The organism is Parasphingomonas halimpatiens (assembly GCF_036663795.1).
Taxonomy (GTDB): domain Bacteria; phylum Pseudomonadota; class Alphaproteobacteria; order Sphingomonadales; family Sphingomonadaceae; genus Sphingomonas.
Window position 1 is genome coordinate 1 of record NZ_JAXOJP010000011.1, and the last position, 56686, is coordinate 56686.

55 protein-coding genes (1 of these 55 cut by a window edge) are annotated in these 56686 nt (G+C 66.0%); 16 read left to right on the forward strand and 39 right to left on the reverse strand.

Features of this window, described 5'->3' with window-relative positions; all coding sequences use genetic code 11:
- On the forward strand, positions 1–188 hold a 188-nt coding region (locus U1839_RS12875), incomplete at its 5' end, for a hypothetical protein (protein WP_332804019.1).
- On the opposite strand, the gene U1839_RS12880 is transcribed toward U1839_RS12875, so the two are convergent.
- The 13 genes from U1839_RS12880 to U1839_RS12940 form a co-directional block, all read right to left on the reverse strand.
- On the reverse strand, positions 185–889 hold the full coding sequence (locus tag U1839_RS12880; RefSeq protein WP_443030614.1) for a response regulator transcription factor: 705 nt from the start codon (positions 887–889) through the stop codon (positions 185–187). The genes U1839_RS12875 and U1839_RS12880 overlap by 4 nt on opposite strands.
- Positions 890–901: 12 nt before the next feature.
- Entirely contained in the window at positions 902–3625 is a 2724-nt protein-coding gene (locus tag U1839_RS12885; RefSeq protein WP_332804020.1) for a PAS domain S-box protein, read from the reverse strand.
- A gap of 543 nt (positions 3626–4168) precedes the next feature.
- Positions 4169–4612: a winged helix DNA-binding protein gene (locus U1839_RS12890; RefSeq protein WP_332804021.1), complete on the reverse strand. Its 444-nt coding sequence runs from the start codon at positions 4610–4612 to the stop codon at positions 4169–4171.
- 16 nt (positions 4613–4628) lie between these two features.
- A complete protein-coding gene (locus tag U1839_RS12895; protein WP_281127478.1) occupies positions 4629–5078 on the reverse strand; it encodes a hypothetical protein in 450 nt (149 codons plus the stop codon).
- A gap of 48 nt (positions 5079–5126) precedes the next feature.
- The gene (locus tag U1839_RS12900; RefSeq protein WP_281127477.1) at positions 5127–5477 is read right to left on the reverse strand and encodes a hypothetical protein; all 351 of its coding nucleotides are present in this window, start codon (positions 5475–5477) and stop codon (positions 5127–5129) included.
- Positions 5478–5514: 37 nt separating this feature from the next.
- Positions 5515–5988, reverse strand: a complete 474-nt coding sequence (locus tag U1839_RS12905; protein WP_332804022.1) for a helix-turn-helix domain-containing protein — start codon at positions 5986–5988, stop codon at positions 5515–5517.
- A 235-nt stretch (positions 5989–6223) separates the two neighbouring features.
- Positions 6224–7267: a sensor histidine kinase gene (locus U1839_RS12910; RefSeq protein WP_332804023.1), complete on the reverse strand. Its 1044-nt coding sequence runs from the start codon at positions 7265–7267 to the stop codon at positions 6224–6226.
- On the reverse strand, positions 7264–7713 hold the full coding sequence (locus U1839_RS12915) for a response regulator (RefSeq protein ID WP_281127474.1): 450 nt from the start codon (positions 7711–7713) through the stop codon (positions 7264–7266). Before U1839_RS12915 ends, U1839_RS12910 begins: the two co-directional genes overlap by 4 nt.
- Positions 7710–9224: a sensor histidine kinase gene (locus U1839_RS12920; RefSeq protein ID WP_332804024.1), complete on the reverse strand. Its 1515-nt coding sequence runs from the start codon at positions 9222–9224 to the stop codon at positions 7710–7712. Before U1839_RS12920 ends, U1839_RS12915 begins: the two co-directional genes overlap by 4 nt.
- 83 nt (positions 9225–9307) lie before the next feature.
- A complete protein-coding gene (locus U1839_RS12925; RefSeq protein ID WP_332804025.1) occupies positions 9308–10066 on the reverse strand; it encodes a 3'-5' exonuclease in 759 nt (252 codons plus the stop codon).
- A gap of 178 nt (positions 10067–10244) precedes the next feature.
- Positions 10245–11633, reverse strand: coding sequence for a phosphoglucomutase/phosphomannomutase PgmG (gene pgmG / locus U1839_RS12930; RefSeq protein WP_332804026.1), 1389 nt, complete (start codon positions 11631–11633; stop codon positions 10245–10247).
- A gap of 51 nt (positions 11634–11684) precedes the next feature.
- The gene (locus U1839_RS12935) at positions 11685–11966 is read right to left on the reverse strand and encodes a J domain-containing protein (protein ID WP_332804027.1); all 282 of its coding nucleotides are present in this window, start codon (positions 11964–11966) and stop codon (positions 11685–11687) included.
- Complete coding sequence (locus U1839_RS12940) at positions 11963–12757, reverse strand: division plane positioning ATPase MipZ (protein WP_443030618.1); 795 nt, start codon at positions 12755–12757, stop codon at positions 11963–11965. The genes U1839_RS12935 and U1839_RS12940 overlap by 4 nt, the downstream gene beginning before the upstream one ends.
- An 83-nt stretch (positions 12758–12840) precedes the next feature.
- On the opposite strand from U1839_RS12940, the gene panC reads away from it, so the two are divergent.
- The 3 genes from panC to U1839_RS12955 all read left to right on the forward strand — a co-directional run bounded on the left by panC (position 12841) and on the right by U1839_RS12955 (position 14527).
- Positions 12841–13689, forward strand: a complete 849-nt coding sequence (panC, locus tag U1839_RS12945) for a pantoate--beta-alanine ligase (RefSeq protein WP_332804029.1) — start codon at positions 12841–12843, stop codon at positions 13687–13689.
- Between the two features lie 72 nt (positions 13690–13761).
- Positions 13762–14058 carry an SEL1-like repeat protein gene (locus U1839_RS12950; RefSeq protein ID WP_332804030.1) on the forward strand — a complete coding sequence of 99 codons (297 nt, stop codon included), beginning with the start codon at positions 13762–13764 and terminating at the stop codon, positions 14056–14058.
- A gap of 64 nt (positions 14059–14122) precedes the next feature.
- Positions 14123–14527 (forward strand): MAPEG family protein, encoded by a 405-nt coding sequence (locus U1839_RS12955; RefSeq protein ID WP_332804031.1) that lies wholly within the window; start codon positions 14123–14125, stop codon positions 14525–14527.
- A gap of 69 nt (positions 14528–14596) precedes the next feature.
- Here U1839_RS12955 and topA read toward each other — a convergent pair whose 3' ends face one another.
- From topA to plsY, 3 genes are all read right to left on the reverse strand, one after another.
- On the reverse strand, positions 14597–17149 hold the full coding sequence (gene topA / locus U1839_RS12960) for a type I DNA topoisomerase (RefSeq protein ID WP_332804032.1): 2553 nt from the start codon (positions 17147–17149) through the stop codon (positions 14597–14599).
- A 74-nt stretch (positions 17150–17223) separates the two neighbouring features.
- Entirely contained in the window at positions 17224–18306 is a 1083-nt protein-coding gene (gene dprA / locus U1839_RS12965; RefSeq protein ID WP_332804033.1) for a DNA-processing protein DprA, read from the reverse strand.
- Positions 18307–18309: 3 nt separating this feature from the next.
- Positions 18310–18915 carry a glycerol-3-phosphate 1-O-acyltransferase PlsY gene (gene plsY / locus U1839_RS12970; RefSeq protein ID WP_332804034.1) on the reverse strand — a complete coding sequence of 202 codons (606 nt, stop codon included), beginning with the start codon at positions 18913–18915 and terminating at the stop codon, positions 18310–18312.
- A gap of 596 nt (positions 18916–19511) precedes the next feature.
- Here plsY and murI point away from each other — a divergent pair.
- Complete coding sequence (gene murI, locus U1839_RS12975) at positions 19512–20309, forward strand: glutamate racemase (protein WP_332804035.1); 798 nt, start codon at positions 19512–19514, stop codon at positions 20307–20309.
- 3 nt (positions 20310–20312) lie between these two features.
- Here murI and U1839_RS12980 read toward each other — a convergent pair whose 3' ends face one another.
- Positions 20313–20486: a hypothetical protein gene (locus U1839_RS12980; protein WP_332804036.1), complete on the reverse strand. Its 174-nt coding sequence runs from the start codon at positions 20484–20486 to the stop codon at positions 20313–20315.
- 194 nt (positions 20487–20680) lie between these two features.
- On the opposite strand from U1839_RS12980, the gene hemA reads away from it, so the two are divergent.
- Positions 20681–21925 (forward strand): 5-aminolevulinate synthase, encoded by a 1245-nt coding sequence (gene hemA, locus U1839_RS12985; RefSeq protein ID WP_332804037.1) that lies wholly within the window; start codon positions 20681–20683, stop codon positions 21923–21925.
- Here hemA and U1839_RS12990 read toward each other — a convergent pair whose 3' ends face one another.
- From U1839_RS12990 to U1839_RS13015, 6 genes are all read right to left on the reverse strand, one after another.
- Entirely contained in the window at positions 21926–22378 is a 453-nt protein-coding gene (locus U1839_RS12990; RefSeq protein ID WP_332804038.1) for a DUF3429 domain-containing protein, read from the reverse strand.
- Positions 22379–22384: 6 nt separating this feature from the next.
- A complete protein-coding gene (locus tag U1839_RS12995) occupies positions 22385–23029 on the reverse strand; it encodes a class I SAM-dependent methyltransferase (protein ID WP_443030615.1) in 645 nt (214 codons plus the stop codon).
- 2 nt (positions 23030–23031) lie between these two features.
- A complete protein-coding gene (locus U1839_RS13000) occupies positions 23032–24267 on the reverse strand; it encodes a BtaA family protein (protein WP_332804039.1) in 1236 nt (411 codons plus the stop codon).
- A 249-nt stretch (positions 24268–24516) separates the two neighbouring features.
- Positions 24517–25065 carry a fasciclin domain-containing protein gene (locus U1839_RS13005; RefSeq protein ID WP_332804040.1) on the reverse strand — a complete coding sequence of 183 codons (549 nt, stop codon included), beginning with the start codon at positions 25063–25065 and terminating at the stop codon, positions 24517–24519.
- 126 nt (positions 25066–25191) lie between these two features.
- The gene (locus U1839_RS13010) at positions 25192–25935 is read right to left on the reverse strand and encodes an anti-sigma factor (protein ID WP_332804041.1); all 744 of its coding nucleotides are present in this window, start codon (positions 25933–25935) and stop codon (positions 25192–25194) included.
- The gene (locus U1839_RS13015; protein ID WP_332804140.1) at positions 25932–26450 is read right to left on the reverse strand and encodes a sigma-70 family RNA polymerase sigma factor; all 519 of its coding nucleotides are present in this window, start codon (positions 26448–26450) and stop codon (positions 25932–25934) included. Before U1839_RS13015 ends, U1839_RS13010 begins: the two co-directional genes overlap by 4 nt.
- Before the next feature lie 237 nt (positions 26451–26687).
- On the opposite strand from U1839_RS13015, the gene U1839_RS13020 reads away from it, so the two are divergent.
- Both U1839_RS13020 and U1839_RS13025 read left to right on the forward strand, forming a co-directional pair.
- Complete coding sequence (locus tag U1839_RS13020; protein ID WP_332804042.1) at positions 26688–28934, forward strand: TonB-dependent receptor; 2247 nt, start codon at positions 26688–26690, stop codon at positions 28932–28934.
- Positions 28935–29010: 76 nt separating this feature from the next.
- Positions 29011–30612, forward strand: coding sequence for an AMP-binding protein (locus U1839_RS13025; RefSeq protein ID WP_332804043.1), 1602 nt, complete (start codon positions 29011–29013; stop codon positions 30610–30612).
- A 31-nt stretch (positions 30613–30643) separates the two neighbouring features.
- On the opposite strand, the gene U1839_RS13030 is transcribed toward U1839_RS13025, so the two are convergent.
- Both U1839_RS13030 and U1839_RS13035 read right to left on the reverse strand, forming a co-directional pair.
- Positions 30644–32281 (reverse strand): carboxylesterase/lipase family protein, encoded by a 1638-nt coding sequence (locus U1839_RS13030; RefSeq protein WP_332804044.1) that lies wholly within the window; start codon positions 32279–32281, stop codon positions 30644–30646.
- Complete coding sequence (locus U1839_RS13035; RefSeq protein WP_332804045.1) at positions 32278–33567, reverse strand: spinster family MFS transporter; 1290 nt, start codon at positions 33565–33567, stop codon at positions 32278–32280. Before U1839_RS13035 ends, U1839_RS13030 begins: the two co-directional genes overlap by 4 nt.
- A gap of 150 nt (positions 33568–33717) precedes the next feature.
- On the opposite strand from U1839_RS13035, the gene U1839_RS13040 reads away from it, so the two are divergent.
- Both U1839_RS13040 and U1839_RS13045 read left to right on the forward strand, forming a co-directional pair.
- Positions 33718–34401, forward strand: a complete 684-nt coding sequence (locus U1839_RS13040) for a TetR/AcrR family transcriptional regulator (RefSeq protein ID WP_281127451.1) — start codon at positions 33718–33720, stop codon at positions 34399–34401.
- A gap of 118 nt (positions 34402–34519) precedes the next feature.
- Positions 34520–35413 carry an SDR family NAD(P)-dependent oxidoreductase gene (locus U1839_RS13045; RefSeq protein ID WP_332804046.1) on the forward strand — a complete coding sequence of 298 codons (894 nt, stop codon included), beginning with the start codon at positions 34520–34522 and terminating at the stop codon, positions 35411–35413.
- A 16-nt stretch (positions 35414–35429) separates the two neighbouring features.
- Here the strand turns inward: U1839_RS13045 and U1839_RS13050 are convergent, their stop codons facing one another.
- Positions 35430–37262, reverse strand: coding sequence for an AcrB/AcrD/AcrF family protein (locus U1839_RS13050; RefSeq protein ID WP_332804141.1), 1833 nt, complete (start codon positions 37260–37262; stop codon positions 35430–35432).
- A 109-nt stretch (positions 37263–37371) separates the two neighbouring features.
- Between U1839_RS13050 and U1839_RS13055 the strand changes: the two genes are divergently transcribed.
- A complete protein-coding gene (locus U1839_RS13055; RefSeq protein WP_332804047.1) occupies positions 37372–37803 on the forward strand; it encodes a GtrA family protein in 432 nt (143 codons plus the stop codon).
- 4 nt (positions 37804–37807) lie between these two features.
- Positions 37808–38551, forward strand: a complete 744-nt coding sequence (locus tag U1839_RS13060; protein WP_332804048.1) for a class I SAM-dependent methyltransferase — start codon at positions 37808–37810, stop codon at positions 38549–38551.
- On the opposite strand, the gene U1839_RS13065 is transcribed toward U1839_RS13060, so the two are convergent.
- The 3 genes from U1839_RS13065 to U1839_RS13075 form a co-directional block, all read right to left on the reverse strand.
- Positions 38470–39507 (reverse strand): glycosyltransferase family 2 protein, encoded by a 1038-nt coding sequence (locus U1839_RS13065; RefSeq protein WP_332804049.1) that lies wholly within the window; start codon positions 39505–39507, stop codon positions 38470–38472. The genes U1839_RS13060 and U1839_RS13065 overlap by 82 nt on opposite strands.
- Positions 39508–39601: 94 nt before the next feature.
- Positions 39602–41698, reverse strand: coding sequence for a RelA/SpoT family protein (locus tag U1839_RS13070; protein ID WP_281127486.1), 2097 nt, complete (start codon positions 41696–41698; stop codon positions 39602–39604).
- A gap of 119 nt (positions 41699–41817) precedes the next feature.
- A complete protein-coding gene (locus U1839_RS13075; protein ID WP_332804050.1) occupies positions 41818–42135 on the reverse strand; it encodes a CC_3452 family protein in 318 nt (105 codons plus the stop codon).
- A 130-nt stretch (positions 42136–42265) separates the two neighbouring features.
- Between U1839_RS13075 and U1839_RS13080 the strand changes: the two genes are divergently transcribed.
- Positions 42266–42757: a winged helix-turn-helix transcriptional regulator gene (locus U1839_RS13080; RefSeq protein ID WP_281127444.1), complete on the forward strand. Its 492-nt coding sequence runs from the start codon at positions 42266–42268 to the stop codon at positions 42755–42757.
- Positions 42758–42759: 2 nt separating this feature from the next.
- Here U1839_RS13080 and U1839_RS13085 read toward each other — a convergent pair whose 3' ends face one another.
- The 3 genes from U1839_RS13085 to U1839_RS13095 form a co-directional block, all read right to left on the reverse strand.
- Positions 42760–43188 (reverse strand): acyl-CoA thioesterase, encoded by a 429-nt coding sequence (locus tag U1839_RS13085; protein WP_332804051.1) that lies wholly within the window; start codon positions 43186–43188, stop codon positions 42760–42762.
- Between the two features lie 112 nt (positions 43189–43300).
- On the reverse strand, positions 43301–43573 hold the full coding sequence (locus tag U1839_RS13090) for a DUF2061 domain-containing protein (protein WP_332804052.1): 273 nt from the start codon (positions 43571–43573) through the stop codon (positions 43301–43303).
- A 6-nt stretch (positions 43574–43579) separates the two neighbouring features.
- The gene (locus tag U1839_RS13095) at positions 43580–44788 is read right to left on the reverse strand and encodes an LL-diaminopimelate aminotransferase (protein ID WP_281127440.1); all 1209 of its coding nucleotides are present in this window, start codon (positions 44786–44788) and stop codon (positions 43580–43582) included.
- Between the two features lie 173 nt (positions 44789–44961).
- Between U1839_RS13095 and U1839_RS13100 the strand changes: the two genes are divergently transcribed.
- Positions 44962–46695: a PHA/PHB synthase family protein gene (locus tag U1839_RS13100; RefSeq protein WP_332804053.1), complete on the forward strand. Its 1734-nt coding sequence runs from the start codon at positions 44962–44964 to the stop codon at positions 46693–46695.
- A gap of 131 nt (positions 46696–46826) precedes the next feature.
- On the opposite strand, the gene U1839_RS13105 is transcribed toward U1839_RS13100, so the two are convergent.
- Positions 46827–47426, reverse strand: a complete 600-nt coding sequence (locus U1839_RS13105; protein WP_332804142.1) for a TetR/AcrR family transcriptional regulator — start codon at positions 47424–47426, stop codon at positions 46827–46829.
- A gap of 177 nt (positions 47427–47603) precedes the next feature.
- Between U1839_RS13105 and U1839_RS13110 the strand changes: the two genes are divergently transcribed.
- Both U1839_RS13110 and U1839_RS13115 read left to right on the forward strand, forming a co-directional pair.
- A complete protein-coding gene (locus U1839_RS13110) occupies positions 47604–49925 on the forward strand; it encodes a TonB-dependent receptor (RefSeq protein ID WP_332804054.1) in 2322 nt (773 codons plus the stop codon).
- Between the two features lie 144 nt (positions 49926–50069).
- The gene (locus tag U1839_RS13115; RefSeq protein WP_332804143.1) at positions 50070–51269 is read left to right on the forward strand and encodes a spinster family MFS transporter; all 1200 of its coding nucleotides are present in this window, start codon (positions 50070–50072) and stop codon (positions 51267–51269) included.
- A gap of 96 nt (positions 51270–51365) precedes the next feature.
- Here the strand turns inward: U1839_RS13115 and U1839_RS13120 are convergent, their stop codons facing one another.
- The 6 genes from U1839_RS13120 to pheT all read right to left on the reverse strand — a co-directional run.
- Positions 51366–52937: a peptide chain release factor 3 gene (locus tag U1839_RS13120; RefSeq protein WP_332804055.1), complete on the reverse strand. Its 1572-nt coding sequence runs from the start codon at positions 52935–52937 to the stop codon at positions 51366–51368.
- 20 nt (positions 52938–52957) lie between these two features.
- Positions 52958–53836, reverse strand: a complete 879-nt coding sequence (locus tag U1839_RS13125) for an aldose 1-epimerase family protein (protein ID WP_332804056.1) — start codon at positions 53834–53836, stop codon at positions 52958–52960.
- Positions 53833–54246 (reverse strand): VOC family protein, encoded by a 414-nt coding sequence (locus tag U1839_RS13130; RefSeq protein ID WP_332804057.1) that lies wholly within the window; start codon positions 54244–54246, stop codon positions 53833–53835. The genes U1839_RS13125 and U1839_RS13130 overlap by 4 nt, the downstream gene beginning before the upstream one ends.
- A gap of 22 nt (positions 54247–54268) precedes the next feature.
- Positions 54269–55657 (reverse strand): pyridoxal phosphate-dependent decarboxylase family protein, encoded by a 1389-nt coding sequence (locus tag U1839_RS13135; RefSeq protein WP_332804058.1) that lies wholly within the window; start codon positions 55655–55657, stop codon positions 54269–54271.
- Between the two features lie 157 nt (positions 55658–55814).
- Positions 55815–56183 carry a hypothetical protein gene (locus tag U1839_RS13140; protein ID WP_332804059.1) on the reverse strand — a complete coding sequence of 123 codons (369 nt, stop codon included), beginning with the start codon at positions 56181–56183 and terminating at the stop codon, positions 55815–55817.
- Positions 56184–56212: 29 nt separating this feature from the next.
- On the reverse strand, positions 56213–56686 hold the final stretch of the coding sequence (gene pheT / locus U1839_RS13145) for a phenylalanine--tRNA ligase subunit beta (protein WP_332804060.1). 1893 nt of this gene lie beyond the right edge of the window; only the last 474 of its 2367 coding nucleotides appear in the window; its start codon lies beyond the right edge, outside the window; it ends in the stop codon at positions 56213–56215.

The following is a 56686-nucleotide window of genomic DNA, read 5'->3' on the forward strand; positions in this document are numbered from 1 at the left end:
CCAGTCGCGTAATCGTGATCCCAGACATCTCCGCCTCCAATCCAACACTTCCGCATCGAATCAGAAAATCAACCTCTTGGGAATCCCCGCAGAGTCAGTCCTTTCGCCCGCTGGTATTACTCGAAGATGCGAGAACGTTCAATATTGCGCATATCATGCGCAAGTTAAGGATGCGTGACGGGAATTAGCGCTCGGGAGCTTCAGCTTCCGACCCATCATTCATCTCCTGCACGGAGTCTGGCGCAGCGGAACTCGGCTCATGCTGTCGGTCCGATGGGATCAGGCCCGCTGCGAACGCGATACGCAGGGCCTCGGACAGGCTACGGGCATCCAGCTTGTTCATCATGTTGGCGCGGTGAATTTCGACGGTCCGCGGACTTGTGCCCAAATCAAACGCGATCAGCTTGTTGGCCCGTCCTTCGACGAGGCCGATCAGAACGTCTCGCTCGCGCTGGCTCAGGCCGGCCACGACGGCACGCGCACGCTCGGTCAGCGCGATTTGCTGATGGTCTTCCTCGATCGTCGCGAAAGCGTTCTGGACAACGGCAATCAATGAACTGGGGTCACAAGGCTTTTCGAGGAAATCGAGTGCGCCCAATTTCCATGCCTGGACGGCGATGGAGATCGCTCCCTGTCCGGTAAGGATGATCGCGCCGAATTTTCGTGGCAGGCGGGCCAGGTGCCGCAACACGTCGAGACCATCACGCCCCGGCATGTTATAGTCGAGCAGGATGCAACCGGGTTGAAGCTCTGCAGCGGCGGCAAGGAAGTCGTCGCCCGAGCGATAAGAAAAAATCATCAGGTTTGGCTGCGTCGAAAGCAGGCTCTGCAGGGCCGACCTGACCGATTCATCATCGTCAACGATGTAAATGTTGCGCGTGTTCACCATTCTATCAATACCCTACGCATTCATGCTCGGTAGCGTGAACCGAAATATCGCCCCGCCCTCAGGATTGTCTGCCGCATCGAACGTTCCGCCATGCGTTTCGATAATGCGGCGGCAGATCGACAGCCCGACGCCCATACCCCTGTCCCCCTTGGTCGAGACGAAGGGCATGTGAAGCCGGTCGATGATCAGCGGGTCCAGCCCGGGCCCGGTGTCGGCCACGCTGAACTCGATCGTGGCGGCATCGAGGACCCTGGTGCCGATCGTGATCCTGCGCTTGTCGGCCGGGCATTTTCGCAATTCCTCGGCAGCATTGCGAAGAAGATTGACGAGCACCTGCTGAATTTGAATCCGGTCGGCCAACACGAAGGGCGCCGCTGGATCAAGGTCATAGTGCAGGTCGATGTCGAATTGCCTGCCGCCCACGAACGTCAGCGAGACCGCATCCTCGATGATGCCCGCAATCGGCTCGACATGTGCTTCGACATCCTCCTTGGTCATGAACTTGCGCATCCGGCGAATGATTTCGCCGGCCTTGAGCGCCTGTTCGCTCGCCAGTCGGACAAGTCCCTGCCCGCGCTCCCTATTGGCTTCGTCGCCCAACAGGAGGTCGGCCGCGCCGAGAAAATAGACCGCGGCGGCGAGCGGTTGGTTCAGCTCATGGGCCAAACCTGCGGCTAACTCCCCCATCGCGCTGAGTCGCGACACGTGGAGCAATTCGTTGCGCATGTCGGTCAAGCGCTCTTCGGCCGCCAACCGCTCGGTAAGATCTTCACAGAAACAGGTGAACAGTCGGCTGTCACCGATCTGCATGTCGCCCATCCAGAGATCGATCGGGACCAGGCTCCCGTCGCGACGTCGCGCCTGGAGGATACGCGACCCGTCGGTTACGTGGCTCACACCGCCGGCGATATAGCGTGCGACAAACGAGTCGTTCTGGTGGCGGACCGGATCCGGCGTGAGTATTTCAATGTCGCGCCCGATCACCTCTTCGGCGGCATAGCCGAACATCCGTTCGGCCGACGCGCTGAATGCCTTGATGATGCCGAGGTCGTCGATGATCACCATCGCGGTCGGCACCGTCTTCAGAACGGAGCGGAATTGTTCCTGTTGCGCCAGCAACGCCGCCTCACGGGCGTTGCGATCGGTAACGTCGATGTTCAAGCCCATGACCCGGGCCAGCTTGCCGTCGGCGCCGTAGTTGAAGCGACCTGATCCTTCGATCATGCGCACGCCGCCATTGGGGACGTTGAAGCGATACTGGAAGCGGTAGTGATCGAGATGCCGGTCGCGCGCATCCTGTATCGTCTCGTAGATCGCCGCCATGTCGGCGGGATCGACCAGCGCCAGCCATTGGGCAAAGGTCTCCATCTTGCCCGGTTGAAGGCCAAGCCGCTGTTCCGTGCCCGGGGACCAGGTAATTTTTCGCGACGTCGCGTCCCAATCGAACGTACCGATATGATGTGACTCGAGCGCGAGGGACAGTGTGGCTTCGCTTTCCCGCAACGCCGCCTCGACCGCGACGCGCGCGGTGATATCGGTCATCGTATGGACCATGACAGGCGTGCGCCCTTCGGCCTCGACCAGCCGCACCCGCTCGATCACGTTGACCGTCGTTCCGTCGCGGCGCTGCTCGACCAGCTCGCGATCGGCATCGCGAACATCATCGATGCGCCGCAGGGGTAGCGACGTCGCGGCATCACGTGTGCACAACACGTCATATTTGCGGCGGCCGACGATCTCGGACGCGGGCCAGCCGTAGAGTTCCTCACAACCCCGCGACCAATGTTGTATCTCGCCGCTGAGCGAGGTCAGCGCGATCGGCGCCGAAGCCATGGCGCGGGTCGTTTCCGAAAGGGCGCCGTGCTCGGCCGAGATCCGCGCCATCGCCCAGAAAATCAACGTCGCGAAGATCGCGATATTGAGCGATGCCGCCATGAAATCGAGGAGCAGGGGGGAGACCATGTCCTCAAGGATGATTTCCAACAGCGCGGTAAGCGCCGGGACGATGACCACGATCGGGAAGGCGCGCCGCATCAACCTGGCATGTGGCGTACCGCTGCTCAAAAGTTCGGGCCAGCCGAATCGCCCGCGCCACGCCAGGAGCGCGATGGACAATGCGAATACCTGTATCGCGCCCGGCAAGGATGGCAGGAATGCCAACGAGCCGTCATCCGGTCGCCTCAGGTTGAGCAGGCCGACGACCGTTGCGATGAGCGACACACCCAAGGTAACACTGGCCAGTGCCGCGACCGCCTGACTGATGCGGCGGCCGCGCCGATCGGTGATCGCCACGGCGATGGTCAACATCACCATCGTAACGATCGTTGTTAGCCGCAGGCCAGCAAACCCGGCCGGCACCTGACGGGTGAATGTCCAGTGGCCGACACCTGCTTCAACGCCCACCGCTCTCGCCACCACCGAAATCGACACGAGAAAAAACACGACGGCGAGCAGCACCGTCTTCAGCCTTGTCATCGAACGCATCGAGGCGAATAAGGCAGCTGCAATGGCCATATAGCCGATCGCCGCGACCGATTGGCCGGCCGGCGGCACGCTGGAAGCGCTCCCGACCAGGGAGCTTGAGAAAGCCAGCCGCAACAGCTCGGATGCGGACAATAAAAAAGAAACTAATAGTAGTAAGCGTGCGGCGCGATCATAAAATATAATGTCGCGAACCTTGACACCGAATTCCGCTTCTTTCGCAACATTCATCGCGCTCGCTGAATCATCGGCCAAAGGTGGAAAGGCAATATTCGAAAATTTATACCACATCGTTGCGTTGGACCGATAAACCGCAATTGATGAAGCTACATGCTCATGCGAAAGTTATCAAGAACGCAACATCGACAAAAACGTATAAATAAGCGATATTAATAATATGCATTGAATCGGCGCTTGTTCGCAGACATCGCCCTCGCCCGGCGGTTTGCTCGATTTCGTCGCCGAATCCGATGCCTATCGCCCAGGACGGGGTTTCACAGATCGGCGCACGACAACGCCCGTAAAAGGGGTTTCCCCGCCAGCTGCGAGACGACCTGATCGCGGTGCGCGGGCACTTGGCACGTGCTCTTTGGGTCTGCAAACAAGCGTCGAGTCGTGGTCGATGGGCGATCGAGCCGAAACGACATCAATGCCGGGCCAGGCCACGCCTTGCGGCGCCGGGAAAGTGAGCAGGTACGGCAATGTCCGACACCCGCTCCCCGATACCAATATTACGTGCCGGAGTGAGACCATGCAAAAGGCAGTGGAGCATTGGCGCCACTCCGGCAATGTAACGGGTCAGTCTTCCGCGCCGGCGATCCGCGTGAGATAGCGTTCCATCTCCGCCCGACCGCGCGGCGTCAGCATCACCAGCCCCCGGCGTCCGTCCCTGGGATCGTCCTGGCGTATGACGAGGCCGATCCTTTCGAGCTTGGCAAGCCAGCGCAGTCCTGTCGTCTGCGCGACGTCGGCCGCCAGACAGGCCGTGCCGACGCACATCGCCCGGCCGACCGTATCGGCGAGATAGATTTCGAGCAGGATGTCCCAGCCCGGCTCCCCGAAAATCGCGATGGACTGCGAAAACGCCTGGAGCCGTGCGCGTCGCTCGCGGTAAAGCCGATAGGCCGTTGCGATGTGGTCATTGGGCACGTCGGTCGCGCCGGTCGCGCGTGCGGCGATCGCCGCCACGTGATCCCCAAGGTCCGTCACCGGGCGCGGTGACGATGTCATGTCGAGCGACATCAGCTGTCTCCCTTCGTCAGCGATCCAGGGCAAGACTCCAGGCGCGATCTTCGCCGAACTGGGCCAGCCGCCGCTGGTGACGCATCGTGGCGACGGCGAGGATCACCTGCATGGGATAGCTCCACATCGCGAGCATCAACGCATAGGTAATCCCTATGAGATCGGGGTCGAAAATCTTCAGGATATGGGCGGCCGTGTTGTCGAGCTGCATCGCTGCGAGCACCAATGGCCAGAATCGGTCGGCCTTGAGGGCAATCACCACCAGCCCTGCCAACAGCGCGAGGTCGATCGCGAAGAGACCCACCTCGACTTGCTGGAACATTGCTTGCCGCCACCCGGTGAAGAGGGTCAATCCGGCGGCGGCCATCAGTAGCCAGCCGGTCAACCTTTCCGGCGTACCGCCCCGCAGGATTGCGTAGCCGCAAGTGCCCAGGAGCAGGATGTTGAAAAGGATGATCCGGGTCATGGATTGATCCAACATGATCTGTCATCGCCGTCAATATAGAGGGGCCGGTCATGCAACCACCTTCAACGGCACCTTCATCGGGAGCTCGTCGGAGCCCGTTGTAGGCGGGCAAGGGTTCTCATCGCCGTAAGCCCGCAACCCGAGCGAGCCGAGCACCTCCGGGGTGAGCCGATGCGCTTCGATAAACAGTTCGCGTGCCTTGACCTGGGCCGAAAGTGCCTCGGTGAGCATGCGGATCATGTCGCCGCCGGTGCCGATCGGCAGGTTATTTGTCGCGCGAACCCGCAGCATTTCGGCGATGCAGGCCGCGGCATCCGCGGCGGCGATGTCGGAAGATTGCTCCGCCTGGCGGAACAAGGGAGTAACCTTCGATACGGCGTCGAGTCGTTCCTTGCGCATTATACCCTCCCATTGCCGCGGCAACGGGGGGCCGCGGCTATCGTCGATAGGCCGAATCCGAAAGATCGATCTTGTGGCTCACCAGGACCTGGCTGACGACATGGGCGCCCATTGCCAGCGAACCTGTCAGCGCGATCACGCCGACGGCGATGCCAACAATCAGACCCAACCGTTCCAGTAAGTTGAGGTTGTATCGGTTCTTTCGGATCCCCGGCGCAGCGTCATAAGCCTCGGCGGGGACGTCCGACACCATGGCGATATTGCCTTGCCGGGTTACCCCAACCGGCTCGTACCCAATCCGATTGTCCCGTTCATATTCGACCAGCATGCGGGCGGCATGCATGCTGCGCGAGGCACCGAGCACGCGCCGCGCGTCGCGCAGATGCTCGACGACGGTATGCGGCGACAGCCCGAGTTCGCGAGCGATTTCCTTGGCTTCGAGGTTGCGGTAAACCAGGCGCAGGCATTCGCGCTGCCGATGATTCAAACGAGATAACGCCAGATCATCCATTTCGGAGCAATTTATCAGGGTCTTCGCGACAAGAGTCCAGAGGATATCGGACGTCGCGCCTCGCGCGGGTGTTTTATGTGCGCACAGCAGCAATGCTCGGCTCCCCGGCCGGGCCGATAGCGCTATCGTAAAGCGCGTCGTTTCGCCCATGTGCCTGGCGGCATCGACTCACACATCATCGGCGGGAAACGGCGATTGCCATCACAACGCGCCGAGGCACCGATCATGAGGCAAATTACGACAGCGCGGCGCGCAGCGTCGCGCGCACCCCGCGATGGCCCGAATCATATTCGATCGCGGCCTGCAGGCTCTGGCCCATCGCGCGGATCAGCTTGGTGCCGACGCCGGTGCCGCGCGCCGGGGCATCGACCTTCATGCCGATCCCGTCATCCTCGACGACCAGTTTGAAATGCTGCGTGCCGTCGCGGTGCAGCGCGACGCGCACCTCGCCGCCCATCGCGTCGACATAGGCATATTTGCACGCATTGCTGACCAGCTCGGTGACGATCACACCCAGCGATACCGCGCGATCGGTCGGCAGCAGGATCGTCTCGGCGTCGAGCGACAGGCGACGCGGCGCCGCCTCGGTCGACCATGCCTCGCCCAGTTCGCCGACCAGCGCGCCGAGATAATCCGCCATGTCGACCTGCTCGACATTCTCCGAGGTGTAGAGCCGGCGATGGACCTGGCCGATCGCGTCGATCCGCCGTTGCGTATCTTCGAGCGCGGCGCGTGCCGCCGGATCGTCGAGCGCCGAGGCCTGCAGCCGCACCATCGCGGTCACCAGCTGCAGGCTGTTGGCGACGCGGTGGTTGACCTCGCTGAGCAGCGCGGCAAGCCGCGCATTGCTGTCGCGCAGCCGTGCTTCGGTCGCCGCCTTGTCGCGCTCCATCGCGCCGCGGATCCGCACCTGCTCGAAGGCGCTGGCGAGCAGGTCCCAGAAATCGGTTCCGACCGATTTGACGACATAATCCGCCGCGCCGGCCTTGAGTGCGGCGACCGCGATGCGGCTCTCTTCCGACCCGGTCACATAGACCACCGGCGGTGGCTCGGGCAGCGCGCGAAGTGCCTCCAACGTGGCGAGGCCGTCCATGCCCGGCATATAATGATCGACGGCCACCACATCGAAGGTTGTGGCGGCAGCCAGGGCCAGCCCCTCGGCGCCGGTTGCGGCGACGCTGACCTCGTAACCGTGGCGCATCAGGACGCGCGCGGCGAGCCGGCGCAGGCCGTCGTCGTCGTCGATATACAGGACGCGCAAGGGCGCGGGCTCGGTCAAGCGCCGCCCTCGATCTCGGGCACCTGGATCACCGACAGGAACAGGCCGAGCTGGCGAATCGCCTGGGCGAAGCTTTCGTAATTGACCGGCTTGGTGATGTAGACATTGCAGCCGAGATCGTAGCAGCGCTGGATCTCGACCTTGTCGTCGGTGGTGGTCAGCACGACGACCGGCGTGCGCCGCAGCGGGCTGTCCTCGGCCTTGATCTTCATCAGGATGTCGGTGCCGCTCATGTCGGGCAGGTTGAGGTCGAGCAGGATCAGCGCCGGTCCGTTGAGTGCCGGCCCGTCCTTATGATTGAAGAGATAGTCGAGCGCGCGCGTGCCATCGAGAAAATGCGTGATGTCGTTGAGAATGCCCGCCCGGCGGATGTTCTTCTCGATCAGTCGGGCGTGGCCCTCGTCATCTTCGATCATCACGATCGTGACGGAGCGGTGGTCGTTCATGCGTGCTGCTCCTGCGCTTCGGTCAAACGTGCCGGCAACGATAGCCGGAAGGTCGTGCCCGTGCCGAGTTCGGAACGGACGTCGATCGTGCCGCCAAGGCGATAGGCCAAGGCGCGGACATGCGCGAGCCCGATCCCTTCGCCCGGCTGGTCCTGCGTGCCGGCGCGGCGGAACAGGTCGAACACCCGGCTATGGTCCGCCGCCGCGATGCCGCGACCATTGTCCTCGACCTCGAAGGTCACGCGCTGCCCGGCCTTCGCGCCGCGCACGACGATATGTCCCGGCCGCCCGGGCTGGAGATATTTGACCGCATTCTCGATCAGATTGGACAGGATCTGCTCGATCGCCAGCCGGTCGCTCACCACCATCGGCAGGTCGCCCGCCACCTCGAGCACCGCGCCACGCTCGTGCAGCGCGTGTGTGAGCGAACCGCTTATGCCGTCGACCATCGCCACCATGTCGATCGGCTCGGGCGAAAGAACCCGCCGGCCCTCGCGCGACAGCTTGAGGATCGCGTTGATCAGCCGGTCCATCTTCTGCGTCGAGCTGCGGATGAAGCGGATCGCCTCGGGCAGATCCTCGCGCGCGGCGAGACGGGCGTCGTCGCTGACGATGTCGGGGGCCTGCGCCTCGGCGCGATCGATCAACGCCGCGATCGTTTCCGTCGCGGCATCGAGTTCGGCGGTGAATCCCATCACATTGACCAGCGGCGCGCGCAGGTCGTGGCTGACGATATAGGCGAAGCGCTGGATCTCGTCATTGGCGCGCGTCAGGTCGGCGGTGCGCTCGGCGACGAGCTCCTCGAGCGATTCGGCGAAATCCTGCAGCGCCGCGCGCGACCGGTCGAGATCGCGCGTGTAGCGCAGCAGCGTCAGCATCGTGGCGATCCCGACAAGGACCAGCAACAGCCCCGCGATGCCGAGGATGACGTAGAAGGCGTTGAGGCTTGCCGCGAGCTCGGCGTCGCGGCTGCGCATCAGCCGCTGTTCTTCGCCGGTCATGCGCTGCGCCAGATCGCGCAAGGCGGCAATGCGCTGCGCGCCGTTTTCGCGCACGAAGGTGCGGATCGCCTCGTCGCGTCGCCCGGCGGAAACGAGCGCGTTGGTCGCAGCGCGCTGCCGCTGAAGATCGTCGGTAATCACGCGCAGCCGGGCGAGGTTGCGCTGCTGGACCGGGTTGTCGCGCGTCAGCGACGTAAGCCGCTCGATCAGCTCCGGCAGGGTCTGCGCCGCCTTGTCGTAATTGCGCAGCGCCAGCGCATTGCCCGTCAGCATGTACCCGCGCCGCGAGGCCTCGGCCTGCTCGGTCGCATTGCTGGCACGAACGATCGCCAGTTCCACCTCATAGGTGTGCTTGACCGCATCGGTATGGGCGATGTTGCGCGTCGCCACCCAGGTCGCCGCCACCCCGGCCGCGACCAGACAGGCAAAGCCCAGCCCCGTCGCGGCGATCAGGAAGCGACGAATGGCGAGATCGGTGGGGCCGAACCAGCGCAACAGGATTGAATTCATTGGCGTCGGCGTAACGACCGCACCCGACAAAGGCCAGCATGCGGTGATTGACTTCGATCAAGCGCGGCGTGGCCTCGGGCTCGCTAAAGCAGCGATCCCTGCAGCGTCTGCCGCCCGATCGATCCGCCGCCGCGCCGCCGCGCCAGCTCGGTCTCGGCGGTGAAGCGCACGTCGATGTCGCGGTCGCCGAGAAAGCCGATCAGCACCTCTTCCTCGATCTCCTGCCAGCTCTTGCCGCGATCCGGACCGAAGCGCACGCGCGGCAATATGCCGGGGACGTTCGACCAGGCGATCAGCTGCGCCGCGCCGACTTCGTTGAGCATGTCGCGCAGGTGGAAGGCGGTGACATAGGCGTCGGGAAAGGCGCGATGCGCCGGCAGGCCGCGCTCATGTTCGATCCCCACCGGCTTGCGCCAGTAGCGCAACACCTGGTTGGAAAAGCTCGGCGAGTCGGGCCACATCCGCAGCGCGCATTTCCACGTGCAGATCCAGTCGGCGCCATGCGTGAGCGACGCGGTGCAATATTGCTGCTCGAAATCGGCGCGATGCGCGGCGAGCGCGACGCGGCGCGGCCACGGGTCGAGCACCGGGCGCGCCACGTCGTGCCAGAAGGGCGCGTCGGCGACCTGCTCGTCGAGAATATGGTGGATCGCCTGGGTGATCGGCGGAATCGGCCGGCCGGGATTGACGTAACGCTGCCCGCCTTCGCCCCAGATGTCCCATCGCCCGTCCTCGCCCAGGGCGACGTCCTGCCAGCCGATCTCGCACACGCCATGCGTCGGCGGCGCCTGGCCGGTGGTCTCGAGGTCGATGACGCGAATGATCTGGGTCGGGCGATACACAAACCCTAAGTGGCCGCACTCCGCACAGATTGCCAGCCCTTCTCATACCTCCCCGGCACGGGGAGGGGGACCGCCGAAGGCGGTGGAGGGGGCGGCCGGCACACGAAGCGCCCATGGCGCTCCCGCCCACACCTCCCTGCGCGATGCAGTATCCACCCCCGGTTCCGGGGAGGGGTTTTCAGTGTCCGGCCTGCGGTCCGCGCTGCAAGCCGCTCAGCGCAAGCTGCTCGTCGATCTGCGCGAGTAGCCGGTCGAGCCCGGCCTGGTCCTTTGCCTCGGCGCGCGCGACCAGCACGTCCTGCGTGTTCGAGGCCCGCAGCAGCCACCAGCCATCGGGCGTGTTGACGCGCGCGCCGTCGGTGCGATTGACCTCGGCGCCCGCGGTTTCGAGCCGGTCGAGCACCTCGACGATCACCGCGAACTTGCGGCTTTCGTCGACCTGGAAACGCATCTCGGGCGTGTTGACCATCGCCGGCATCGCGCCGCGGATCTCGGTCATCGACTTGCCGATCATATGCACCGCACGGATCAGGCGGACGGCGGCATATTGCGCGTCGTCGAAACCGTAAAATTCATGCGCGAAGAAGATGTGCCCGCTCATCTCGCCGGCCAGCGGCGCGCCGGTTTCCTTCATCTTGGTCTTGATCAGGCTATGGCCGGTCTTCCACATCACCGGCTTGCCGCCCAGCTCGGCGATGCGGTCGTACAGCGCCTGGCTCGCCTTGACGTCGGCGATGATCGTCGCGCCGGGCAGTTCGCGCAGCACCGGCTCGGCAAGGATCGCGAGCAACTGGTCGCCCCAGATCACCCGGCCGGTCCCGTCGATCGCGCCGATCCGGTCGCCATCGCCATCGAAGGCGAAGCCGAAATCGAGCTGCTTGTCGGCGACCAGCTTCTTGAGGTCGGCGAGGTTCTTTTCCTCGGTCGGGTCGGGATGGTGGTTGGGGAAGGTCCCGTCGACATCGGTGTAGAGCAGGTGGTGCTCGCCCGGCAGCAGCTTGACGAGCTTCTCGATCACCGGGCCGGCCGCGCCGTTGCCGGCGTCCCAGCCGATGCGATAGGCGCCGCCGGCATAGCCGGCGAGCAGCCGCCCGACATAATCGTCCATGATGTCGGCATCGGTCACGCTGCCGGGCGTCTCCGCCGCTTCCCAGTCGCCCGCCTCGGCCATGCGCCCGAGCAACTGGATGTCCTCGCCGAAGAACGGCCGGTGCTGCAACACCATCTTGAAGCCGTTATATTCCGCCGGATTGTGGCTGCCGGTGATCTCGATGCCGCCATCGACCTCGAGCACCGCCTCGGCATAATAGAGCATCGGCGTCGGCCCCATGCCGACGCGCACGACGTCCACGCCCGATGCCGTCAGCCCGGCGATCAGCGCCCGCTCCAGTTCGGGCGAAGTGGTGCGCCCGTCATAGCCGACCGCCACCCGCGTGCCGCCGGCGCGGCGCACCACGGTGGCGAAGCCGCGCCCGATCGCCGTCGCATCGGCAGTGCCGAGCGTCGTGCCGACAATGCCGCGGATGTCATATTCGCGCAGGCTGGTGGGATTGAAGCTGTGTGTCATGAGGCTTCCTGTCGTGATGCTGACCGCCCAATCGATGAGCGGGCGGAATGTTCAATCCGGGGAACCGCGCCTGAGCAACAGGTCGCGCGCGGCGTTGACGCGGCGCGTCAGCTCGGCCGAACCGCCATGGTCGGGGTGCACTGCCTGGAGCAGGCGACGATGCGCAGCGCGGATCTCGTCCGCGCCGGCGTCATGGTCCAGCCCAAGCACGGCCAGCGCGGCGCGCTCCTCGCTGGGGCGGGGCGGGGGCATCGGCCGGGGTTTGTGCTTGGGTCCCTGCCACAGCCACCAGCCGATATAGGCCACCAGCACCGCGAGCAGCAGGCCCTTCATCCGGCGGCGAACAACGGCATGGCGGGCTCGGGCAGGCCGAGTGCCGACATCATCTCGCGCAGCTCCTGCCGCGCCGCGACATGCGCCAGTCCCATCGCGCCGAATTCACGCGCGTCGAGCATGGTCAGCCCCTTGGGGAACAGTTCGCGATAGATCACGCGCTCGCCGAGCCCGGGAATGATGCGGAATCCGACGCGCTTGGCGAGCTGGTCGAGCGCTTCGGACACGCGCCGCATATTGCGTGCCTCGACATGCTGGACGCGGTTGCGCAGCACCACCCAGTCGATCGTCGAGCCATCGGCCTTGGCGCGCGCCTTGCGCGCATCCCAGATCAGTTCGGCATAGAAGCTCGGCCGAGTCACCTTGTAGGTGTCGGGATCGACCTGGCCGATCAGGTCGAAATCGACGAAACTGTCGTTCATCGGCGTGACGAGCGTGTCGGCGCGCTGCGCGGCAAGCCGCGCGAACGGGTCGTCGCGACCCGGCGTGTCGATCACCAGATAGTCGGCATCTTCGCCCAGGGCGGCGAACTGCGCCTCGAAGTCGTCGAGCGTTTCGCCGTCATGCGTCGCGTGGCGCGGAATCGGCAGTTCGGCGCCGCTGCGCTTGAGCGTCTCGGCACGATTGTCGAAATAGCGCCCCAGCGTGCGCTGGCGATGGTCGAGATCGAGCGCGGAGACGCGCGCGCCGCGCGCCTGCAGCGCGATCGCGACATGCACCGCCGTGGTCGATTTGCCCGTTCCGCCCTTTTCGTTGGCGAAGACGATGACATGCGGCTTGCCAGCCCCCATCGGTTCGTAGAATCCCATGTTGATCGTGCGTCCCGCCCCCCATAGAAGGCCCGCCCGTCCTTGTCGAAGGGTCTGTTTCGTCCGTGCACATTGTCCGTACCATTGCCGAACTGCGCAGCGCCGTCGCCGCTTTCCGCGCCGCGGGCGAGCGCGTCGCATTCGTCCCCACCATGGGCGCCTTGCACGCCGGGCACATGGCGCTGGTCGAGGCCGCGAGGCGGCCCGGCACGCGCACCGTCGCATCGATTTTCGTCAATCCCATGCAGTTTTCTGCCAACGAAGACCTCGGCCGCTATCCCCGCAAGGAAGCCGCCGATGCGCGGATGCTCAGCGATGCTGGCTGTGACCTGCTCTGGTTGCCGCCGGTCGAGGCGATGTATCCCGACGGGTTCGCGACGACGGTGTCGGTCGCGGGGGTCAGCGACGGCCTCGACGGCGCCGCGCGCCCGGGCCATTTCGATGGCGTTGCAACGGTCGTCACCAAATTGTTCAACCAGGTCACGCCCGACATCGCCTATTTCGGCGAGAAGGATTTCCAGCAGCTGGCGGTGATCCGCCGCATGGTGGCCGATCTCGACATGCCGCTGGAGATTGTCGGCGTGCCGACGCAGCGCGACGATGACGGCCTCGCGCTGTCGTCGCGCAATATCTATCTCGACGAGGCCGAGCGCGCCAGGGCCGTCGCCTTGCCGCGCGCGCTCGGCGATGCGGTGCGGGCGATCGAGAAGGGCGCGGCACCCGAGGCGGCGGTCCTCGCGGCGGAGGATGCGCTGATCGACGCCGGCTTTGCTGTCGATTATATCACGCTGGTCGACGCCGAGACGCTGGGCGAGCACCCGGACCCGACGCGGCCGCGGCGCCTGCTGGCTGCCGCGCGGATGGGCTCGACGCGGCTGATCGACAATATCGAGGTGCCGGCAAAACACGGTTAACCGTGTTAACCATTTGTTGAAAACCTTCGGCCCAAGCTCCGTCCTACAGTATTGGACCGGGGGTTTCGTGACATGGGCAACAGCCTGAAAAGTGCGCAGTTCCTCATCGACAGCCGAATGGCCGATGCGGCACGCGGAGATATCGACGCCTATTATGATCTCGGCATGGTCTATTCGAGCGGTGCCGCCGGAATCGATGTCGACCTGATCGAGGCGCACAAATGGTTCAATCTCGCGGCCGTCGCCGGTAGCGAGGCGGCGCAGGCCTGCCGCAGCGAAATCGCCGAGGAAATGACCGCGCGCGAGATCGCCGAGGCGCAGAAGGCCGCTCGCGCCTGGTTGCAGATGACGAGCCTGCGCGCGGCCTGAAACAAGGTTCGACGTCGTCGACGCAAAGGAATATCGCCGCCTCTCGAAATGAGGGAGGGGACCCATGCACCTTACCATAACCGCGCTCATGGCCGCGGCGCTCGCCTTGCTGCTCGTGGCGCTGGCGATCAACACCATCCGCCTGCGGATGAAGCATGCCGCCTCCTATGGCGATGCCGGGCAGCATGGCCTGACCGCCGCGATCCGCGCGCATGGCAATCTTACCGAATATGCCCCGCTCGGCGTGGTCCTGGTCGGCTTGCTCGAACAAGGCGGCGCCAACCGCACCGCGCTCGCCATAGCCGCCACGGCCTTTGTCGTCGCCCGCCTGCTCAACGCGATCGGGCTCTTCAATCCGCCCGGACCACCCCGACCCGCACGCTCGATCGGCATCGTTGCGACGCTGGCCATCCTGGTCTGGCTGGCGCTCTGGCTGACGATCCGGGTCGTTTCCCCCGATCTGGGCTGAGCGGTTCACCGGCGCTGCAGGGCCTCCCCGGCGGGCGCTGGCCGGGGAATATTGCACCCGATCGGCGAATCACGTCGCCGCCGCCTTTTTCGGGGCCGCCTTCTTGGCGGGCGCCTTCTTAGCGGGCTTCTTTGCCGCCGGCTTCTTGGCGGGTGCCTTTTTGCCCTTCTTGACCGGTGCCGCTGCGGCGCGCGCGTCGATCAACTGGGCAGCTTCCTCCAGCGTCAGCGCGTCCTTTTCCAGTCCCTTGGGCAGGGTCGCGTTGGTCGTGCCGTCGGTGACATAGGCGCCGTAGCGACCCTCCATCAGCTTGAGCTCGAGCTCGGTGCGCGGATGCAGGCCGAGCACCTTCAGCGGCTCGCGCGAGCCGCGCTGCGGGCGCCCGCCGCCCGCCGCCGCCTCGGCCAGCTTGACCACCGCCGCGTTCATGCCCGTTTCGAACACCTCGGCGGTCGACTGCAGCCGGGCATATTTGCCGTCATGCGCAAGATAGGGGCCATAGCGCCCGATCGACGCCATAATCGGCTTGCCGCTCTCGGGATGCGTGCCGACCTCGCGCGGCAGTGACAGCAGCTTGATCGCCCATTCGAGGTCGAGCGCGGGGATATCCTTGGGGATCGAGGCGCGCTTGGCCTCCTTGCCCTCGCCGAGCTGGATATAGGGGCCGAACCGCCCCGATTTGCGCTCGATCGGCAGGCCGCTCGCCGGATCGTTGCCCAGCGTCTCGTTCTCCGCGACCGCTTCCTCGCTGCCGCCCTGGCCGAAGCGCCTCGTATACTTGCACTCGGGATAGTTGGAGCAGGCGACGAAGGCGCCGAACTTGCCGCCACGCAACGCGAGCCGGCCGACGCCGCAATTGGGGCACAGCCGCGGGTCCGCGCCGTCGGCCAGCGCCGGAAACAGATAGGGTTCGAGGAACAGGTCGAGCGCCGCCGTCACTTCCGACGGCTTCTGCTCCATCACCTCGTCGGTGCGCGGCTTGAAGTCCTTCCAGAAGCGCTCGAGCACCGCCTGCCATTGCGCCCGGCCGCCCGACACCTCGTCGAGTTCGTCCTCAAGGCCCGCGGTGAAGTCGTACCCGACATATTTCTCGAAGAAGCGTTCGAGGAACGCCGTCACCAGCCGCCCGCTCTCCTCGGCGAAGAAGCGGTTCTTCTCGATCTTCACATAAGACCGGTCCTTGAGCGTCTGGATGATCGAGGCATAGGTCGAGGGGCGCCCGATGCCGAGCTCTTCGAGGCGCTTGACCAGCGACGCTTCGGAAAAGCGCGGCGGCGGCTGGGTGAAATGCTGTTCGGCATCGACCGACTTCTTGGCCGGCGCATCGCCGTCGCGCATCCGCGGCAGACGGCGGCTCTCCTCATCGGCGCTGTCATCGCTGCCTTCTTCGTACAGCGCGAGATAGCCGGGAAACAGCACGACCTGGCCGGTGGCGCGCAGCCCGTGGCGGCCGGTGCCGTCGGCCAGCTCGACCGTGGTGCGCTCCATCCGCGCCGAGGCCATCTGGCTGGCCAGCGCGCGCTTCCAGATCAGCTCGTAAAGCCGCGCATGGTCGCCGCCCCCGGCGCTGTTCTTGCTGAAATCGGTCGGGCGGATCGCCTCATGCGCTTCCTGCGCATTCTTCGCCTTGGTCTGGTACTGGCGCGGCTTGTCGGGGACGTAGCTCGCATCATAGCGATCGGCGACCGCCTTGCGCGCGGCGGAAATGGCGCTGCCGTCCATCTGCACGCCGTCGGTGCGCATATAGGTGATCACGCCGTCCTCGTAGAGCCCCTGCGCGATGCGCATCGTGTGGCTCGCCGAGAAACCGAGCTTGCGCGCCGCTTCCTGCTGCAGCGTCGAGGTGGTGAAGGGCGGCGGCGGGTTGCGCGAGGTCGGCTTGGTCTCGACCGACTGCACGGTGAAATGCCCGGCTTCGACATCGGCCTTGGCCTTCAGTGCGTCGCCTTCGGCGCCGATCGTCAGCCGGTCGATCTTGTCGCCGTTCCAGCGGATCAGCCGCGCGACGAACGGCGTGCCGTCCTGCTCCATATTGGCCGAGACCGACCAATATTCCTGCGCCCGGAAGGCCTCAATCTCGCGCTCGCGGTCGACGATGATGCGCAGCGCGACCGACTGCACGCGCCCGGCCGACTTTGCCCCCGGCAGCTTGCGCCACAGCACCGGCGAGAGCGTGAAGCCGACGAGATAATCGAGCGCACGGCGCGCGCGATAGGCGTCGATCAGGTCGGTATCGAGCTCGCGCGGATGCTTCATCGCCTCGGTCACCGTCGCCTTGGTGATGGCGTTGAAGGTGACGCGCTCGACCTCCTTGGGCAGCGCCTTGCGATTGCGCAGCACTTCCTGGACATGCCAGCTGATCGCCTCGCCCTCGCGATCCGGATCGGTCGCGAGGATCAGCCGGTCAGCGGTCTTGGCCAGGTCGGCAATGGCTTTCAGCTGCTTCGCCTTGTCGGGATAATTCTCCCACTCCATCGCGAAGCCGTCATCGGGATCGACCGATCCGTCCTTGGGCGGCAGGTCGCGGACATGGCCGTAGCTCGCGAGAACGCGATAGTCGGAGCCGAGATACTTCTCGATGGTTTTCGCCTTGGCGGGCGATTCGACGATGACAAGCTGCATAAGCGGTTGTGGGTGTCCTTACGTGTACGCGCGAGGATGAGGGTGGTTGGCGGGCGCCGTCAACGCCTGTTGGGTTACAGCAGGCTTACCCGTCCGCCGGCATGGCGCTCGATGCGACCGGCCAGCTCGAGTTCCAGCAACACCGTCTGCACGATCGCCGGGGTCAGTCCGGACTGACGAATGAGCTCGTCGACCGCGACGGGGACAGGGCCGAGCAGTTCTTTCACGACGAGGCGCGCGGCATCATCGGCATCGTCGGGCGGCGGGCCGTCGAATACCACGCCCGGCGCGCGTACCATGCGGGCGTCGATCGGCCGGATCGTCTCGAGAATGTCGGCGGCGTTCTGCACCAGCGTCGCGCCGTCGCGGATCAGGCCGTTGCACCCCTGTGCGCGCGGGTCGAGCGGGCTGCCCGGCACCGCCATCACCTCGCGGCCTGCCTCGGCAGCCAGTCGCGCAGTAATCAGCGAGCCCGATCGCGGGGCTGCCTCGACCACCACCGTACCCAGCGCCAGCCCGGCGATGATGCGGTTGCGATGCGGGAAGTGCCGCGCGCGGGGTTCCACGCCCGGCGGCTGCTCCGCGATCAACAGACCTTCGCACGCAACACGTTCCTGCAGCGCCGCATTTTCCGGTGGATACGCGACGTCGATGCCACCGGCGATCACCGCGATCGTCCCGCCGTCGAGCGAGCCGACATGCGCTGCGGTATCGATCCCGCGCGCCAGTCCCGAGACGACGCTGACCTGTTCGCGCACCAGTTCGGCGGCGAGTTGTCGTGCGAAACGGCATGCCGCCGCCGAGGCATTACGCGCGCCGACCATCGCCACGACCGGTCGCGCCATCAACGAGTCGTCGCCGCGCACCATCATCACCGCCGGCGCGTCATCGAGTTGGGCGAGCAGCAGCGGATAGTCGGCATCGCCGAGGAACAGGTGGCGTGCGCCGAGCCGGGCCGCCGTGGCGAGTTCACGCTCGGCAATTGCGGGCGCGGCGACGACCGGCGCGCGCCCGCCGCCACGCGCGGCGAGCTCGGGTAGGGCCTCGATCGCGCGTGCCGCGTCGCCGAAGCGCGCGATCAGCTGGGCATAGGTGACGGGGCCGATCTGCGGTGTGCGGATTAACCGCAGCCGGGCGATCGCATTGCCGTCGGCCATCGCTCAGTCGCGCTTGCTACCGACACGCGGCTCCGTGCCGGCCATCAGGCGCGCCATATTGTCGCGGTGCTTCCACAGCACGAGCAAGGCGAGGACGATGAGCAGCGCGACGATATCGAACTTGGCGAAGAACGCCGCGCTCATCGGCGCGCTGACCGCCGCGGTCATGCCGGCCAGTGACGAGATACGCACGAAGCCGAGCATGCCGAGCCACACTGCGGCATAGACCACCGCGCAGGGCCAGTGCAGCGCCAGCACGATGCCCATCAGCGTCGCCACACCCTTGCCGCCGTGGAAACGCAGCCATACCGGGTAGAGGTGGCCGACAAAGGCCGCAAAGGCGGCAAGGACGCCGAGTCCGGGATGCCACGCCTCGACCAGCGCCACCGCGACCCAGCCCTTGGCCGCGTCGAGCAGCAGCGTCGCCGCCGCCAGCCCCTTGCGCCCGGTGCGCAGCACGTTGGTCGCGCCGATATTGCCCGAGCCGATCTGGCGCAGATCACCCGCGCCGGCCAGCCGCGTCAGGATCACGCCGAACGGGATCGAGCCGAACAGATAGCCAAGCATCAGCGCAAGCGCGGCCGCTTTGGAAAGATATTCGCTCGGCAAAATCCTCGCCCCCTGGTTCCCCCGTCGAACATAGTGGGTACGCGCCTGCGAACAAGGCGATTCCGCTCGCGTTTCGGTTGGTGTGGGGCGAGATTCACGGCCGATGGCCGTCCGGTCGCGCGATTTCGATCGACTGGGTCGGCACGCTGCCGGCGCGATTCACCGCGTGCTGTGCGCGTGGCATTTTCGCCGTTCACCGCGCACAACGCACCCGGTCAACGCCGTTGGATTTCCCCACCCGGGCCCGCGAGCAGAAAAACAGCCCAAATGCCAAATATTCACATAAGTCGTCGAGAAAAACCCAGTCACCACGGTGCCGGCCACGCCCTGCCGCATGATGTCAACCAGTCCTCATCGTTGGAACAGTGCGTCAAGTCTCGGCTGGTTCAACCACGCCGGCGTCGCTCATCTATGACCCGACAACGCCTAACTCGTGCCGCAAAAGCCCCGCTTTACTTGCTGACTTGTGAGAGGTTTACGTCGCGGATACTTGCCAACGTCACCGACACGGGCACGAGACCTTCCCTCGGGCACGTGTCCGTGTCCGCGCCAAGCCGGGCATTGAGCTTGCCCGCGCACCCGCTTACGGGCCGGACATGAGCGATGCCCGCCCTGTCCTGTTCTTCGATTCCGGCGTCGGCGGGCTTTCGGTGCTCGCCCCGGCGCGCGCACTGCTGCCGCACATGCCGGTCGTCTATGTCGCGGATTCGGCCGGTTTTCCCTACGGCACCAAGAGCGAAGCGCAGATCGCGGCGCGGGTTCCCGCGCTGCTCGGTCGCCTGGCCGAGCGCTTCCGGCCGCGGCTCATCGTCATCGCCTGCAATACCGCCTCGACCATCGCGCTGGCGACGGTGCGCGAGGCGCTCGACCTGCCGATCGTCGGCACCGTGCCGGCAATCAAGCCCGCCGCGCTGGTCAGCGTCACGCGCACCATCGGCGTGCTCGGCACCGAGGCGACGGTGCGCCAGCCCTATGTCGATGATCTCGCCGCGCGTTTCGCCGGCGACTGCACCGTGCTGCGCCACGGCTCGGCCGAACTCGTCGCGCTGGCCGAGGCGAAGCTGCGCGGCGAACCGACACCCCCGGCGCGCTACGCCGCGATCCTCGAAGGGCTGTTCGGTCAACCCGGCGGCGATGCGATCGACACGATCGTCAATGCCTGCACCCATTTCCCGCTGGTCGCCGACGAACTGGCCGCCGCCGCGCCGCGTGCGCTACGCTTCGTCGATGGTGGCCCCGGCATCGCCCGGCGCATCGCCGACCTGACGGCGGGGCAGGATTGGCCGACCGCACCGGCCGCCGGCATCGCGGTGTTTACCCGGCGCGACGCGGCGAGCGACGCGCTGGCCCCGGCGCTGGCGCGCTACGGTCTCGACGCGATCGAATCCTTGTAACGCCTAGGCGGCGTGCATCAACTCCGCGGCCAGGGCGGCGCGGCGCTCGGCATAGCGCTGCGCCAGGTCGAGATGGACGCGACGCGCGCAAGGATCGGTGGCGCCCGCCGCCCGTGTCAGTTCCTCCGCCTCGCGACGGGCGAGATAGTCGGCGGTCTCGTGCAAATCGGCGCGCATGGAGCAACTCCTGCAAACGAACGGAAGCGAGGGACTCCCGAGTCGACAGCGTGTTTGACCCAAGCCTGCCGATGAAGCGACAATAACACGCCCCGCCGAGTCGCGCCTTGATCCAAATAAAGGCGCGCGGCATCGATCAGTCTGAACGATTTCGGGTGCTGGAAATCGCCACAATCTCGCGCTAAGGGCGCGCGATGGACGCGGAAGCCACGGCGCAGGCGGGGGTCGACTACTCCCGCATCTTCACCCAGGCGATCGACCGGCTGCATGCCGAGGGTCGCTACCGGGTGTTCATCGACATTTTGCGCAACAAGGGCGCGTTTCCCAACGCGCGCTGTTTTGCCGGGCATAACGGCCCCAAGCCGGTTACCGTATGGTGCTCCAACGACTATCTCGCCATGGGCCAGCATCCGGCCGTGATCGCGGCGATGGAAGAGGCGCTGCACGATGTCGGCGCGGGCTCGGGCGGCACGCGCAACATCGGCGGCAATACGCATTACCATGTCGATCTCGAGGCCGAGCTGGCCGACCTGCACGGCAAGGAAGCCGCGCTGCTGTTCACCTCGGGTTATGTCTCGAACGATGCGACCCTGGCGACATTGGCCAAGGTGCTACCGGGCTGCATCGTCTTCTCCGACGAGCTCAACCATGCCTCGATGATCGCCGGCATCCGCAATGCCGGCTGCGAGAAGCGCGTGTTCCGCCACAACGACCTGGCGCATCTCGAGCAACTGCTGGCCGAGGCGGATCCCGCCGCGCCCAAGCTGATCGCGTTCGAAAGCGTCTATTCGATGGAAGGCGATGTCGCGCCGATTGCGGCGATCTGCGACCTCGCCGACAAGTACAACGCGCTGACCTATCTCGACGAGGTCCATGCCGTCGGCATGTACGGCGCGCGCGGCGGCGGCATCTCGGAGCGCGACGCAGTCGCGCACCGGCTGACGATCATCGAGGGCACGCTCGCCAAGGCGGTCGGGGTGATGGGTGGCTATATCGCCACCGACCGCACGATCATCGACGTGATCCGCAGCTACGCCCCCGGCTTCATCTTCACCACCAGCCTCGCGCCGGTGCTGGTCGCGGGCGCGCTGGCCAGCGTGCGCCACCTCAAGGCGTCGAGCGCGGAACGCGACGCGCAACAAGCCGCCGCCGCGCGGCTCAGGGCGATGCTGGTCGAGGCCGGCGTGCCGGTGATGCTCGGCGACACGCACATCGTGCCGGTGATGGTCGGTGATCCGGTCAAGGCCAAGAAGATCAGCGACATCCTGCTCGCCGAATATGGCGTCTACGTCCAGCCGATCAACTATCCCACCGTCCCGCGCGGCACCGAGCGGCTGCGCTTCACCCCCGGCCCCGCGCATGACGAGGCGATGATGCGCGACCTGACCCGCGCGCTGGTCGAGATCTGGGACCGGCTCGACCTGCGCCAGGCCGCCTGATCACAGCAGGGCGGCGACCATCGTCAGCGCGCCGAGACCCAGCGACAGCGGCAGGCGCAAGCGCAGCCAGCCGGACGGCGCGATCGCCGCGCGCACCAGCGCCCGGTCGACCGCGAGCGATCCGATCAGCGCAACCCCCAACAGGATCAGCGACGGCGCCGGCCATGGCTCGCCGACCGCCCATGGCCAGGCGCTCGCCAGCGCGATCAGCGACGGCGCGACCGCTGCGAACCACAGCCATGTCGGGGGTCGTTCGGCGCGCGCGGCAAGCCCCCACCACAGCCCGCCAAGAAAACTCAGGATCAGCGCGGCATAGGCATAGGCGATCGACAGCGCGATGAAGCGCTCGTCGAGCCGGCCCTGCAGCAGCACCGCGACCATGGCGAGTTGCGGCAACAGTCCGGCATAACCGAGCCGGCGGGCAATGGGGGGAAGTGGCTGTAACGTCGGCATCGGCCGTCAGCCATGCAGCAGCCGTCCCGACCACGCAAAGCCCCGATAGTGCGGGGTGATCTCGGCACGCAGCCCGGCATTGGCCGCGACCTCACGCAGCGCCTCGGGCAGCAGCGCGCGCGGCGCGACCTCGAACTTTGCCAACCAGGCGAACAGCAGCGTGCGCCACCAGCGCGGCAGGCGCTCCTGCTGGCCGAAATCGACCACCGCAAGTTCGCCACCCGGCGCCAGCTTCGCCGCACCCTCGCGGATCGCGCCATGCCAGTCGGGGATCATCGACAAGGTATAGCTCTGGAACACGCGGTCGAATGTCGCGACACCGAACAGCGCGGCGGCATCGAAGCCGGTGGCATCGCCCTGTGCCAGCGTGATCCGTCCGCTCAGCCCCGCGCGCGCGACCTTGGCGCGCGCCGTCTCCAGCATCGCCTCGGAGATATCGATGCCGTAGAGCCGCGCCTCGGGCCATGCCCGCGCCGCCGCGATCAGGTTGCGCCCCGTGCCGCAGCCGATTTCGAGCACCGTCCCGCCGGGGGGCGGCGCCAGCGCTCGGATCAACCCGTCGCGTCCGAGAAGATAATATTTGCGCGTCAGATCATAGAAATGGCGCTGCGTGCGGTAGATCGCGTCCATCCGCCCGGCATGACTGTCCACGCTCAGGCGACCGCGCCGAGGACGTAGAGATGCACGCCGCCATAGATCGAGGAGCGATCGCGCCGCGTAAAGTCGAGCGACTCGTCGTTACGATAATCCCAGCGCGCGAGGATCGGCGCCGGCACCCGGCCGGGCAGGATGCTCGGCGTTCCCGCGGTGCGGAACAGCACGCGCGCGCCGGGGCGAGCGGTGCGCGTGATCTCACTCCACAGCTCGGTCAGCTGGGTGTCGGTCATCCAGTCCTGCGCATCGAGCAGGACGTAGCGGTCGAGCGACGCATCGGGCCGCGTGCGCAGATAGTCGGTGAAATTGGTGTGCCGCACCTCGACGCGTTCGGCGCGTTCGACCACCGCCGCATGATGCTCCTGCTGCAGATAGGGCGGCAGGGGCGCCTGCGGCCCCGCGCCATAGCCGCGGCCGAACGCCTGCCAGGCGAAATAATTGTCGCGAATGTCGAAATCGCAGGCGAGCTTTTCGAGCCGCGCGCGCAGCACCGTCGCCATCTTCTCTTCGCCGGCCAGCGCTTCATATTGTGCGGGCGGAATGCCGAGCCCGAACAATGAGGCGGGCTGGTCGGTCAACCAGCGAACGAAGCCCTTGTCGAACAGCGGCGCATAATCGCGGTCGAAGATCGCGCGCTGCTCCTCGATCGACGTCGCGCGCAGCACCGCGCCCGGGTCGATGCCGTTGAGGCGCGCGAGCAGATGCGCCGCGCCGATGAAGCGGCCGAGCAGCCCGCGCTTGTACACGCCATGCGCAAAGCCGCCGATGCGACGGCGGCCGATCAGGTCGCGCCCTTCCCAATAACGCAGCGTCGGCTCGTCGAGATGCGGGCGGACATGGTCGCGATAGGCGGCGATGTTCGCCTTGCTGTCGGCGCGCGCGAAGAAGCGGTGGAAGCTCGCATAATCGGGGAGATGACGTGCCGCGGCGAGCTTGAGCCGGTTGAGCGCGATATGCGCGGTGTTGAGGTCGACCGCAGTGATGGCGCGCGGATCGGCGGTGAGATAGCTCAGCACATTGCAGCCGCCCGAGGCGATCGTCACCACATGGCAATCGGGCGTGATCGCCAGCGCGTCCATGTCGACCGCCGGATCCTCCCAGATCTGGGCATAGACCAGCCCGCGAAACGCAAAGGTGAAGGCGCGTTCGAGCAGCCCCTGGCGCGAAAGATGATCGTGGCGATGGACCGCGGCGCGCAGCGCGCGATTGCGGGGCGGGCGTGGGGCGAGAGCCATGGCGTTCTCCATCGCGGCGGACGCCGCACCGTCGCCCTAGGCGGCGGCGATGACTTTTCTGTGACAGAGGCGGGTGGACCTGTCGGCTCTTGGGGGGCGCCGACAGGTCCGTTACGCGGGGAGCGCGGTAAAGGAGGGTCTCCGCGCCCCGGTTACGCGTCCGTTCTTCTCGAGAAGGACGGAACAGCTACGCGGCGAGGCCCGCGATGGTTGCATCGCCGCGCGATATTTTTCGGGCGCGGCCGAAAATTACGGCAGCATCACCGTGTCGATGACGTGGATGACGCCGTTCGACTGCATCACATTGGCGATGGTGATGCGGCCGGTGTCGCCCTTCTGGTCCATGATCGTCCAGCCATTACCCGCCTTCTTGAACGACAGCGTGCCGCCCTGGACGGTGGTGTAGGTCGCGGTGCCGTGATGCGCCTTGGCATTGGCGGCGATCTGCGCCGCGGTGATCCGGCCGGGCACGACGTGATAGGTCAGCACCGCGCTGAGCTGGCCCTTGTTTTCGGGCTTGAGCAGCGTGTCGACCGTGCCGGCGGGCAGCTTGGCGAAGGCGGCGTTGGTCGGCGCGAAGACGGTGAACGGGCCGGCGCCGCTGAGCGTGTCGACCAGGTCGGCGGCCTTGACCGCGGCGACCAGCGTGGCGTGATCCTTCGAATTGACGGCATTCTCGACGATATTCTTGGTCGGGAACATCGCGGCGCCGCCGACCATCGGGTTCTTGGCATAAGCGAGCGGGGCAACGCCGACCATCAGCGCGGCGGCGAGCGTGATACGCAAGGTACGAGTCATCGAAATAGTCTCCTGAAGACGCCTTCGTGGCGTGCCGGAGCTACGGTCGATGAACGGTGGCGGATGCGGGCGCGATCGCGTTTTCTTCCGCGCACCGCTGCAAATGGCGCGTCGGACGGGCTTGGGTCAAACCCGTGCCAGTGCGCCCTTGGCCACGACCGGTCCGGTCGGCGCGCCGGTCGGCGACCCGCCAATCGGTTCGAGCGTCACCGCCAGCGTTGCACCCGTTGCCATCCGCGCGCGGTTCGCGTCGCTGACCGACATGCTGCCGCCGCTCGCCGGCAACACACCCAGCGAGTGCGGCACGCCATCGCCGGCGATCACCCACAATTCGGCGCTGCGCCGGGCATCGGCGAGCGCCTGCGGCGTGATGCGCATCCCGCCCGAACCCGGGTCATATACTGCGGTGACGGGCGCGCCACCGCCTGTCGGTGCTATAGCCGCGACCAGCATCGTCGATGGCGCCGATGCGGTTGCGACGGGTGTCGGGGCCAGCCTCACCGGCTGTTCCGGCCGGGTCACCAGCACGAGCAACAGCGCGGCGGCGGCGAGGCTCGACAGCCCGGTCATCGCCGGCCACAGCCAGCGACGTGGCGCTGGCGCATCGGTCGTCGCGAGTGGCGCCAGCGGCGCGTCGAGGCTCCGTTCGATCCGCGCGAGCAGGTCGTCCGAGACCTTCACCTCGGGCCACAGGTCGAACAATTGCGCGAGATGCCCGCGCCAGCTTTCCACCGCGACGGCAAAGTCGCGGTCGGCGAGCACGCGGCGGAGCGCGGCGGCGCGCTCCGCGCCGTCGAGCAGCCCCAGCGCCAGTTCGGCGGCGGTCATGTCGGGGGCCTCGCCGGGCGCGATGGGAATCTCGTCGCTCATCGCTCGAGGCATTCCTTCAAGCGCGCGAGACCGCGCCGCACCCAGCTCTTCATCGTGCCGAGCGGCACCGCCTGGCGCTCGGACAGCTCGGCATAGGTTACGCCCTCGAAAAAGGCGGTGCGAATCGCCACGCGCTGGTTGTCGTCGAGCCCGTCGAGGCACTGCGACAGATGATGCGCGGCCTCGTCGCTCTCCATCGTCTCGCTCGCCAGCGGGGCTGCGTCGGCGATGTCGGGCGCATCCTCGATCGGCGCGTGGCGGCGGATGCCCTGCGCGCGGCGCCAGTCGATCGCGCGGTTGCGCGCGATCGTTGCCAGCCAGGTGATCGGGCTCGCCCGGCCGGGCTCATAGGCCCCTGCGCGCTTCCACACCGTGAGATAGACTTCGTGCAACACGTCTTCCGCTGCCTGCCTTTCACCGCAGATACGCAGGCACACGCCAAAAAGCTTCGCCGAGGTCAATCGATAGAGATCGCGAAAGGCGGCGCGGTCCTCCGCGCCGGTTCGAACCAGCATCTCGGTCAGGTGCGCACGGGCGTCGGCAACAGGATCGCTCACGACCTCGATTCGTAACGACTTGGGGCGGGGCGGGCAATGCTCCCGATCGGACAGTCAGGGCGCTCGCCCCTGATTCAACGGTCCCCGCGCTGACACATTCACTCATGAGAGAATTAGTGTTGTTTCGGTCGTCGCTTTGCTGCATCTTGGATCACCGGCGCCGAAGAGCGTGAGGATCGACCAAGGGAGGGGTATATGAAGGCCTGTGCATTTCTGCTGAGCGCATCGGCGCTGGCACTGGGTTGTGGCGGCACGGCGACCGCGCAAACCACATCACCGCCCGCCAAGAGCGACGGCGCGACCGACACCACGGCCGACAGTACGCCGGACATTGTCGTGACGGCGCAGCGGCGTAACGAAAATCTCATGACGACCCCGGCCTCGGCGTCGGTCCTCAGCGGCACCGACCTCGCCAACAAGGGCGTCGTCAACGTCGATGCGCTGCAATTCGCCACCCCCAGCGTGGTGGTCAACAATTTCGGCCAGGGCAACGATTTCAACGTTCGCGGGATCGGCAAGGCCGAGCACAATGCGCAGACGACGACGGGTGTCATCGTCTACCGCGACGGCGTGCCGACCTTCCCCGGCTATGTCCAGGGCGAACCCTATTACGACATCGCCAACATCCAGGTGCTGCGCGGGCCGCAGGGTACGATCGTCGGGCAGAACGCCACCGGTGGCGCGGTGTTCGTCAACACCAACGACCCGATCATCAACGGTGGCACGCACGGCTATTTCAACGCCAATTACGGCAATTACAACGACGTCGGCGCGCAGGGCGCGATCAACCTGCCGGTGAGCAGCACCTTCGCCGCGCGGATCTCGCTCTATGGCGAGCGGCGCGATGGCTTCTTCCACGTCACCGGCCCCGCCGGCGCGGCCTATAACAGCCACAATGGCGACCTCGCCATGGCCGCCGGGCGCATCAGCCTGTTGTGGAAGCCGAGCGAGAATTTCTCGATCCTGTCGAAGACCGACCTAGGCTACATGGATTTCGGCGGCTATCCGGCAAGCCCGGCGACCGATTTCTACCAGACCATTCCCGGTGCGAGCGCGCCCAACCCCAAATATCACGATCTGTTCAACATCACCGCCAACGCGCCGATGGAGGCACGCGACAAGTTCGTCCGCTCGATCCTCAAGATGGAATATGACACCGACAGCGGCATCAAGTTCCGTTCGATCACCAGCCTGCAGAACGCCAACATTCGCTACGGCACCGACCTCGACGGCACCAATTCCCCGACCGGAACCAATAACTATTATTTCTTCGACAACGTCACCGAGACGCAATTCTCGCAAGAATTCAATATCATATCACCGGATCATCAGCGCTTCACCTGGCTGGTGGGCGCGTTCGGCCTGTGGAACACCTATTTCTACCTGCATCCCGATACCAACTTCGTGATCGACGTTGCCTATCCGTTCAATCTCAATGCGGCGCAGTACCGGCTCGCGGGGCGCAATCCCGAGCGCTCGCTGGCGGTCTTCGGGCAGGTCGGCTTCAACATCACCGACAATTTCAAGGTCGAAGTGGGCGGCCGCTATACCGCGAGCCAGTCGACCAACCATGTCGATGTGATGCAGTACGGCACCTATCTTCGCGACGACCAAACGACCAAATCGGACAATTTTTCCTACAAGGTTTCGCTCGGCTGGAAGGTCAATGCGAGCAATTATCTCTACGGCTTCGTGGCGACGGGCTTTCGTCCCGGCGGGCTGAACGTGCCGGTCGGCCTCGGCCTGCCCGTGCCCTTCGAGCCGGAAAAGGTGAAGTCGTTCGAAGGCGGCTGGAAGAGCAATCTTGCGGACAACCACATCCGCCTGACGATCGACGGTTTCTACAATGATTATCGTAACTTCCAGGTCATCATCGGCTATCCCACCTTCCCGACCTTCGGGATCGAACTCAACGTGCCGCACAGCACAAAGATCTACGGCTTCGAGGCCAATGCCGATTTCCACTTCGGCGCCTTCTCGCTCGATGCCGGCATCAACGTGCTGCATAGTGAGCTTGGCGAGTTCTATGCCAGCGATCCCCGCGCAGCGACGACCACGGCGTGCAACCCGCTTACCGGGCCGGTGAGCGGCACCTGTATCGCGCTCAAGGGGCGCGAGCAGACCTACGCGCCGAACTTCACCTTCAACATCGGCGCGCAGTACGAGATCAAGGTCGGTGATACCGACACGATCACTCCGCGCATCAACTATGGCCATATCGCACCGCAATGGGCGACCTTGTTCCAGAATGCGGCGCGTGGCGACCGGCTCACCGACCGCAACGTCGTCAACGCGCAACTCGCTTGGCAACATGGCAGCTGGACGCTGACCGCTTACGGCACCAACGTCACCAACCAGCATTATCCGGCCTCGCTCAACAGCGGGCTCTATTTCGCCGGACCGCCGCGCCAGTACGGGCTCAAGGTGCTGAAAACGTTCTGATCCCCTTCGACGCCGGTCGCCGCTCCCCGGGGCGGTGGCCGGTGCCCTTTTCCAATCTCCCAATCACGAAGGTGTCATGCAGCCCTACGGCCTGACGGTAGACAAGTTCCTGGATCATGCCGCGAAGTGGTTTGGTGACGCGCAGATCGTCGAGGCAGACGCCGGCGTGGCGCGCGGCCGCATCGGCTATGCAGCGCTGCGCGCGCGCAGCAACCGGATGTCGGGTGCGCTGGCGGCGCTCGGGCTCGCTTTCGGCGACCGGATCGCCACGCTCGCCTGGAACACCCAGCACCATCTCGAGATCTATTATGCCGCGATGGGCGCCGGGTTGGTGTGTCACACGCTCAACCCGCGGCTGACGGTCGCGCATCTCGCGGCGATGGTCAACGAGGCGGACGACCGCATCGTCGCCGTGTCGAGCGATCTTCTGCCCTTGCTGCGCGAGATGGCGCCCTTTTGCCCCGGCATCGAACACGTCATCGTGCTCGACGCGGCACCGACCGATCTCGAAAGCCTCGCGCCGCACCGTGCGCGGCTCTGGCCGTTCGAGCCGCTGCTCGCGGCGCATGGTGCCGACAGCCTATGGGGCGGTTTCGATGAAAACGCGGCGGCCGGGCTGTGCTATACGTCGGGTACGACCGGCAGCCCCAAGGGCGTGGTCTATACCCACCGCTCCAACTATCTGCACACGCTGCGCGCGCTGCAAGCCGATGCGGTCGGTCTCACCAGCGAGGATGTGCTCCTGCTCGCGGTGCCGATGTTCCATGCCAATGGCTGGGGCCTGCCGTTCGCCGCGCCGGCGGTCGGCACGAAGCTCGTTCTTCCCGGGCGGGCGATGGACGGGGCCGCGCTCGCGCGGCTGATGCGCGACGAGGGCGTCACCGTCGCGGTCGGGGTGCAGACCGTGTGGCTCGGCCTGGTCGATCATCTTGCCGCGACCGGCGAGACCTTGCCCGAGCTGCATCGCGTGCTGATCGGTGGGTCGAGCTGCCCCGATGCGTTGATCCGGCGCATGGAGGAGCAACTCGGCGCGCGCGTCCAGACTAGCTGGGGCATGACCGAATTGTCGCCGATCGGCACCATCGCGCCGCCCGCCACGATCCCCGACGAGCCGCGCGCCTCGGGCCGGCCGCCCATCGGTATCGACCTCAAGCTTACCGACGCTGCAGGGAACACGCTCACGCCCCAGCGCGACATGCTCGGCCACCTCAAGGTCAAGGGTGCCAGCGTGATCGATCGCTATTTCATGGCGGACGACGACGCGCTCGATAGCGAGGGGTATTTCGACACTGGCGACCTCGCGATGATCGACGCGGCGGGCAATCTGACGATCTGCGGGCGGGCCAAGGACCTGATCAAGTCGGGCGGCGAGTGGATAAACCCGAACGAGATCGAAATGATCGTCGGCCGCCATCCGAGTGTGCGCCATGTCGCGGTCATCGGCCGGCCGGATGTCAAATGGGGCGAGCGTCCGGTGTTGATCGTCGAGCGGCACGGCGATCGCGATGATCCTCAGGCGTTGATCGCGCTGCTGCGCGGCAAGGTCGCTGACTGGTGGATCCCCGATCAGGTGGCGGATATCGCCGCCATGCCGCTCGCCGCGTCGGGCAAGATCGACAAGAACCGGCTACGCGCCGACTATGCCGAAGGCAGGATCGACGCGCGCCGGGTAGCCTGACAAGGCGCGCTTCATCCCACCGCGAGGGGTGTCACGGGCACCCGGCGGCGGCCGGCGGAAGCTTCGGCGCATATAGCCCGACATTCCAGTTCCACCCGGTCTTGCCAGTTGCCTTGCGGCGGCACATCACTGCTTCATTCAGCGCGTACATACCCGGCATCAGCTTCGTCTCGGGGTGGGGTGCGTCGGTAAAGTGCATGTAGGACTCGCTCGCTCCGAAGCTGGGCCAGGCGGGTGCGCTGCCCGCCACCGGGCGGCCGTCGCGCGCGAAGCTCGTCCAGTAATCGGCCATCGCGTCGGACAAGGCCCGCTCGGTAGGGGTGGCCGGAATGCGCGGCCAGTGCGGCGGTGTGCGATCGAGCGTGCCGAACACGAAGGGCAATTCGCTGGCGTGGAAGGCGTGCAGGCCGGCATCGTCGGCGGCCGGATAACCATGGTCGAACAGATAGAGATAGGCCGGCTGGCCGAGCGCGGTCTGCTTGCGCGCCATGCGCTCCGCGGTCCAGCCGTACAAGGCGTCGCGGGTCGTCGCGAGGATGCTCTCCTTGTAGCTGGCGGTTGGGTAGAGGCGGAGGAACGCCTCGGCGAGATCACCATAGCGCTCGCGGATCGTCGCTTCATAGGCGGCCGGCGTCGCCGGCGCCTTGGGCGCGAGGATGGTCAGCGAGCGGATCTCGCCCTGGTTGAACCCGATCAGCAGCGGCACCGGGGCCTGCTTCCCCTCGTCGAATGCCGATACCATCTGTTGCGGCAGCACCACGCCATCGACCACGCCCTGCGGCGCAAAACCTAGGCCGGCGGCGCTGTTGGTCAGCGTTTGCGCATCCATGCCGCGCAGGGTGGCGATGTCCGGCGCCTGCAAGGCGGCGGCGAGCAACTGCCCGGCACCTTCGCCCGAGGGTGCGCCGAATACGCTTTTTTTGAGATCGGGCATCGAGATCATATAGCCGCTCTCGCTGATCGCCTTGGCGAACAGCCCGCGCGCCGGCGGCGACTCCAGCAGGTACATCACACTCAGCCCGCCGGCCGATTCACCGGCGATCGTTACATTGGCCGGGTCGCCGCCGAACGCGGCGATGTTGGCGCGCACCCAGCGCAAGGCAGCGATCTGGTCGAGCAGGCCGTAATTGCCCGACAGCCGCTGCGGCGATTCGCGGCCCAGCTCGGGATGGGCGAACCAGCCGAGCACGCCGAGCCGGTAGTTGATCGACACGACGATAGCGCCGCGCGCGGCCAGTTGCTTGCCGTCGTATAGCGCCTCGCGGCTCGAGCCGCCCGCGAGCGCGCCGCCGTGGATCCAGAAAAACACCGGGGCGTTGCGGGCATTGGCGGGTGCCCAGATGTTGAGCGTCAGGCAATCCTCGCTCGTCGGCAGCACCTCGCCCGAATAGACCGAGACGGTCTTGCTCTGCGGCTGGATACAGGCCGGGCCGAATGCCGTGGCATCGCGTGCGACGGGCCAGCGCGGCATCGCGACCGGCGGTTGCCAGCGCCGGCCCTGCACGGGCGGCAGGGCGTAGGGAATGCCCTTGAACATGCGGCTGTCGCCCTCGGCCTGCCCGCGCACCGCGCCGGCCGGAGCATCGACCATGGGGGCGGCGGTTTGCGCGGCGGCCGGGCTTGCCAGCGCGACACAGGCAGCGGCGATCAGGCGGCGGAGCGTCATCATGAAGCCTCTCCTTCGGCGCGGAGGATGCGTGCCAGCCCGAGGAACAGCAGGATGGCGATGAGATAGAAGGGGGTGAGCGAGAAGAGTGCGATCTGCAGCGCGTGCGCGTGGCCGTGCCGGGCGAACCAGTCGCTCGCCGCGCCGACATAGGTCGGCCCGAGCCCGAGGCCGATGAAGTTCATCACCAGCAGCAGTAGTGCCCCTGCGAGCACGCGCTGGTCGGGGCGCACCTCCTCCTGTACCAGCGCGACCGAGGCCGAGAGGTAGAAGTAATTGAGCACCATCACCACGGTCAGCAGGATCAACGCAAGCGGCCAGCTCGGTGCCCATACGAATGCGACATAGAAAGGCAGCGCGATGGCGAGCGACAGCACCGGCCCGGTCGCATAGATCTGGCGCGAGCGCTGCGACAGGCGGTCGATCAGGCGGCCCGAGATGATCATGCCCGATCCCATGCCGATCAGCACCGCCAGCGCGTACCAGACGGCGATCTGGTGAAAATCCATGCCCTTTTCGCGCATCAGGAACAGCACCGCGAAATTGCCTAGCCCATAGGTCACGAACTGCGTCGCGCCGCTGCCCAGCGCCGCGAGCATCAGCACCTTGTGGGTGAAGAACATGCGCAACACGCCCCAGAAGGCGACGCGGTCGACCGGGTGCGCGGGCACGGGATCGAACTGGCCGCGCACCGGCTCTCGCAGGAACAGTTTGACGAGAATTGCCGTGATGATGCCGACCGCGCCGATGCCGACAAAGGCATAGCGCCAGTCGAACGCGGCGGCGATCGAGGCGCCGAAGGCGATGCCCAGCGCCGCGCCGATCGGCGGGCCGAGATTGAAGGTGCCATAGGCCACGCCGCGCCGTCCGGGCGGGAAGCTGTCGGCGATGATCGCATAGGAAGGCGGTACGCCGCCAGCTTCGCCGAACCCGACCGTCATGCGCGCGAGAACGAGTTGCGGATAGGTCGTGGCGAGCCCGCAGCAGATCGTCGCCGCGCTCCAGATCGCGCAGGCCAGCGAGACGATGCCGACGCGATTGGTGCGGTCGGCGAGCCAGCCGACGGGGATGGCGATGAAGCAATAGAACATCGCGAAATACAGCCCGCCGATCAGCCCAAGCTGGCCATCGGTAATGTGCAGCGTTTCCTCGATCGGCTTGGCAAGGATGCCGAGCAGCTGCCGGTCGAGGAAATTGATCACATAGACGAAGGTCAGTGCGAAGAGCGTGATCCCGGCGCGCGGCGCGGTTGCGGTCGGCGCCGCATCGGTGGTGGCCTGAATACCCACGCATCCCCTCTATGTGCCTGTGTTGGCGTTGCCGGCACCATGCGAGCGCGATCGAGCGCTGTCAAACAAACACTCTCTCGCGCGTGAATATTATGTCGGCAACGGCGACATGGCTTGACGGTCGGCCAATCTGACTGAAAGGACAATGTCGTGACCCAGGATGTGAAACCGCCCCGCAAGCCGCGCAAGGCCGAACAGCGCGCCGAAACGATGGAGCAGATCCTCGACACGGCCGAAGATCTTTTTTCCAAACACGGCCTCTATGGCGTGACGCTCAAGGAAGTCGCCAAGCGCGTCGGCGTCCATCACACGCTGCTCAACTATTATTTCGCCGACAAGAAGGCGCTGTTCGATGCGGTGTTCGCACGGCGCGCCGTGGTGACCAGCGAACGACGCATGAAGGTGCTGGACGAATATGAGGCGGCAACGGGCGGCAAGCCGACCGTCGAGGGGGCATTGCGCGCGTTCCTCGACACCGATCTCGACCTTTATATCGAGAGCGGCGAGGGTTGGAAGAACTACGCCCAACTCACCGCACAGGTCGCCAACACCCCCGAATGGGGTACCGAATTGATGGACACGCATTTCGACCCCGTCGTGCTGCGGCTGATCGGCCTGCTCAAAAAAGCGCTGCCCGAATGTCCCGAGGAGCGGATCTTCTGGGGTTATCAGTTCGTCACCGGCGCGTTGATGCTGACGCTGGCGCGGACCGGGCGGATCGACAAGCTGTCGGGCGGCCTGTGCAAGAGCGAGGATTTCAGCGCGGCAAAGGAGCATATGGCGCTGTTCATGGCCGGCGGTTTCCTCTCGATCTGTCGCGGGCACACCAACTAGCAACACGACCTCGGCCGCCGCTTCGTCACGCCTCACGCAGCCGAGAGGGATTTCACTATATTGATAGTGAATGAATGACTGGCTATGCCTCCCGGCACGAAACAAGGGGAGGATCCGGATGTCACTCAATGGACGCGTCGCCATCGTCACCGGCGCTGGCGGCGGGCTGGGCCGCGAACATGCGCTGTTCCTCGCGCGGCAGAATGCGCGCGTGGTGGTCAACGATCTCACGCGCGACGCGGCGGAGCGTGTCGCCGCCGAGATCGTCGCGGTTGGCGGTGACGCGCTGGCGATCGCGGCCTCGGTCAGCGACGAAGCGATGGTCGGCACGATGGTCGAGCAGGTCATGGATCGCTGGGGCCGGATCGACATTCTGGTCAACAATGCCGGCATCCTGCGCGACAAAAGCTTCGCCAAGATGACGCTCGACGATTTCCGGCTGGTGGTCGACGTCCACCTGATGGGTGCAGTCGTCTGCAGCAAGGCGGTGTGGGACATCATGCGCGCGCAACGTCATGGGCGCATCGTCATGACGACCTCGTCATCGGGTCTCTACGGCAATTTCGGCCAGGCCAATTATGGGGCAGCGAAAATGGCGCTGGTCGGGCTTATGCAGACGCTGGCGATCGAAGGCGAGAAATACGACATTCGCGTCAATTGCCTCGCCCCGACGGCGGCGACGCAGATGACGCAGGGCGTGCTGTCGGAAGCCGGCCTTCACCTGCTCGATCCGGCTCTGGTGAGCCCCGGCCTGCTCGCGCTGACCGGCGCCGACGCGCCGACGCGCGCGATCCTCTGCGCCGGGGCGGGCCATTTCGCGTGCGCCAGCGTGACGCTCTCGTCGGGTCTCCAGATCGGCGCCGACGCCGACGCGGGCGAGCAGGTCGTGCGGCACTGGGATGCGATCAGCGACCGGCACGGCGAGATCGTCCCGGCCTATGGTTTCATCCAGGCCGACCGCGAACTCGCCAGCGCCGGCATGGCGGAACCCGTCGCCGCGGTACCGCGCTGACCGGCGCGACGAACCGCTAGTAGCGGATGCGCCACAATCGCAGCGGCGACTTCGCCGGCATGGCGATCGGCTCGAGCCAGCCCGGCACCTTGTTGTGCGCCAGCTGGTCATAGAAGCCGCCGGGATTGCGCGCGCGGTAGACGGTCGATTCCGCCATGTTCGGGCACACCAGCAGCAGCGTCGCACCGTGGCGATGCGCGATCGCGCGGAACTGATCGGCGCTGCCCGAAAAGGCGTGATGCACGTCGAGGATCGCGTCGCCGTTGCGGTGATAGGGGCCGGCAACCGCATTGTGGTGGGTGACCGTAACCAGGCGCGGGCCGAGATCGACGAAGGTGAAGATCGTCTGTGCCGGCAGCCGGTCGAGCGGCTGCAGGGCGGGGATCGTCGGGCACAGCCCGCTCGCATTGTTGACGCGCTGGATATAGGCGCTCGGCCGGTCGGGCGGTTGATAGCCGAAGTTCCGGCCGAACAGCCGGATATTGAACGGCGTGAAAATCAGGCCGGCGAACAGTCCGGAAATGGCGAGGAACGCGCCGACCGTGCCGAACACGCGGATCAGCATCGAGCGGCTGCCGAGGCACCAGGGCAAGACGATCCACGCCAGCGCGGTCGCGCCGGGCACCGCGAGCAGTTGCGCTGCCGGGGCGGCGCGCGCCTGCCACAGCAGCATCGCCGCGGCGAAGGTGCCGAACAGCAACACCGCCGCCCAACCGGTCTGGCGCGGCGTGCCTCGCGCACGCCACGTTGCCAGTACCGCGCCGAGCAGCCCGATGATCGGCAGCGTGACGATCGGGAAGGCAGTGCGGAACGGATGCTTGTAGATCGGCTTGGCCTCGCGGACATTGTCCAGCCAGGTCCGCACCAGTTCGGGCGAGACCTGTTCGGGCCGGCCGAGGCATTGCGGAAAGACCAGCGCAAAGCCCGCGACGATCACGCCGCCGGCGAGCACCGCGAGGCCGAGGCGAACCTCACGCCGCGCCGGGTTCAACCGGGCAAGCGCGAACAGCAGCAGTCCCGCCACGACCATCACCGACAGCCACACCGGCGTCAGCGCGTCACAGCGCAGCACGCGGTTGGCGTTGGAGGCGAAGGCGGCGTAGCCGATGCTGCTGCCGCCGGCGAGGGTCAACGCATAGACCGTCAGGCGTTGTGCCTCGGTGCGATCCCAGATCCATTGCAGCGCGATGATCGCGCCGGCCATTGCGGCATAGGGCAGCATCTCGAGGCCGATCGTCAGCGACACCGCGGATGCAGCGCCGACGATCGCGCCGCCGCGTGCCGCGCGCGGGTCGCACAGCCCGGCGACGGTCAGGCTGAGCATCGCGAGCTGCCAGCCATGATGATCGATGCGATCGGGCATGAACATCAGCATCGTCGCGGTGCAGCCGAGCAGGAGCACGATGGCGAGTGGCCAGGCTAGCGGGTGGACGAGCCGCCGCGCGGTCGCCGCGACGCCGAGCATCGCCAGGCTGAAGGGCAGCAGCGGCGCGATGCCGCAGGCCAGTCGCTCGGCTTCGGGCGTGCCGACGAACGGCTTTAGGATCAGGATCAGGCCGGCGATCGGCAGGTCGACGATACGGCTCCAATGGATGTCGAGACCCACCGGCGGGTTGAGCCGGTAATTGCGCAGGTCGTACCAGCCCTGCCCGTTCAGCAGCGCGCGGACCTGCATCAGCCGCATATTGTCGTCGGTGTCGCCGAGCGACAGCCAGTGGATCGCGTTCCAGCGCTCGAACACATAGAAAGCCGCGATCACCGCCCAGGCGATCAGCGTCAGCTTGACCCAATCCTGTTCGATTTCGCGGGCAAAGGGAATGGCATGCCCGGTGCTTTCGCCGCGCGGCATCGTTTCAGGGGTGTCGTCCACGCGTTCCGTCCCAATCTTGCCGGAACAATCCGGTTTCACTCCCGACCGACTTCCTCTAGTGCACCACCCGCAAAGGGCAAGTTAAGGCGTGACGGCAATTCTCAAGCAAGTGGTGCATCTGCGGACGAGCGGGCTGCTCGGCCAGCTGATCCGTTTCGGCATCGCCGGGGTGATCGCCAGCGCGATCTATTCGGCGGTCTATCTGCCGCTCGCCAACCATGTGTTCGCGAAGGGCCATGCCGTGTTCGCGGTGCCGTTCGCCTTTGCCGTCGCGGTGACGGCGGGGTTCTTCCTGCACAGCGCGTGGAGCTTCAAGGGGCATGGCACGCGCGACCAGAGCGGGCGCCAGCACGTCAAGTTCGTGTTGGTGCAAGGTTTCGGCCTGCTGCTCAATCTCGCCTTCACCTGGATCATTACGGGCCCGCTGTTCCACGGCGCAAACTGGATCCCGCTGATCCCGGCCTTCACGGTCATCCCGGTCGCGACCTTCGCGCTCAACCGGCAATGGGTGTTCGGCTAAATCTATGGACCGCATCGTCTATGACCGCATGGCGGCGCACGATTCAACGCATTGGTGGTACCGCGCGCGGCGCGACATCCTCGCCGACTATCTGACGCGCGAGGGCAACCTGCCCGCACAGGCGCGGATCCTCGAGATTGGCTGCGGGACAGGGCACAATCTGCCGATGCTCGGCGCATTCGGCACCGTCGACGCGATCGAGATCGACCCCGCCGCGCGCGCCATCGCCAGCGAGCGGCTCGGCCGGCCGGTCAGCGCGTCGCCGCTGCCCGCGCTACCGGATGTGCCGCGCGGCCATTACGACCTGATCGCCGTGCTCGACGTGGTCGAGCATATCGAGGACGATGTCGCGGCGCTGAAGGCGATGGCGGATTGCCTCGCCCCCGGCGGCAAGATCCTCGTGACGGTCCCGGCGCATACCTGGCTGTGGAGCGCGCATGACGTCGTCAACCACCACCACCGGCGCTATTCCAAGACCATGCTGGCCGCCGCGATCGCCAAGGCCGGGCTCAGCCATAACGGTCTGCGCTATTTCAATTCGCTGCTCTTCCCGCTGGCAGTGGCGGCGCGGATGATCGGACGGTTGACGGGCAAGGACGACAGCGACGATTCACCGCCGTCGCCCTTCCTCAACGCGATTTTCGAGCGCATCTTCCGCGCCGAGCGTCACCTCGTCGGGCGCGTGCCGCTGTCGCCGGGGGTCTCGATCGTCACGCTGGTCTCGCCTTCGGGCTCCTCGGCGCGATAACCGAGCGTCGCGCGGCCCAGCACCGGGCCGACGACATCGCCGACGAGATAGAGCGGGCGCCGCTTCGATTCGACATAGAGCCGGCCGAGATATTCGCCGATCATGCCGAGCACGAACATCTGCACCGCACCGAGGAACACGACGACGAGCATCGTCGAGGTCCAGCCCTGCACGGCATGGCCGAAGAAGAAGCCGAACGCGATATAGACCAGCAGCAGCAGCGACGCCCCGGTCAGCGCAAGCCCGGCATGGCTGGCGAAGCGCAGCGGTGCGGTCGAGAAACCGGTGACAGCGTCGAAGGCGAGCCGGATCATCTTGCCGAGCGGATAATTGGTCTCGCCGGCATGGCGCTCGGCGCGGTCGTAGAGAAACGGCACCTGGCGGAAACCGACCCAGGCGACCATGCCGCGGATGAAGCGCGCCTGTTCGGGCATCGACAGGAAGGCGTCGAGCGCTCGCCTGGACATCAGCCGGAAATCGCCGGTGTCGAGCGGGATCGGCGTGTCGGTCAGCCGGTCGAGCATGCGGTAGAAGATCGCGGCGGTGAGCTTCTTGAAGATCGTCTCGCCGGCGCGCTTGCGGCGCACGGCATAAACGACATCGGCCTGTTGCTCGGCCATCGTCGCGCGCATCTTGGTGAGCAGTTCGGGCGGGTCCTGCAGATCGGCGTCGATGATCAGGATTTGCTGGCCGGCGCACAGGTCGAGCCCGGCGGTCAGCGCGAGCTGGTGGCCATGGTTGCGCGACAGGTTGATCGCGATCAGCCGCGGGTCGGCCGCGGCGAGGCGCTGCATCGCCGGCCAGCTGTCGTCGCGCGAGCCGTCGTTGATGAACAGGATCTCGTAATCGTCGCCGACCGCCGCCCTGGCCGCGCCCGAGACGCGGGCGTGGAGCAGTTCGAGACAGGCGGCCTCGTTGTAGCAGGGGATGACGACGGAAAGCGCGGGACGATGCATGGGCGCGGTGCATAGCGGGTCGCATGCGCGGCGTCATGTGCGATGTTGCGCGGGCGCCCGCCAAATTCCGCCGGTGGCGCTGCAACAGCCTGCGCTAGATCCGCTCGACATTGTTAACCGCATCGGCAGCGCGCAAGGCGGTCATCAGCTTGCTGAGATGCTGCAGGTCGTGCACCTCGACGTCGATCGTGTTGGTGTGGAAGCCGCTATCCCGGTTGTCGAGCCGCATGTTGACGATATTGGCGCGTTGCTGGCCGATGATCGTCGCGATCACGCCGAGCGCGCCGGGCTCGTTCTTCACACCGACGGCGATCCGCGCGGTGGCGCCCTCGGCCTTGTCGCCCCAGGAAAGGTCGACCCAGTCGGCATCGTCGCTGTTGGCGAGCGAGGGGCAATCGATGGTGTGAACCTCGATTCCCTCGTTCGGGCGGCGCAGGCCGACGATGCGGTCGCCGGGCACCGGGTGGCAGCATTCGGCGAGATCGAACGCCACGCCGCGCGCCAGGCCGCGGATCGAGATCGCCCCGGCCTGGTGCGGCATGGCACGCTCGGGCGCGCCGGCCGACGCGCCGGCCCCGGGCATCAGCGCCTCCATGACATCGGCATCGGCCAGCCGGCGACGCGCGACCGCGGCAAGCAGCGCCGCCTCGTCGGGCAGTTTCAGCTTCTTGAGCGCCGCCTTGAGCGCCTCCGGGCCGATCGGCACCGGCAGCCGCGCGACGATATCGTCATAGAGCTTGCGGCCGAGCTTCTGCGTCTCCTCGCGCTCCTTGATGCGCAGGAAGCGTCGGATCGAAGCACGCGCCTTGCCGGTGATCGCGAAGTTGAGCCACGCCGCCTGCGGCACCTGCGCCTTGGAACGCAGGATCTGCACCTGGTCGCCATTGCTGATCTCGGTACGCAGCGGCACGACACGGCCGTTGATCTTGGCGCCGACCGCCTGGTCGCCGAGATCGGTGTGCACGGCATAGGCGAAGTCGATCGGCGTCGCGCCCTTGGGCAACTGGTACAGTTCGCCCTTGGGTGTGAAGGCAAAGATGCGATCCTGATACATCGCCATGCGGGTATGTTCGAGCAGCTCTTCCGGACTCTCGGCATGGTCGAGAATCTCGACCAGATCACGAATCCACGACACCTGCGTCTCGGGGCGGACCTTGTTCTGCTTATAGGCCCAGTGCGCGGCGAGGCCGAGCTCGGCCTCTTCGTGCATCGCCTCGGTGCGGATCTGAATCTCGACGCGGGTATTGTCGGCATGAATCACGCTGGTGTGGAGCGAGCGATAGCCGTTGCGCTTGGGGGTCGAGATATAATCCTTGAAGCGCCCCGGCACCATCGGCCAGCGCCGGTGGATGATGCCGAGCGCGCGGTAGCAATCCTCCTCGGTCGGCACGATCGCGCGAAATGCCATGATGTCGGACAATTGCTCGAAGCTGATGTGCCGCTCGGCCATCTTCTTCCAGATCGAATAGGGGTGTTTCTCGCGGCCCGAAATGTCCGCCTCGACCCCGGCGCGCGACAGCAGCAGCTTGAGGCCCGAGCCGATCTTGGCGATGCGGTCGCCGCCGCCCTCCTTGAGCTGGGTGAGGCGCTTGTCGATCGACTCATAGGCTTCGGGCTCGAGCTCCTTGAAGGCGAGCGTCTGCATCTCCTTCATGAACTCGTACATGCCGATCCGCTCGGCGAGCGGGGCATAGATGTCCATCGTCTCGCGCGCGATGCGCCGCCGCTTCTCCGGCTTGGGGATGTGATGGAGCGTGCGCATGTTGTGCAGCCGGTCGGCGAGCTTGACCAGCAGCACGCGAATGTCGTCCGACATGGCGAGCAGGAACTTGCGCAGGTTCTCGGCGGCGCGTTCGCTTTCGGTCTGCGCCTCGATCTTCGACAGCTTGGTAACGCCGTCGACCAGCCGCGCGACATTGGGCCCGAACACGCGCTCGATCTCCTCCGGCGTCGCGACAGTGTCCTCGACGGTGTCGTGGAGGATCGCCGTCGCGATCGTCTCCGCGTCGAGATGGAGGTCGGTGAGGATGCCGGCGACCTCGATCGGATGGCTGAAATAGGGGTCGCCCGATGCGCGTTTCTGGCTGCCATGTGCCTGTAACGAAAAGACATAGGCGCGGTTGAGCAACGCCTCGTCGGCTTGCGGATCGTAGCTCAGGACGCGATCGACGAGTTCATATTGACGCAACACTTGGCCAAGATGGCGTTCGAGGCTGCTGCTTTGCAACAAAATAGGGGCGGTCACATGAAAAAAGCCCCCTCCGCGCGCGGCGGAGGGGGCTCAGTAAAGCCTCGTGGGGACGAGGTAGCTTACTTGGCGCGGGCGTTGCACTTGGCGAGCGCGGCGTCATCGAACGCCTGGCCGCCGGCCGAGAAGCTGGTCAGCTTGCCGACGCGCTTCACGACCAGTTCGCACAGGATGTTGGGGCGCTCGGGCGCACGGTTGGCGGTGTAGGTCGCGTCGTGCAGCGTCCACAGCGTCGCATTGGTAATGATGGTCGCGTTCGTCGGCTGGGTCGCCGGGGTCGCGGCGTAGAAGCCGGCCGGGCCCTGGGCGTTGGCTGCGATCGGCGAAAGCAGGGCGGCCGTGGCGATGGCAGCGGCGATGAGAGCGGTGGAACGGATCATGGGGACCTCCTGTTTTATCAGTTGCGAATCACTACCTAGTATATTAGGTTGCTCGTTGCAACTAGAAACTTATATTTCATTCCCATGACGGCGGGAAATTTGATAGGCTGAAAAAATGGGTAGAGGATTGATGGACGAGAAACTCCGCGAGCCCTTGCGCGAACTGGTCAAGTGCAGCTTGCCCGCGGCGCTGGAGGCGATGGGCGAACGCTGGTCGTTCATGATCCTGCGCGCCGCGTTCAATGGCCTGCATCACTTCGAGGAATTTCAGTCCGAACTGGGTATCGCGCGCAATATCCTCGCAAATCGCCTGGCTCGGCTGGTCGAGCACGGCATCCTGACGCGCGAGGCGATGCCCGATGATCGTCGCAAGATCGAGTATAATCTGACGGAGAAGGGCATGGCGCTGCTCCCGACGATGGTCGCGCTGCGCCAATGGGGCGAGCGCTGGGAAACCGGCACGCCGGCGAGCCCGGTGTTGGTCGATGCGCGCGACATGCGGCCGGTGGCGCCGGTCGCCGTGACCTCATGGGATGGCCGCGTGCTCACCAAACACGACATGCACTGGGCATTGCGCGAGGATGTCAGCGATCACGCGCCGGTCGCGAACGCGGCCGAATAGCGTTACCCGATCAGGCGCTCGAGGAAAGCGCGCACGTCGGCGGCAAGCGGTGCCGGCTGGCCGGTCGGCAGATGCACATTGACGATCACCATTTCGATGACGGTATGAAGCGCACCGCTTTCGCCGTGACAGAGTTCGAACCGCTGCGTGAGGCTGGAATTGCCGAGCCTGGTCACGGCGACGAACGCTTCGACCGTGTCGCCGAGCACGAAGGGTTTGAGATAGTCGATCTCGGTGCGGCGGACATGGAATTCGGTCTCTTGCCAGACAGGACCGAGCGCCGCGGCGATTCCCGTCCAGTCCCAAAATTCGGTGACCGCGACATCGGCATATTCGAGATAGCGCGAGTTGAAGACGACCTTCTGGCCGTCGATCTCGGCATAGCGGACCTTGAAGCGGGTGGAGAAGGCAAAGCCGGGGCGGGTGGTCATCGCGCGTCGCTAGCCGCCTCGCGGATCGCTTTCCACTGCAATCCGCGTTCGACCGGCGGCACCGCTGCGATGGCGTGAACCATCGCTTCGGCTGACTCGCCGTACACGTCGTTCAGGGCGCGATCGGCGCGCCTTCTCCCGACTGGTCCGGCGTCGGCGCGTCGAAGCGATGCCCCCAGCGCACCAGCGACCAGATCCGTTCGTGAAAATAGAACAGGAAAATCTTGGTGATCACCTCGGTGCCGGCGATCGCACCGGCGATCTTGCCGTTGCCGCCGGTGAAGATCATGCCCAGCACGAAGGTATCGATGCTGCCGAGCGCGCGCCACGACACCGCCTTGACGAACGACCGCGGGTGGCTCTCGACGCCGCGCAGCAGGAACATGGCGGCTTAGCCGCTCTGCTGTGCGGGGGTGTTGACGCCCATGCTGGTGAGATAGCGCTTCACGTTGCGTGCGGCCTGCCGCAACCGCTGCTCGTTCTCGACCATCGCGATCCGAACATAGCCTTCGCCATTTTCGCCATAACCCACGCCCGGTGCGACGGCGACCTTGGCATGGGTGAGCAATTGCTTGGAAAACTCCAGGCTGCCGAGATGCTGCAGCGCCGGCGGCAGCGGCGCCCAGGCGAACATCGACGCGCGCGGTGAGGGGATTTCCCAACCGGCGCGGCCGAAACTCTCGACCAGCACGTCGCGGCGCTGGCGATACAGCGTGCGATTGGCCTCGACGATGTCCTGCGGGCCGTTGATCGCGGCGACGGCGGCGGCCTGGATCGGGGTGAAGGCACCGTAATCGAGATAGGATTTCACCCGCGTCAGCGCGGCGATCAGCTTCTGGTTGCCGACCGCAAAGCCGATCCGCCAGCCGGCCATCGAATAGGTCTTGGACAGCGAGGTGAACTCGACCGCCACGTCCTTGGCGCCCTTGACCTGCAGGATCGAAGGGGTCGGCTGGTCGTCATAATAAAGTTCGGAATAGGCCAGGTCGGACAGCACCCACAGCTTGTGCTCCTTGGCGAAGGCGACGACGCGCTCGTAAAAGGCGAGGTCGACGACCTCGGCGGTGGGGTTGGACGGATAGCCCATCACCAGCACGCTGGGACGCGGCACCGTGAACGCCATCGCGCGCTCGAGCGATTCGAAATAATGCTCGTCGGGGGTGGTCGGCACGCTGCGAATCGTCGCCCCGGCAATGATGAAGCCGAAGGTGTGGATCGGGTAGCTCGGGTTGGGCGCGAGCACGACGTCGCCCGGCGCGGTGATCGCCTGGGCGAGATTGGCGAGACCCTCCTTCGAGCCGAGCGTCACGACGACCTCGGTCTCGGGGTCGAGATCGACGCCGAAGCGGCGGCCATAATAATTGGCCTGCGCCTTGCGCAGCCCGGGAATGCCCTTCGACGCGGAATAGCCATGCGCGTCGGGTTTGCGTGCCACTTCGCACAATTTGTCGATGACATGTTGCGGAGGCGGCAGGTCGGGATTGCCCATGCCGAGATCGATGATGTCCTCGCCCGCCGCACGCGCCTGAGCCCGCATCGCGTTGACTTCGGCGATGACATAGGGGGGCAGGCGGCGGATGCGGTAGAATTCGTCAGACATGGGTCGATCTTGCCTTCGGCTGTGGTCGCCAACGCGGCGACGCCGCGCTATGTAGCACGAAATTCGCCGCTGCGCCGCCCGGGAGGGAAATTGATGATCAGGGTCCCGATCGCCGCTGCGTCCTGCGCACCCGCGCCGGCTTGTCGCACCATAGAAGACGGGCGGGGATTTTGATGTCCGAGCGTGATGATCAGCTTTCGGCGATGCCGACGCTTGAAGAGATGCAGCGCTGGACCTTGCTGCTCGGCCGGCTGCAGCAGCAGGTGATGGAACAGGGACTCGAGTTGCCGGCCGTGACCGAGGCGCTGCCACCGATCCCCGGCCTGACCGATCCCGCGACGCTCGCGCGGACGCGCGACTTCTGGAATCAAAGCCTCGGCCTGTGGCAGCGCATGATCGATCCGACGCATGCGCCCGATCCGACGCCGTCACCGCATGACGGCGACAAGCGCTTCCGCGACCCGCGCTGGCACGAGAATCCTGTGTTCGACTGGATCCGGCAAAGTTACCTTCTCGTCTCCGATTACATGCTGGACAATGTCGCGTCGCTCGACGGGCTCGATGCCAAGCAGAAGCAACAGGTGGAATTCGCGATGCGCGGCTTCATCGATGCGATGAGCCCGTCCAATTTCCCGACGACCAACCCGCTGGTGCTCGAAAAGACGATCGAAACTGGCGGCGAGAATTTGCTCACCGGGCTGAAGCGCATGCTGGCCGACATGGCCAAGGGTCAGATGACGCAGACCGCGCCCGATGCATTCGAGGTCGGGCGCAATCTTGCCACGACCCCGGGCAAGGTCATCCGACGCACCGATCTTTACGAACTGATCCAATATGCCCCGGCGACCGAATCGGTGCTGGCGGTGCCGCTGGTGATCTTCCCGCCCTGGATCAACCGCTTCTACATTCTCGACCTGACGGCGGAAAAGAGCTTCATCCGCTGGTGCGTCGATCATGGCATCACCGTGTTCATGGTGTCGTGGCGCTCCGCCGATGCGTCGATGGCGCATGTCGTGTGGGACGATTACATCGCCGCGCAGCTCGACGTGATCGACATGATCCGCGATCTGCTCGATGTGCCCGCGGTGCATGCGATCGGCTATTGCGTCGCGGGCACGACACTGGCCGCGACGCTCGCCGTGCTCGCGGCGCGCAAGCAGGCCAAGAAGGTCAGGAGCGCGACTTTCTTCACCGCGCAGGTCGATTTCGACCAGGCTGGCGAGTTGCTGCACTTCGTCGATGACGAGATGCTGGGCGTGCTCAAGTCGCTGTCGCCCGACGGCTTTCTCGACGGGCGCTACATGGCGATGACGTTCAATCTGCTGCGCGGGCGCGACCTGATCTGGAACTACGTCACCAACAATTACCTGCTCGGCCAGGATTATGCGCCGTTCGACCTGCTGCACTGGAACAGCGACACGACCAACCTGCCCTCGGCCTGGCACATGAGTTACCTGACTGACCTGTACCGCGACAATCTGCTGGTCAAGCCGGGCGCCCTGTCTGTGCTGGGCACGCCGATCGACCTGACCAAGGTCAAGACGCCGTCCTATGTCCAGGCCGGCCGCGAGGACCATATCGCGCCGGCCGAAAGCGTGTGGAAGATCACCGACCAGTTCACCGGACCGATCAGGTTCGTGCTCGCCGGCTCCGGCCATATCGCTGGCGTGGTCAATCCCCCGGCGCTGGGCAAATATCAATATTGGACCAACCCGGCGCCGGCGAAGACGCTCGCGGAATTCTTCGAGGGTGCGACCGAAACCAAGGGTAGCTGGTGGCCCGACTGGCTCGAATGGCTGACCGGACAGGACCCCGCGACCGTGCCCGCGAAGGGCGCGCGCATACCCGGCAAGGGCAAGCTCAAGGCGATCGAGGATGCGCCGGGGAGTTATGTGAGGGCGCGGTAGGCCTCATTCCAACCGTCACCCTGACTGGTTTCAGGGTCCATACGCGGTCGGTGGTCACAGGCGCGTCGCTCCTGGCTCGAGTGACCGTGTATGGATGCTGAAACAAATTCAGCATGACGAAGAAGGATCGTTCACCGTGGCGCGATGCCGCGCTCCAGCAAATCGGCGGCGACATCGGCGATCTCTGCCGGCGCATGATCCTCCGCCCAGACGCCGTAGCGCAGCCCCAGAAACACGTTCATCCCCATCATTGCCCAGGCATGGACCTCGGAAATATCGGCGCGGATCTCGCCGCGCTCGGCCGCCGCCTTGAGGCGTGCGGCGATACGATCGGCGGTGGTGCAATAATGCAGCTTGAAACTCTCCGGATCGACGAATTCTGATTCGTCGATGATGCGGTAGATCTCCTTGTGCCCCTGCACAAACTGCAGGAAGGCGAGCAGGCCGGCGCGCTCGGCGGCGATCTGTCCCTGCACCGCGCGCATCGCCGGGGCGACCTCGTCGCGCACCCGGTTCGACATGTCGCGAACGAGCGCGCGGAACACCGCATCCTTGGAATCGAAATAGGTGTAGAAGCTGCCCAGTGCGACGCCGGCGCGGCGCGTGATCCCGCTGATCGAGGCCTCGTGGAAACCGCGTTCGCCGAATTCGATCGCCGCAGCGTCAAGGATCGCGCGCAGCGTCTTGCGCCCGCGCTCGGTGCGCGGCGCCTTGCCTTCGCTCGCTGCCATCGCCTCGGTACGACTGCCCGGCGTTGCCGATGGGACACGCTCACCGACCATTTTTCGCGTCCTCCCCAATCCCAAGTTGAAACCTGGTTCAGGTTTCAGTATAGCGACTTCAACTGGCGCACAACCCGGTAACAGACCGGGAACCACCATGTGGCGCTGCAGGAGGGGAGATCTACCATGTCACGCCCGAATTCCACGCGCGCCGTGCTCTGCGCCGGTGCCGCGTTCGCCGCCCTGATGGCCGCGCCCGCGCTCGCGCAGGACGCGCCTGCCGCACCGGCGCCCGAACAGGCCGCTGCCCCGGACAATGGTGACATCGTCGTCACAGCGCGCCGCCGCGCCGAGTCGCTGCTGCAGACCCCGATCGCGGTCACGGCCTTTTCCGCCGACAAGCTCGCCAAGTCCGGCGCGATTGACTTGACCGACATCCAGACGACGACGCCCAACATCACGCTCAAGGATGCGCGCGGCACCAACTCGACGCTCGCCGCCTTCATCCGTGGTGTGGGCCAGCAGGATCCCGTCCCCGGCTTCGAATCCGGCGTCGGCATCTATCTCGACGACGTCTATCTCAACCGCCCGCAGGCGGCGGTGCTCGACATCTATGACGTCGAGCGGATCGAGATCCTGCGCGGGCCGCAGGGCACGCTTTATGGCCGCAACACGATCGGCGGCGCGGTGAAATATGTCACACGGCGCCTGCCCGATCATACAGAAATCAATCTGCGCGGCACCTATGGCAGCTATAACCAGGCCGATGGCGTGGTCAGCGTGTCGACCCCTATCGGCAGCATGTTCAAGGTCGGTCTGTCGGGCGCGCGGCTGACCCGCGACGGCTTCGGCCGCAATCTCAATCTCGGCATCGACAATTACAACAAGAACATCTGGGCCGCCCGCGGCACGATCGAATTCGCCACGCCGGACTCGCGCATGTCGATCCGCATCACCGGCGATTACACGCATGACAAGTCGAACCCGCGCAACGGCCACCGCCTGATCCCGGGTCTGCTTTCGGGTGCGCCGGTGCTGGCCAACGTCTTTGACACCCAAGCCGGGCTCAACAACCCGATTCAGGACATCTGGGCCGGCGGCCTTTCGATGACCGCCGAGGCGCAGCTCAGCGATCATCTGACGTTCAAGAGCATCAGCGCGTTCCGCAAGGATCGTACCTACACGCCGATCGATTTCGACTCGCTGCCCGCGACCGACGTTGATGTGCCCGGCCTGTATCGCAATGAGCAGACAAGCCAGGAATTCCAGTTCGCTTACAAGAGCGACAAGCTCAACGGCATCGTCGGCTTCTACTATCTCGGGGCCAAGGCATCGACCGGGTTCGGCGTGCTGCTCGGCACGACGTTCCCCGGATTCGATGCCTATACCGCAGGCGATGTGCGGACCGAGACCGAGTCCTTCTATGGCGACTTCACCTATGACTTCACCCCGCAGTTCAGCCTGTCGCTGGGTGGCCGTTACACCTGGGACGAGCGCAATTCGCATGTCTTCAAGGCCAACTATCTCGGCGTGCCGGCGGAATTCGGGGGCGCGCCGGTGCCGTTCGGCGCGACCGCGACCGACTTCACCGGTCGCGCGCTGTTCAAGCGCTTCACGCCGCGCGCCTCGGTTGCGTTCAAGCCCAACGACCAGCACATGTTCTATCTGTCCTATTCGGAAGGCTTCAAGGGCGGCGGGTTCGATCCGCGCGGCTCGGGTGCCTCGGCGCCGGACGTCAACCAGGACGGCGTGCGGAGCTATCAGGAAATCTACAACTACCTCCTGTTCCGGCCCGAATCGGTGAAAAGCTATGAAATCGGCTGGAAGGGCGCGGCGTTCGACCGCGCGCTGACCTGGGCGATCGACGGCTTCCATTCGGACTATACCGATGTGCAGATTCCCGGCTCGGTTGGCTGCATCATCAACGGCGCGCCCAATTTCTGCGGCATCACCACCAACGCCGCCAGGGCGCGGATCAACGGTGTCGAAGTGGAAACCAATGCGCGGCTGGCGCAGGGCTTTGCCGGTGCGGGATCGGCGATTACGCTCGCCGGTACGCTCGGGTACATGGACGCCAAGTACAAGACCTTCATCGGCCCGACCGGCGCCGATGTCGCCAATGCCCGCGTGTTCCAGAACACGCCGAGCTGGTCGCTGTCGGGTACGCTCGGCGCGGTGCTGCCGGTCGGCCCGGGGTCGATCAACGCCTCGACGGTGGTGTCATATCGCAGCCTGACACACCAGTTCGAGACCGCCAGCCCGTTCCTCGACCAGCCCGGCTACACTCTGCTCGATGCGCACATCACCTACAGCCTCGACGGTGGAAAATATTCGATCGGCGTGCACGGCAAGAATCTGACTGACGTTCACTACAAAATCGGCGGCTACCAATATATCAACGTAACGTCAGCTGGTGCCTACGTCCCGACGCTGGGCAAGGAAGGCATCGCCACCGCCTTCTATGGCAACCCGCGCCAGGTGTTCGTAACGGTCGCTGCCAAGTTCTGAGCCGCAGCCCTTCGGGGCAGTGGTAAAGGGGGAAGGGGACCGGGTGCTTCCATCGCGAAGCGCCCGGTCCTTTCCGATTCCGAGGGGAAAGATGTGACGACCGACAAGCCCGCCGCCACCGGCTACCGCAATTTCGCGCTGGTCATGCTGCTGCTCGTCTACACCTTCAATTTCGTCGACCGCCAGATTCTCGGCATCCTCGCCTCCGCGATCAAGACCGATCTCCAGCTCAGCGACAAGCAGCTCGGGCTGCTCGGCGGCCTCGCTTTCGCCTTGCTCTATTCGACGCTGGCGATCCCGCTCGCCTGGCTGGCCGACCGCACCAGCCGGACCTGGGTAATCACGCTCAGCCTCGCGGTGTGGAGCCTGTTCACCGGCGCCTGTGGCTTTGCCACCAGCTTCGGCCAGCTGTTCGCCGCCCGCATTGGGGTCGGTGTAGGCGAGGCCGGCGGCATCGCGCCTTCCTATGCGGTGATCGCCGACATGTTCCCGCCGCGCTCGCGCGCCCGTGCGCTGTCGGTCTATTCGCTCGGTATCCCGCTCGGCTCGGCCGCCGGCGTGCTGCTCGGGGGGTACATCGCCGCGCGGGTCGACTGGCGCACGGCGTTCTTCGTCGTCGGCGCGGCGGGTGTGCTGCTCGCGCCGATCTTCCGCTTCACGGTGCGCGAGCCGGTCCGTGCTGCGCCCGTCGCCGGCCGCGCGCCGGTCGGCCGGGTGTTCGCGATTCTCGCCGCCAAGCCGAGCTTCTGGCTGCTCGCGCTCGGCGCGGCGTCGAGCTCGATGCTCGGCTACGGCCTCGCCTTCTGGCTGCCCTCGCTGCTCAAGCGCAGTTTCCATCTCGATCTCGTCCAGACCGCGCAATTTTACGGCGCGATCCTGCTGATCGGCGGCGTGCCGGGGATCCTGCTCGGCGGCTATGTCGGCGACCGCTTCGGTGCGCGCGACCGCGCCATCTATGCCCGCGCGCCGGCGATCGCCTTCTTCGTCGCGGTGCCGCTGTTCGCCGCCGGCATCATGTCGGGCTCGACCGTCGCGGCGTTCCTGTTCCTGCTGATTCCCCAGGCGCTGGTCTATCTGTGGCTCGCGCCGGTCGTCACGGCGGTGCAGCATCTCGTGCCGGCGCATATACGTGCCACCGCCTCGGCGAGTTTCCTGCTGATCAATAATCTCATCGGGCTTGGCGCGGGCAGCTTCGTGCTCGGTGCGGTGTCCGACGGGCTGACCGCCAGATATGGCGACGAGGCGCTGCGCTACGCCATGCTCGGCGGGCTGTCGCTGTACCTGCTCGCCGGTCTGTTGATGTGGCTCGCGTCGAAGCCGCTGCGCGCGGACTGGGTCGAATAAATTCCCGTCATCCCAGCGAAAGCTTGGATCTCCCCGTAACGGAGCGTGCCCGTACGGCACGAGATCCCCGCTTTCGCCGGGGTGACGGCCGTGTGATCACCGCTCGCGCGTCGCCGCGAACTTCACCGCGGGATAACGCTCGACGAGGTAATTGACCTCCCAGGCCGATTTGGCGAGCAGCACCGGGTTGCCGTCGCGGTCCTTGGCCATGGCGCCCTTGTGCAGGTCGGTGAATGCCTTCAGCTCGGCCGGCGTCGCGGCCGACAGCCAGCGCGCGGTTTCGTACGGCGCCATCTCCAGCCCGGCATCGACCTTGTATTCCGCCTCGAGCCGCGACAGCAGCACCTCGAGCTGCAGCTGCCCGACCACGCCGACGATCCAGTTGGCGCCGATGTCGGGATAGAAGACCTGCGTCACGCCCTCCTCGGCCATGTCGTCCAGCGCCTTGCGCAGCTGCTTGGTCTTGGTCGGGTCCTTCAGCGCCACGCGGCGCAGGATTTCGGGCGCGAAATTGGGCAGGCCGGTAAAGCGTACATCGGCGCGCTCGCTCAGCGTGTCGCCGACGCGCAGCGTACCGTGGTTGGGAATGCCGATGATGTCGCCCGGGAACGCCTCGTCGGCGAGTTCGCGGTTCTGCGCGAAAAACAGGATCGGCGAGTGGATCGCGATCGGCTTGCCATGCCCCGTCGGGGTCAGCTTCATACCGCGCTTGAACACGCCGGAACACAACCGCATGAAGGCGATGCGGTCGCGGTGCTGCGGGTCCATGTTGGCCTGGACCTTGAACACGAAGCCGGTGACGTCGGGCCGGTCGGGCAGCACCGCTTCCGGCTCGGCCGGCTGCGGGCGCGGGCCCGGTGCGTAACGGGCGAGAGCATCGATCAGCTCGGCAACGCCGAAATCCTTCAGCGCCGATCCGAAATAGACCGGCGTCAGGTCGCCCGCGCGATAAGCCTCGACGTCGAACGCCGCGTAGCCGCCCAGCGCCAGCTCGGCCTCGTCCTGCAAACGTGCCAGCCCGTCCGCCGAAATCGTCGCGGCGAGCTTGGGGTCGTCGAGCCCGGTAAAGGCGACCGACGTGCCTTTGAACTCGCGCGATGGCCCCTCGGGCTGGCTCAGCGTATTGGCGTGGAGATCGTAGACCCCTTCGAAATCGCTGCCCATGCCGACCGGCCAGCTCATCGCCGTCACGTCGAGCGCGAGCATGTCGGCGATCTCGTCGAGCAGCTCGAACGGCGGGCGGCCCTCGCGGTCGACCTTGTTGACGAAGGTGATGATCGGCACCGAGCGCAGCCGGCACACCTCGAACAATTTGCGCGTCTGTGCCTCGATGCCGCGCGCTGCGTCGATCACCATTACCGCGGAATCGACCGCGGTCAGCGTGCGATAGGTATCCTCGCTGAAATCCTCGTGCCCCGGCGTGTCGAGCAGGTTGAAGGTGATCCCGCCCCGCTCGAAGGTCATCACCGACGAGGTCACCGAAATGCCGCGCTGCTGCTCGATCTTCATCCAGTCGGAACGCGCGCGCCGGTTCTGCCCGCGTGCCTTGACCTCGCCGGCGAGATGGATCGCGCCGCCGAAATAGAGCAGCTTTTCGGTCAGCGTGGTCTTGCCGGCGTCGGGGTGGGAGATGATCGCGAAGGTGCGGCGGTCGGAGATGGTCGTCATTGCGCGCCGGCCCTAGCGCTTTAGTCGCGCAACGTCACGCTCGCTGAACAGGTCCAGTCGGCGCCGGGCGCAACCATGACGATGCCCGGCTTGTCGCGCAACTCGCCGTCGAACCCTTCGGGGTCGGCAATGCCGTGCCACGGCTCGATGCACAGGAAATGCGCGCCGGGCTTGGTCCAGATGCCGAGCTGCGGCGTTTCGGGAAAGGCGATGTCGAGTGACGGTGCGTGCGGCGCACCGTAGCGCACCGCCTGCGACCGCACCGGATTCCAGATCAGCGCATCGCGTTCGAACAGCGCATCGTCGAGCGACAGCACGCGGCCCTCGACCGGCGAAGGCTGGGGTTCCGACGTCGCCAGTCCGCCGTTCAGCAGCGTCAGCGGTCCCGGCTCGTCCGCCGCGAAGGTCACGCGGTGCGCCTCCTTGCGGTGGCCATAAGGCAGCGGCCAGGCAAAGGCCGGGTGCCAGCCGAAACTCGCCGGCAGCGCCGCCGCTCCGGGATTGGCGATCCGCACGTCCATCGTCAGCGTCGCACCGTCGATCGCGAAACCGATCTCAAGCACGAAGGGGAAGGGATAGGCGGCGCGCGTGTCGGGGCTGTCGGTCAGCCGGAAAGTCGCGCGGGCCTCGTCATGCGCGGTCACCGCAAAGACCATGCGTCGCGCAAAGCCATGCTGCTTCATCGGATATGCCGCGCCATCGACCCGCAGCACGTCGCCGTTCAGCCGCCCGACGATCGGGAACAGCACCGGCGCATGCCCGGTCCAGAAGGCGGGGTCGGCATCGGTCATCAATTCGCGACCCGCGGCGTCGCGCAGCGAGACGAGCTCGGCGCCGAGCGGGTCGATCGTCGCGGACAGCCCCGCGCCGCTTATCTCGATGCGGCTCGGCACGCTCATGACGCGATCGAATGCTGGAAGCACAGCCGATAGCCATCGGGGTCGGCCAGATGCAGCTGGCGCATGCCATAGGGTGCATCGCGCGGCGGCGCGCAGTCCACACCAGCCGCGGACAGTTCGCGCCACAAGGCGTCGACATCGTCGCAGTCGATGAAGATGCAGGTGTCGCCATGCCCGGCCCAGCGCGCCGCGTCGCGCGCCGCCGGCCGCTCGCCACTGTCATAAGCGGTATTGAGCATCACCTCGCTGGCGTCGCGCCGCAGCCACATCCAGTGCGAGAAGCGCCCCTCCGGCGTCTCGACCTCGGGCGAGGCGGAAACGACCGCAAAGCCGAGCTTGTCGCGATAGAAGGTCAAGGCTGTCGGCATATCGAAGACCTGCAGCAACGCCACGTTCCCGCTCAGTGCCATCATCTTCCTCCCCTGCCCGCCGTCAACCGCGCACCGCCCGCCATGCCGCGATCACCGCATCGGCGGCGATCCGCCCTTCGTCGAGCGTCGTCGCGCCCGAACTGACCGAGGCACGCATCACCCAGTCGCCGCGCCACGCCGCGCCGCCGAAATAGGCCACCGCATCCGCCTGTACCCGCGCGATCACCGCCCGCGTCGCGTCGTCGCTGTTGCCGAAGCGCAGCATGAACTGGTTGAGCTCGGGTGGCATGATCAGCGCCACGCCCGGCTCGGCGGCGATCCGCGCGCTCATGTCGGCGGCGATCCGGCAATGCAGCTCGACCATCTCGGCGATCCCGCTCCGGCCGAGCTGGCGGATCATCGCCCAGGCCGGAACGCCGCGCGCGCGGCGCGACAGCTCGGGGACATAGGCCGAGGGATCGCGCTCGGCGCCCTCGGCCGGCGGCAGGTAACTCGCCGAGATCGCCATCGCCCGGGCATGCGCCGCGGCGTCGCGGACGATCGCGAAGCCCGAATCATAGGGCGTCTGCAGCCATTTGTGCCCGTCGGTCGCCCAGCTGTCGGCCAGCTCGACCCCGCGCGTCAGGTGCGCGCGTTCGGGGCAGGCTTGCGCCCACAGCCCGAACGCGCCGTCGACATGCAGCCAGGCATTGGCCTCGCACGCCATCGGCCCGATCTCGGCAAACGGGTCGCTCGCGCCTGTATTGATCTGTCCGGCCTGGGCAATGGCGATCACCGGGCCGTCCGCCGCGTTGAGCGCCGCGGCAAAGGCGGTCGGCAGCATCCGCCCGGCCGCGTCGGTGGCGATCGTCTGCACCCGCTTCGCGCCGAGCCCGAGATATTTCAGCCCCGAAAACACCGTGGCATGCGCGTCGGCGCCGATCAGCACGGTGATCGGCGGCGCGCCGAACATGCCGTCGGCCTCGACGTCCCAGCCGACGCGGCGCAGCACGTCGCTGCGCGCCGCGGCAAGGCAGACGAAATTGGCCACCGTCGCCCCGGTGACGAAGCCGACCGACGCGCTCGCCGGCAGCCCGAGCAGGTCGAGCAACCACCCCGCCGCCACCGCCTCGATCGCCGAAGCGGCTGGCGCGGCGGAAAGATTGGCGGCATTCTGCCCCCAGGCGGAGGTCAGCCAGTCCGCCGCCACCCCGGTCGGGTGCGACTGCCCGATCACCCAGCCGAAGAAGCGCGGCCCCGTCGAGGCGCGAATCCCCGGCGTGGCGCGCGCGACCAGTTCGGCGATGATCGCGTCGCCGTCACCGCCGGTCTCGGGCAGCGGTCCGGCAAAGGCGTCGAGCATTTCGGCATAGCTCGCCACCGGCGTGCGCTCAGCCGTCGCCACATCGCGGCGATAGGCGATCGCGGCTTCGGCGGCGCGGGTCAGGGCGGGGAACTCGGGGTCGGTCATGCCGCGCGGTGTAGCGCAGGCGGGGGCGAACGCATTCCGAAATTTGCCGCCGAACGGCCCACTCTCACCGTTCGCCCTGAGCCTGTCGAAGGGCTGTTCCTCCTTTCGCCGGGCAAAGCGAAGAGCGGTGCTTCGACAAGCTCAGCACGAACGGATTCTAGGGTTCCCCAATATAGATGTCAGTCGAAGCCGGCGGCGCCACAAAATCCCAGCCGAAAACCTTGATGGCTTTGCGCGCCGACAATCTGATATCTTCCCACCTCGGGTCGACATGCAAAGCGCGATCATCAAGCCAGAAATCTGCGTTGTGCCGACCGCTGAGGGAGGTCATCAGCTCGTCGAGGGCGTCTAGAGCAACGCGCTCCTCGGCGCTTATGTCCCGAGAGCTGTCGCGTAGGTCGTGCATGGCTTGGTCGAAATTGAGCGCGAGCTCTTCTCCTTTGGGGAATGGCTCCGGAATCAACGTGACCTGAACCTCAGCCGGCTGGGCGAGCGCGAGTATCGACCATTGCAACCTGTCCGTCACCCAACGCTCCTGTCGTCAAACTAATCCACTCATCCCCTCAACACCGCCCCCAGCTTCGCCGCCGCCGCGACGACCTTGTCGGCCACCGCCTTCAGTTCCTCGTCGGTGAAGCTCTTCTCGTTCGCCTGCAACGTCACCTCGACCGCCATCGAGCGCACGCCGTCGCGTTCGAACAGGTCGAACAGCCGCGCCCCGGTGATCGCCGCCTTGTCGGCGCCGCGCGCCGCGCGCACCAGCGCGTCGGCGGTCAGGCCGGCCGGCACGGTGAAGGCGAAGTCGCGCTTCACCGCCTGCAAGGCCGGCGGCGTATAGGCCGGGCGCATGAAGCCGCTCGCGCGCTTGGGCGGGATCGCGTCGAGATACAGCTCGACCGCCGCGACGGGGCCGTCGAGGTCATAGGCCTTGGCGGTCAGCGGATGGACCATGCCGAACGCCGCCAGCACCGTCTTCGGACCCAACCGCAGCGTGCCCGACTGCCCCGGATGCCACGCATCGCCCGCCTC

What these genes read in the sequence shown, in the direction of transcription:
- U1839_RS12880 (WP_443030614.1), bottom strand. Translation starts at nt 889, where the DNA reads ATGGTGAACACGCGCAACATTTACATCGTTGACGATGATGAATCGGTC.
- U1839_RS12890 (WP_332804021.1), bottom strand. Translation starts at nt 4,612, where the DNA reads ATGTCGCTCGACATGACATCGTCACCGCGCCCGGTGACGGACCTTGGG.
- U1839_RS12895 (WP_281127478.1), bottom strand. Translation starts at nt 5,078, where the DNA reads ATGACCCGGATCATCCTTTTCAACATCCTGCTCCTGGGCACTTGCGGC.
- U1839_RS12900 (WP_281127477.1), bottom strand. Translation starts at nt 5,477, where the DNA reads ATGCGCAAGGAACGACTCGACGCCGTATCGAAGGTTACTCCCTTGTTC.
- U1839_RS12905 (WP_332804022.1), bottom strand. Translation starts at nt 5,988, where the DNA reads ATGGATGATCTGGCGTTATCTCGTTTGAATCATCGGCAGCGCGAATGC.
- U1839_RS12915 (WP_281127474.1), bottom strand. Translation starts at nt 7,713, where the DNA reads ATGAACGACCACCGCTCCGTCACGATCGTGATGATCGAAGATGACGAG.
- U1839_RS12920 (WP_332804024.1), bottom strand. Translation starts at nt 9,224, where the DNA reads ATGAATTCAATCCTGTTGCGCTGGTTCGGCCCCACCGATCTCGCCATT.
- pgmG (WP_332804026.1), bottom strand. Translation starts at nt 11,633, where the DNA reads ATGACACACAGCTTCAATCCCACCAGCCTGCGCGAATATGACATCCGC.
- U1839_RS12935 (WP_332804027.1), bottom strand. Translation starts at nt 11,966, where the DNA reads ATGAAGGGCCTGCTGCTCGCGGTGCTGGTGGCCTATATCGGCTGGTGG.
- U1839_RS12940 (WP_443030618.1), bottom strand. Translation starts at nt 12,757, where the DNA reads ATGGGGGCTGGCAAGCCGCATGTCATCGTCTTCGCCAACGAAAAGGGC.
- U1839_RS12950 (WP_332804030.1), top strand. Translation starts at nt 13,762, where the DNA reads ATGGGCAACAGCCTGAAAAGTGCGCAGTTCCTCATCGACAGCCGAATG.
- U1839_RS12955 (WP_332804031.1), top strand. Translation starts at nt 14,123, where the DNA reads ATGCACCTTACCATAACCGCGCTCATGGCCGCGGCGCTCGCCTTGCTG.
- topA (WP_332804032.1), bottom strand. Translation starts at nt 17,149, where the DNA reads ATGCAGCTTGTCATCGTCGAATCGCCCGCCAAGGCGAAAACCATCGAG.
- dprA (WP_332804033.1), bottom strand. Translation starts at nt 18,306, where the DNA reads ATGGCCGACGGCAATGCGATCGCCCGGCTGCGGTTAATCCGCACACCG.
- murI (WP_332804035.1), top strand. Translation starts at nt 19,512, where the DNA reads ATGAGCGATGCCCGCCCTGTCCTGTTCTTCGATTCCGGCGTCGGCGGG.
- U1839_RS12980 (WP_332804036.1), bottom strand. Translation starts at nt 20,486, where the DNA reads ATGCGCGCCGATTTGCACGAGACCGCCGACTATCTCGCCCGTCGCGAG.
- hemA (WP_332804037.1), top strand. Translation starts at nt 20,681, where the DNA reads ATGGACGCGGAAGCCACGGCGCAGGCGGGGGTCGACTACTCCCGCATC.
- U1839_RS12990 (WP_332804038.1), bottom strand. Translation starts at nt 22,378, where the DNA reads ATGCCGACGTTACAGCCACTTCCCCCCATTGCCCGCCGGCTCGGTTAT.
- U1839_RS13000 (WP_332804039.1), bottom strand. Translation starts at nt 24,267, where the DNA reads ATGGCTCTCGCCCCACGCCCGCCCCGCAATCGCGCGCTGCGCGCCGCG.
- U1839_RS13005 (WP_332804040.1), bottom strand. Translation starts at nt 25,065, where the DNA reads ATGACTCGTACCTTGCGTATCACGCTCGCCGCCGCGCTGATGGTCGGC.
- U1839_RS13010 (WP_332804041.1), bottom strand. Translation starts at nt 25,935, where the DNA reads ATGAGCGACGAGATTCCCATCGCGCCCGGCGAGGCCCCCGACATGACC.
- U1839_RS13015 (WP_332804140.1), bottom strand. Translation starts at nt 26,450, where the DNA reads ATGCTGGTTCGAACCGGCGCGGAGGACCGCGCCGCCTTTCGCGATCTC.
- U1839_RS13020 (WP_332804042.1), top strand. Translation starts at nt 26,688, where the DNA reads ATGAAGGCCTGTGCATTTCTGCTGAGCGCATCGGCGCTGGCACTGGGT.
- U1839_RS13025 (WP_332804043.1), top strand. Translation starts at nt 29,011, where the DNA reads ATGCAGCCCTACGGCCTGACGGTAGACAAGTTCCTGGATCATGCCGCG.
- U1839_RS13030 (WP_332804044.1), bottom strand. Translation starts at nt 32,281, where the DNA reads ATGATGACGCTCCGCCGCCTGATCGCCGCTGCCTGTGTCGCGCTGGCA.
- U1839_RS13045 (WP_332804046.1), top strand. Translation starts at nt 34,520, where the DNA reads ATGTCACTCAATGGACGCGTCGCCATCGTCACCGGCGCTGGCGGCGGG.
- U1839_RS13050 (WP_332804141.1), bottom strand. Translation starts at nt 37,262, where the DNA reads ATGCCGCGCGGCGAAAGCACCGGGCATGCCATTCCCTTTGCCCGCGAA.
- U1839_RS13060 (WP_332804048.1), top strand. Translation starts at nt 37,808, where the DNA reads ATGGACCGCATCGTCTATGACCGCATGGCGGCGCACGATTCAACGCAT.
- U1839_RS13065 (WP_332804049.1), bottom strand. Translation starts at nt 39,507, where the DNA reads ATGCATCGTCCCGCGCTTTCCGTCGTCATCCCCTGCTACAACGAGGCC.
- U1839_RS13075 (WP_332804050.1), bottom strand. Translation starts at nt 42,135, where the DNA reads ATGATCCGTTCCACCGCTCTCATCGCCGCTGCCATCGCCACGGCCGCC.
- U1839_RS13080 (WP_281127444.1), top strand. Translation starts at nt 42,266, where the DNA reads ATGGACGAGAAACTCCGCGAGCCCTTGCGCGAACTGGTCAAGTGCAGC.
- U1839_RS13085 (WP_332804051.1), bottom strand. Translation starts at nt 43,188, where the DNA reads ATGACCACCCGCCCCGGCTTTGCCTTCTCCACCCGCTTCAAGGTCCGC.
- U1839_RS13090 (WP_332804052.1), bottom strand. Translation starts at nt 43,573, where the DNA reads ATGTTCCTGCTGCGCGGCGTCGAGAGCCACCCGCGGTCGTTCGTCAAG.
- U1839_RS13095 (WP_281127440.1), bottom strand. Translation starts at nt 44,788, where the DNA reads ATGTCTGACGAATTCTACCGCATCCGCCGCCTGCCCCCCTATGTCATC.
- U1839_RS13100 (WP_332804053.1), top strand. Translation starts at nt 44,962, where the DNA reads ATGTCCGAGCGTGATGATCAGCTTTCGGCGATGCCGACGCTTGAAGAG.
- U1839_RS13105 (WP_332804142.1), bottom strand. Translation starts at nt 47,426, where the DNA reads ATGGCAGCGAGCGAAGGCAAGGCGCCGCGCACCGAGCGCGGGCGCAAG.
- U1839_RS13110 (WP_332804054.1), top strand. Translation starts at nt 47,604, where the DNA reads ATGTCACGCCCGAATTCCACGCGCGCCGTGCTCTGCGCCGGTGCCGCG.
- U1839_RS13115 (WP_332804143.1), top strand. Translation starts at nt 50,070, where the DNA reads ATGCTGCTGCTCGTCTACACCTTCAATTTCGTCGACCGCCAGATTCTC.
- U1839_RS13120 (WP_332804055.1), bottom strand. Translation starts at nt 52,937, where the DNA reads ATGACGACCATCTCCGACCGCCGCACCTTCGCGATCATCTCCCACCCC.
- U1839_RS13125 (WP_332804056.1), bottom strand. Translation starts at nt 53,836, where the DNA reads ATGAGCGTGCCGAGCCGCATCGAGATAAGCGGCGCGGGGCTGTCCGCG.
- U1839_RS13130 (WP_332804057.1), bottom strand. Translation starts at nt 54,246, where the DNA reads ATGGCACTGAGCGGGAACGTGGCGTTGCTGCAGGTCTTCGATATGCCG.
- U1839_RS13135 (WP_332804058.1), bottom strand. Translation starts at nt 55,657, where the DNA reads ATGACCGACCCCGAGTTCCCCGCCCTGACCCGCGCCGCCGAAGCCGCG.